The organism is Kitasatospora aureofaciens (assembly GCF_001188955.3).
Taxonomy (GTDB): Bacteria; Actinomycetota; Actinomycetes; order Streptomycetales; family Streptomycetaceae; genus Kitasatospora; species Kitasatospora aureofaciens.
The window spans coordinates 170,342-224,426 of record NZ_JPRF03000002.1 but is presented as its reverse complement, the minus strand read 5'-3'; the positions used below and the strand labels follow the sequence as shown (position 1 = coordinate 224,426).

61 protein-coding genes and 4 pseudogenes (2 of these 65 cut by a window edge) are annotated in these 54,085 nt (G+C 70.4%); 19 read left to right on the top strand and 46 right to left on the bottom strand.

The window, feature by feature from the left end; genetic code table 11:
* From HS99_RS04850 to HS99_RS04825, 6 genes are all read right to left on the bottom strand, one after another.
* A protein-coding gene (locus tag HS99_RS04850) for a hypothetical protein (RefSeq protein ID WP_030557181.1) crosses the window boundary here: on the bottom strand, window positions 1-132 show its 5' end (the start). Its footprint begins 276 nt before the window's first position; only the first 132 of its 408 coding nucleotides appear in the window; its start codon is at window positions 130-132; its stop codon lies off the left edge, out of view.
* A 120-nt stretch (window positions 133-252) separates the two neighbouring features.
* Window positions 253-1,245, bottom strand: a complete 993-nt coding sequence (locus tag HS99_RS04845; protein WP_030557180.1) for a hypothetical protein — start codon at window positions 1,243-1,245, stop codon at window positions 253-255.
* An 85-nt stretch (window positions 1,246-1,330) separates the two neighbouring features.
* Window positions 1,331-3,664 carry a DEAD/DEAH box helicase gene (locus HS99_RS04840; RefSeq protein ID WP_063737779.1) on the bottom strand — a complete coding sequence of 778 codons (2,334 nt, stop codon included), beginning with the start codon at window positions 3,662-3,664 and terminating at the stop codon, window positions 1,331-1,333.
* A 124-nt stretch (window positions 3,665-3,788) separates the two neighbouring features.
* Complete coding sequence (locus HS99_RS04835; protein ID WP_046386066.1) at window positions 3,789-4,496, bottom strand: hypothetical protein; 708 nt, start codon at window positions 4,494-4,496, stop codon at window positions 3,789-3,791.
* Window positions 4,493-6,730, bottom strand: a complete 2,238-nt coding sequence (locus HS99_RS04830) for a hypothetical protein (RefSeq protein ID WP_046386065.1) — start codon at window positions 6,728-6,730, stop codon at window positions 4,493-4,495. Before HS99_RS04830 ends, HS99_RS04835 begins: the two co-directional genes overlap by 4 nt.
* The gene (locus tag HS99_RS04825) at window positions 6,730-7,362 is read right to left on the bottom strand and encodes a MerR family transcriptional regulator (RefSeq protein WP_232543307.1); all 633 of its coding nucleotides are present in this window, start codon (window positions 7,360-7,362) and stop codon (window positions 6,730-6,732) included. Before HS99_RS04825 ends, HS99_RS04830 begins: the two co-directional genes overlap by 1 nt.
* Window positions 7,363-7,550: 188 nt before the next feature.
* On the opposite strand from HS99_RS04825, the gene HS99_RS44620 reads away from it, so the two are divergent.
* Window positions 7,551-7,715 carry a hypothetical protein gene (locus HS99_RS44620; protein WP_157881816.1) on the top strand — a complete coding sequence of 55 codons (165 nt, stop codon included), beginning with the start codon at window positions 7,551-7,553 and terminating at the stop codon, window positions 7,713-7,715.
* 59 nt (window positions 7,716-7,774) lie between these two features.
* Here HS99_RS44620 and HS99_RS04820 read toward each other — a convergent pair whose 3' ends face one another.
* The 12 genes from HS99_RS04820 to HS99_RS04770 form a co-directional block, all read right to left on the bottom strand.
* Entirely contained in the window at window positions 7,775-8,020 is a 246-nt protein-coding gene (locus HS99_RS04820; protein ID WP_030557173.1) for a hypothetical protein, read from the bottom strand.
* A gap of 200 nt (window positions 8,021-8,220) precedes the next feature.
* Window positions 8,221-8,937 carry a hypothetical protein gene (locus HS99_RS04815; protein ID WP_030557171.1) on the bottom strand — a complete coding sequence of 239 codons (717 nt, stop codon included), beginning with the start codon at window positions 8,935-8,937 and terminating at the stop codon, window positions 8,221-8,223.
* A 142-nt stretch (window positions 8,938-9,079) separates the two neighbouring features.
* Complete coding sequence (locus HS99_RS04810; protein ID WP_030557170.1) at window positions 9,080-9,352, bottom strand: hypothetical protein; 273 nt, start codon at window positions 9,350-9,352, stop codon at window positions 9,080-9,082.
* A complete protein-coding gene (locus HS99_RS04805; protein WP_030557168.1) occupies window positions 9,349-9,672 on the bottom strand; it encodes a hypothetical protein in 324 nt (107 codons plus the stop codon). The genes HS99_RS04810 and HS99_RS04805 overlap by 4 nt, the downstream gene beginning before the upstream one ends.
* Window positions 9,673-10,130: 458 nt before the next feature.
* On the bottom strand, window positions 10,131-10,352 hold the full coding sequence (locus HS99_RS04800) for a DUF6087 family protein (RefSeq protein ID WP_043481403.1): 222 nt from the start codon (window positions 10,350-10,352) through the stop codon (window positions 10,131-10,133).
* Window positions 10,353-10,386: 34 nt separating this feature from the next.
* Window positions 10,387-11,520 (bottom strand): methyltransferase domain-containing protein, encoded by a 1,134-nt coding sequence (locus HS99_RS04795; RefSeq protein WP_046386063.1) that lies wholly within the window; start codon window positions 11,518-11,520, stop codon window positions 10,387-10,389.
* The gene (locus HS99_RS44615; RefSeq protein WP_167745251.1) at window positions 11,517-11,666 is read right to left on the bottom strand and encodes a hypothetical protein; all 150 of its coding nucleotides are present in this window, start codon (window positions 11,664-11,666) and stop codon (window positions 11,517-11,519) included. Before HS99_RS44615 ends, HS99_RS04795 begins: the two co-directional genes overlap by 4 nt.
* Before the next feature lie 77 nt (window positions 11,667-11,743).
* Window positions 11,744-12,178 carry an ATP-binding protein gene (locus HS99_RS04790; RefSeq protein ID WP_050366199.1) on the bottom strand — a complete coding sequence of 145 codons (435 nt, stop codon included), beginning with the start codon at window positions 12,176-12,178 and terminating at the stop codon, window positions 11,744-11,746.
* 250 nt (window positions 12,179-12,428) lie between these two features.
* Entirely contained in the window at window positions 12,429-13,277 is an 849-nt protein-coding gene (locus HS99_RS04785) for a helix-turn-helix domain-containing protein (protein ID WP_030557165.1), read from the bottom strand.
* A 35-nt stretch (window positions 13,278-13,312) separates the two neighbouring features.
* A complete protein-coding gene (locus tag HS99_RS04780; RefSeq protein ID WP_030557164.1) occupies window positions 13,313-13,840 on the bottom strand; it encodes a DUF6879 family protein in 528 nt (175 codons plus the stop codon).
* Complete coding sequence (locus HS99_RS04775) at window positions 13,794-14,075, bottom strand: hypothetical protein (RefSeq protein ID WP_030557163.1); 282 nt, start codon at window positions 14,073-14,075, stop codon at window positions 13,794-13,796. Before HS99_RS04775 ends, HS99_RS04780 begins: the two co-directional genes overlap by 47 nt.
* Window positions 14,076-14,228: 153 nt before the next feature.
* The gene (locus tag HS99_RS04770) at window positions 14,229-14,552 is read right to left on the bottom strand and encodes a hypothetical protein (RefSeq protein WP_030557161.1); all 324 of its coding nucleotides are present in this window, start codon (window positions 14,550-14,552) and stop codon (window positions 14,229-14,231) included.
* 29 nt (window positions 14,553-14,581) lie between these two features.
* Here HS99_RS04770 and HS99_RS40705 point away from each other — a divergent pair, with 29 nt between their 5' ends.
* Entirely contained in the window at window positions 14,582-15,178 is a 597-nt protein-coding gene (locus HS99_RS40705) for a CbrC family protein (protein ID WP_232543313.1), read from the top strand.
* A 1,043-nt stretch (window positions 15,179-16,221) separates the two neighbouring features.
* Here the strand turns inward: HS99_RS40705 and HS99_RS46280 are convergent.
* From HS99_RS46280 to HS99_RS04745, 4 genes are all read right to left on the bottom strand, one after another.
* Window positions 16,222-17,004, bottom strand: a complete 783-nt coding sequence (locus tag HS99_RS46280; protein WP_030557159.1) for a type IV toxin-antitoxin system AbiEi family antitoxin domain-containing protein — start codon at window positions 17,002-17,004, stop codon at window positions 16,222-16,224.
* 229 nt (window positions 17,005-17,233) lie between these two features.
* Window positions 17,234-17,866: a hypothetical protein gene (locus HS99_RS04755; RefSeq protein ID WP_030557157.1), complete on the bottom strand. Its 633-nt coding sequence runs from the start codon at window positions 17,864-17,866 to the stop codon at window positions 17,234-17,236.
* A gap of 316 nt (window positions 17,867-18,182) precedes the next feature.
* Window positions 18,183-18,746, bottom strand: a complete 564-nt coding sequence (locus tag HS99_RS04750) for a hypothetical protein (RefSeq protein WP_141763664.1) — start codon at window positions 18,744-18,746, stop codon at window positions 18,183-18,185.
* 922 nt (window positions 18,747-19,668) lie between these two features.
* A protein-coding gene (locus tag HS99_RS04745; RefSeq protein ID WP_370863221.1) for an IS3 family transposase occupies window positions 19,669-20,921 on the bottom strand; the annotation gives its coding sequence in 2 pieces (ribosomal slippage) (window positions 19,669-20,639 and window positions 20,639-20,921; 1,254 coding nt in all).
* Between the two features lie 133 nt (window positions 20,922-21,054).
* Here HS99_RS04745 and HS99_RS04735 point away from each other — a divergent pair.
* Window positions 21,055-21,345, top strand: coding sequence for a hypothetical protein (locus HS99_RS04735; protein WP_030557151.1), 291 nt, complete (start codon window positions 21,055-21,057; stop codon window positions 21,343-21,345).
* Window positions 21,346-21,349: 4 nt separating this feature from the next.
* On the opposite strand, the gene HS99_RS42270 is transcribed toward HS99_RS04735, so the two are convergent.
* The 3 genes from HS99_RS42270 to HS99_RS04720 are packed head-to-tail and all read right to left on the bottom strand — an operon-like array spanning window position 21,350 to window position 22,925.
* A complete protein-coding gene (locus HS99_RS42270; RefSeq protein ID WP_030557149.1) occupies window positions 21,350-21,799 on the bottom strand; it encodes a hypothetical protein in 450 nt (149 codons plus the stop codon).
* 39 nt (window positions 21,800-21,838) lie between these two features.
* Entirely contained in the window at window positions 21,839-22,168 is a 330-nt protein-coding gene (locus tag HS99_RS42265) for a DNA glycosylase AlkZ-like family protein (protein WP_232543309.1), read from the bottom strand.
* Window positions 22,169-22,190: 22 nt separating this feature from the next.
* Window positions 22,191-22,925: an alpha/beta fold hydrolase gene (locus HS99_RS04720; protein WP_030557145.1), complete on the bottom strand. Its 735-nt coding sequence runs from the start codon at window positions 22,923-22,925 to the stop codon at window positions 22,191-22,193.
* A 79-nt stretch (window positions 22,926-23,004) separates the two neighbouring features.
* Here HS99_RS04720 and HS99_RS04715 point away from each other — a divergent pair, with 79 nt between their 5' ends.
* Both HS99_RS04715 and HS99_RS46275 read left to right on the top strand, forming a co-directional pair.
* Window positions 23,005-23,979 (top strand): helix-turn-helix transcriptional regulator, encoded by a 975-nt coding sequence (locus tag HS99_RS04715; protein WP_030557143.1) that lies wholly within the window; start codon window positions 23,005-23,007, stop codon window positions 23,977-23,979.
* 11 nt (window positions 23,980-23,990) lie between these two features.
* Complete coding sequence (locus HS99_RS46275; RefSeq protein ID WP_232543310.1) at window positions 23,991-24,617, top strand: hypothetical protein; 627 nt, start codon at window positions 23,991-23,993, stop codon at window positions 24,615-24,617.
* On the opposite strand, the gene HS99_RS04705 is transcribed toward HS99_RS46275, so the two are convergent.
* Together HS99_RS04705 and HS99_RS04700 are read right to left on the bottom strand one after the other, a co-directional pair.
* Window positions 24,544-24,990, bottom strand: coding sequence for an SRPBCC family protein (locus HS99_RS04705; protein ID WP_046386386.1), 447 nt, complete (start codon window positions 24,988-24,990; stop codon window positions 24,544-24,546). The two genes, HS99_RS46275 and HS99_RS04705, sit on opposite strands and share 74 nt — an antisense overlap.
* 17 nt (window positions 24,991-25,007) lie before the next feature.
* Window positions 25,008-25,364 carry a VOC family protein gene (locus tag HS99_RS04700; protein WP_030557138.1) on the bottom strand — a complete coding sequence of 119 codons (357 nt, stop codon included), beginning with the start codon at window positions 25,362-25,364 and terminating at the stop codon, window positions 25,008-25,010.
* 113 nt (window positions 25,365-25,477) lie between these two features.
* On the opposite strand from HS99_RS04700, the gene HS99_RS04695 reads away from it, so the two are divergent.
* On the top strand, window positions 25,478-26,302 hold the full coding sequence (locus tag HS99_RS04695) for a helix-turn-helix domain-containing protein (RefSeq protein ID WP_030557137.1): 825 nt from the start codon (window positions 25,478-25,480) through the stop codon (window positions 26,300-26,302).
* Between the two features lie 159 nt (window positions 26,303-26,461).
* On the opposite strand, the gene HS99_RS04690 is transcribed toward HS99_RS04695, so the two are convergent.
* A complete protein-coding gene (locus HS99_RS04690) occupies window positions 26,462-27,442 on the bottom strand; it encodes an NADP-dependent oxidoreductase (RefSeq protein WP_030557136.1) in 981 nt (326 codons plus the stop codon).
* A gap of 126 nt (window positions 27,443-27,568) precedes the next feature.
* Here HS99_RS04690 and HS99_RS04685 point away from each other — a divergent pair, with 126 nt between their 5' ends.
* Both HS99_RS04685 and HS99_RS47650 read left to right on the top strand, forming a co-directional pair.
* Window positions 27,569-27,979 (top strand): winged helix-turn-helix transcriptional regulator, encoded by a 411-nt coding sequence (locus HS99_RS04685; protein WP_030557134.1) that lies wholly within the window; start codon window positions 27,569-27,571, stop codon window positions 27,977-27,979.
* Between the two features lie 234 nt (window positions 27,980-28,213).
* Complete coding sequence (locus HS99_RS47650; RefSeq protein WP_267885589.1) at window positions 28,214-28,927, top strand: HEAT repeat domain-containing protein; 714 nt, start codon at window positions 28,214-28,216, stop codon at window positions 28,925-28,927.
* Window positions 28,928-29,314: 387 nt separating this feature from the next.
* Here HS99_RS47650 and HS99_RS04670 read toward each other — a convergent pair whose 3' ends face one another.
* The 8 genes and pseudogenes from HS99_RS04670 to HS99_RS04635 form a co-directional block, all read right to left on the bottom strand.
* Window positions 29,315-30,250: a reverse transcriptase domain-containing protein gene (locus HS99_RS04670; RefSeq protein WP_232543314.1), complete on the bottom strand. Its 936-nt coding sequence runs from the start codon at window positions 30,248-30,250 to the stop codon at window positions 29,315-29,317.
* A 1,332-nt stretch (window positions 30,251-31,582) separates the two neighbouring features.
* Window positions 31,583-32,479 carry a hypothetical protein gene (locus tag HS99_RS04665; RefSeq protein ID WP_030557131.1) on the bottom strand — a complete coding sequence of 299 codons (897 nt, stop codon included), beginning with the start codon at window positions 32,477-32,479 and terminating at the stop codon, window positions 31,583-31,585.
* Window positions 32,480-32,620: 141 nt separating this feature from the next.
* A complete protein-coding gene (locus HS99_RS04660) occupies window positions 32,621-33,067 on the bottom strand; it encodes a hypothetical protein (RefSeq protein ID WP_030557129.1) in 447 nt (148 codons plus the stop codon).
* Window positions 33,068-34,340: 1,273 nt separating this feature from the next.
* A pseudogene (locus tag HS99_RS48675) lies at window positions 34,341-35,260 on the bottom strand (IS701 family transposase); the annotation flags it as partial.
* 109 nt (window positions 35,261-35,369) lie between these two features.
* On the bottom strand, window positions 35,370-35,633 hold the full coding sequence (locus tag HS99_RS46255; RefSeq protein WP_050366178.1) for a hypothetical protein: 264 nt from the start codon (window positions 35,631-35,633) through the stop codon (window positions 35,370-35,372).
* Window positions 35,630-35,962 (bottom strand): group II intron maturase-specific domain-containing protein, encoded by a 333-nt coding sequence (locus HS99_RS46250; RefSeq protein ID WP_050366179.1) that lies wholly within the window; start codon window positions 35,960-35,962, stop codon window positions 35,630-35,632. The genes HS99_RS46255 and HS99_RS46250 overlap by 4 nt, the downstream gene beginning before the upstream one ends.
* Window positions 35,941-36,684 carry a reverse transcriptase domain-containing protein gene (locus HS99_RS46245; RefSeq protein WP_232543311.1) on the bottom strand — a complete coding sequence of 248 codons (744 nt, stop codon included), beginning with the start codon at window positions 36,682-36,684 and terminating at the stop codon, window positions 35,941-35,943. The genes HS99_RS46250 and HS99_RS46245 overlap by 22 nt, the downstream gene beginning before the upstream one ends.
* A 226-nt stretch (window positions 36,685-36,910) precedes the next feature.
* The gene (locus HS99_RS04635; RefSeq protein ID WP_030557128.1) at window positions 36,911-37,381 is read right to left on the bottom strand and encodes a hypothetical protein; all 471 of its coding nucleotides are present in this window, start codon (window positions 37,379-37,381) and stop codon (window positions 36,911-36,913) included.
* 210 nt (window positions 37,382-37,591) lie between these two features.
* Between HS99_RS04635 and HS99_RS04630 the strand changes: the two genes are divergently transcribed.
* The 3 genes from HS99_RS04630 (at window position 37,592) to HS99_RS40675 (ending at window position 40,232) form a co-directional block, all read left to right on the top strand.
* Window positions 37,592-38,479: a LysR family transcriptional regulator gene (locus HS99_RS04630; RefSeq protein WP_030557127.1), complete on the top strand. Its 888-nt coding sequence runs from the start codon at window positions 37,592-37,594 to the stop codon at window positions 38,477-38,479.
* Window positions 38,480-38,893: 414 nt separating this feature from the next.
* Entirely contained in the window at window positions 38,894-39,637 is a 744-nt protein-coding gene (locus tag HS99_RS04625) for a hypothetical protein (RefSeq protein ID WP_030557125.1), read from the top strand.
* Window positions 39,624-40,232 carry a Fic family protein gene (locus tag HS99_RS40675; RefSeq protein WP_043481393.1) on the top strand — a complete coding sequence of 203 codons (609 nt, stop codon included), beginning with the start codon at window positions 39,624-39,626 and terminating at the stop codon, window positions 40,230-40,232. Before HS99_RS04625 ends, HS99_RS40675 begins: the two co-directional genes overlap by 14 nt.
* A 506-nt stretch (window positions 40,233-40,738) precedes the next feature.
* Here HS99_RS40675 and HS99_RS04615 read toward each other — a convergent pair.
* Both HS99_RS04615 and HS99_RS04610 read right to left on the bottom strand, forming a co-directional pair.
* Window positions 40,739-40,966: a DUF6296 family protein gene (locus HS99_RS04615; RefSeq protein WP_141763663.1), complete on the bottom strand. Its 228-nt coding sequence runs from the start codon at window positions 40,964-40,966 to the stop codon at window positions 40,739-40,741.
* A 12-nt stretch (window positions 40,967-40,978) separates the two neighbouring features.
* Window positions 40,979-41,383, bottom strand: coding sequence for an STAS domain-containing protein (locus tag HS99_RS04610; RefSeq protein ID WP_050366180.1), 405 nt, complete (start codon window positions 41,381-41,383; stop codon window positions 40,979-40,981).
* Window positions 41,384-41,757: 374 nt separating this feature from the next.
* On the opposite strand from HS99_RS04610, the pseudogene HS99_RS04605 reads away from it, so the two are divergent.
* Together HS99_RS04605 and HS99_RS04600 are read left to right on the top strand one after the other, a co-directional pair.
* Window positions 41,758-42,485: pseudogene (locus HS99_RS04605) on the top strand (IS256 family transposase); the annotation flags it as partial.
* On the top strand, window positions 42,482-42,931 hold the full coding sequence (locus HS99_RS04600; RefSeq protein WP_030557120.1) for a hypothetical protein: 450 nt from the start codon (window positions 42,482-42,484) through the stop codon (window positions 42,929-42,931). The pseudogene HS99_RS04605 and the gene HS99_RS04600, both read left to right, overlap by 4 nt.
* 66 nt (window positions 42,932-42,997) lie before the next feature.
* On the opposite strand, the gene HS99_RS04595 is transcribed toward HS99_RS04600, so the two are convergent.
* The 3 genes from HS99_RS04595 to HS99_RS44610 form a co-directional block, all read right to left on the bottom strand.
* Entirely contained in the window at window positions 42,998-43,525 is a 528-nt protein-coding gene (locus HS99_RS04595) for a hypothetical protein (protein ID WP_030557117.1), read from the bottom strand.
* A gap of 518 nt (window positions 43,526-44,043) precedes the next feature.
* Window positions 44,044-44,730: a DEAD/DEAH box helicase gene (locus HS99_RS48350; protein ID WP_370863222.1), complete on the bottom strand. Its 687-nt coding sequence runs from the start codon at window positions 44,728-44,730 to the stop codon at window positions 44,044-44,046.
* A gap of 137 nt (window positions 44,731-44,867) precedes the next feature.
* Entirely contained in the window at window positions 44,868-45,191 is a 324-nt protein-coding gene (locus tag HS99_RS44610) for a hypothetical protein (protein WP_157881874.1), read from the bottom strand.
* A gap of 29 nt (window positions 45,192-45,220) precedes the next feature.
* On the opposite strand from HS99_RS44610, the pseudogene HS99_RS04585 reads away from it, so the two are divergent.
* A pseudogene (locus HS99_RS04585) lies at window positions 45,221-45,643 on the top strand (transposase); the annotation flags it as partial.
* A 447-nt stretch (window positions 45,644-46,090) separates the two neighbouring features.
* Window positions 46,091-46,435: a hypothetical protein gene (locus tag HS99_RS42255; RefSeq protein ID WP_030557113.1), complete on the top strand. Its 345-nt coding sequence runs from the start codon at window positions 46,091-46,093 to the stop codon at window positions 46,433-46,435.
* A 705-nt stretch (window positions 46,436-47,140) separates the two neighbouring features.
* On the opposite strand, the gene HS99_RS04575 is transcribed toward HS99_RS42255, so the two are convergent.
* Window positions 47,141-47,794: an ankyrin repeat domain-containing protein gene (locus HS99_RS04575; protein ID WP_030557111.1), complete on the bottom strand. Its 654-nt coding sequence runs from the start codon at window positions 47,792-47,794 to the stop codon at window positions 47,141-47,143.
* Between the two features lie 203 nt (window positions 47,795-47,997).
* Between HS99_RS04575 and HS99_RS04570 the strand changes: the two genes are divergently transcribed.
* From HS99_RS04570 to HS99_RS04560, 3 genes are all read left to right on the top strand, one after another.
* Window positions 47,998-48,390 carry a hypothetical protein gene (locus tag HS99_RS04570; protein WP_141763662.1) on the top strand — a complete coding sequence of 131 codons (393 nt, stop codon included), beginning with the start codon at window positions 47,998-48,000 and terminating at the stop codon, window positions 48,388-48,390.
* A 65-nt stretch (window positions 48,391-48,455) separates the two neighbouring features.
* Window positions 48,456-49,211 (top strand): nucleotidyltransferase domain-containing protein, encoded by a 756-nt coding sequence (locus HS99_RS46240; RefSeq protein WP_232543312.1) that lies wholly within the window; start codon window positions 48,456-48,458, stop codon window positions 49,209-49,211.
* 91 nt (window positions 49,212-49,302) lie between these two features.
* Window positions 49,303-49,806 (top strand): hypothetical protein, encoded by a 504-nt coding sequence (locus HS99_RS04560; RefSeq protein ID WP_063737778.1) that lies wholly within the window; start codon window positions 49,303-49,305, stop codon window positions 49,804-49,806.
* On the opposite strand, the gene HS99_RS04555 is transcribed toward HS99_RS04560, so the two are convergent.
* The 3 genes and pseudogenes from HS99_RS04555 to HS99_RS04545 form a co-directional block, all read right to left on the bottom strand.
* Complete coding sequence (locus HS99_RS04555) at window positions 49,787-50,680, bottom strand: IS5 family transposase (protein ID WP_046386176.1); 894 nt, start codon at window positions 50,678-50,680, stop codon at window positions 49,787-49,789. The genes HS99_RS04560 and HS99_RS04555 overlap by 20 nt on opposite strands.
* A gap of 364 nt (window positions 50,681-51,044) precedes the next feature.
* Window positions 51,045-51,299: pseudogene (locus HS99_RS04550) on the bottom strand (ATP-binding protein); the annotation flags it as partial.
* A 162-nt stretch (window positions 51,300-51,461) separates the two neighbouring features.
* Window positions 51,462-52,739: an MFS transporter gene (locus HS99_RS04545; protein WP_050366194.1), complete on the bottom strand. Its 1,278-nt coding sequence runs from the start codon at window positions 52,737-52,739 to the stop codon at window positions 51,462-51,464.
* Window positions 52,740-53,301: 562 nt separating this feature from the next.
* On the opposite strand from HS99_RS04545, the gene HS99_RS04540 reads away from it, so the two are divergent.
* Window positions 53,302-53,682, top strand: a complete 381-nt coding sequence (locus HS99_RS04540) for a hypothetical protein (protein ID WP_050366193.1) — start codon at window positions 53,302-53,304, stop codon at window positions 53,680-53,682.
* A gap of 84 nt (window positions 53,683-53,766) precedes the next feature.
* Here HS99_RS04540 and HS99_RS04535 read toward each other — a convergent pair whose 3' ends face one another.
* Window positions 53,767-54,085: the end of an SDR family NAD(P)-dependent oxidoreductase gene (locus HS99_RS04535; RefSeq protein WP_030557480.1), read on the bottom strand. 551 nt of this gene lie beyond the right edge of the window; the window shows 319 of its 870 coding nt (coding positions 552-870); the start codon falls outside the window, past its right edge; the stop codon is at window positions 53,767-53,769.

Here is a 54,085-nt window from a genome sequence, read left to right as displayed (position 1 = left end):
GCCGTCGGCGTACAGCTCCAGCAACGCCAGAAGCCGTGTCTGGACGGTGCGCAGCCCTGCCACCGGGCAGTTGCCCCAGCTGTCGGCGTCGTGGGCCTGGCAGGGCGCTGTGGTCTTCTTCGTCGTCATCATGGCGGCCCACCCTGGCCGAGGTTGGCTGTGGACAGCGGCGCTGACGACGAAGCAGCGCGCCCCCACCAGCTGGGGCGCGCAACGGAAGGGGCAGCGGGCTCTGAGGGCCCGCACGGTCGGTCAGAACTGGCGGCGCCGTACGACGGGCCGGACGGGCGAGGCCTGCCCGGTGCCGCGCAGCGCGAAGGCTGCGGTGCGGGTGCGCTCCAGCCAGCTCATGACCTGGCGCAGTGTGGCGGGGTCGAGGGTGCGGGTGAGGTCGCGGACGGCCTGGTGGTCGTCGTCGGTGAGCGCGTGGAGGCCGGCGCGGTCGAGGGCGGTGTAGAGGGGTTGGGCGGCGGTGCCGGCGAGGCGGCGGTGGGCGGCGTCGGTGGTCTGCCGGGCCTGGTGGGTGGCCTCGCGGGCGCATTCGGCGACGTCCTGGCGGTGGTGCTCGCGGCGCAGCGCGTGCTGGAGAGCGGTGTCGTGGTCGGGGTCGTAGCGTTCGGCGCGGGTCTCGGCGGTGTGGTCGCGTACGCGCTGCCACTCGGCGCAGACGGCGGCCGCGGTGGCGTAGGCGGCCTCGTCTCCGGCGTCGGCGTGCCGATCGGCGGCACGCTCGTCGTCCCGGGCCCGGTGGAGGGCCTGCTGGATTGTCTCCAGGGTCATCCCGGCCGCCTTGCGGCGGACCCGGCTGCGGATGCCGCCGAGCAAGCCGTGCTCCTGGTCGTCGTCCTCGTCCGGGGCGTGCTCGGGGTGGTTGGGGTGCTGGGCGAGGGCGGCGTGCAGCGTCGCGCCGGCCTCCCACGACTCGGCGTGGACGACGGGCTCCGGCACGGCCAGGCCCGGGCGGGCGCTGCGGACGATCCGGCCGTCGACCAGGGCCACCCAGCCGTCCAGGCCGTCGACGTCCTTCTCCACCCAGCCGCGGGCCAGGTCCGCGCCGTGGTGCAGGGTGCGGATGCCGTCATGCCGGGTCCAGCGCAGCCACATCGAGCCGCGCACCAGCGGGGAGTCGAGGATCGGGCGGCCCAGGTCCCGGTCGGCGGGCGCGGGTCGGCTGCTGTACAGGGCCAGCTCCAGCCGTTCGGGCGCGGCGGCGCGGGCCGGGTCGGGGCGGGTGGTGTCGGTCATCGCGCGGTGCCTCCGGAAGTCGGGAACGAGGCGCGACGGCCGTCCCGGCCTGGTGTGCCGGGACGGCGGGGTCGTGCGGGGCGGGTCAGCCGGTGACGGTCTCGGCGTGCCGGGTGAGTGCGTCCAGGAGCGCGGTCTGGTGGTCGGTCAGCTTGCCGTCGGTGCGGGCCTTGTCCTGTTTGCGCAGCCAGGTGCCGGGGCGGAAGGTCGGGTCGGCCTCGCCGCCGGTGCGGTTGGCGGGGCCGTCGAGGGTTCCGCCGGCGGCGAGGTAGGCGAGCAGGCGGCGGTAGGAGCGGTTCCAGTCCGGCTCCAGGCGCCACAGCTCGTCCAGCGCGTCGAGCTTGGCGACCTGGTCCTTGGTGAGGTTGTCGGCCTTGCGCTGGCGGCGCATCCACGCGCCCACCGCGTGGTCGTCGAGCTTCGCGGTGGCGGGGATCGCGAGGTGGCCGTGCTGGTGGTGGAAGGCGGCGGCGTAGGCGTGGCCGCGTTCCCAGGCGTTGGCGTTCTTCGACCAGATCATGCCGAGCGCGTCCAGCTCCGAGATCCGGGCGGGGTCGAGCAGGTGCTGGCCGTAGAGGTGGCGCTGGCGGGTGAGCCAGGAGATCAGCTCCCCGTGGCGGGTCTTGTCGGTCGGATCGAGGTGGCCGTGCTGGAGGTGGAACACGGCGGCGACCGCGTGCATGCGCTGCCACTCGACCGCGCGCGGGTTGAACGCCCGCAGCTTCACCGCCTGGAGGATCGCGTTCGCGTGGTGCCGAGCGTTGATCCGCAGCCACTCGATCGGCGACTCCGACGCGGCCGGGCGCTCCTGCCCCTCGCCGGGGCCGGCCTCCGCCTGCTCGGAGGCCTCCGTCGTGGTGGTGTGCTGGGAGCGGTGGGTGCGCAGCTCGGTGATGCGGCCGACTACGCGGGCGTCGTGTGCGGCAAGGGCCCGCAGGACGCGCCAGATCGTGCGGAAGGAGGAGGCCTCGATCTCAGTGTCGGCTTCGGCCTTGACGGCCTCGCCGGCGTCGTGGATCTCGGCCGGGTCGGCGGTGGCGGTGGCGTCGCCGACCTCAGGCAAGGGGAGGTAGACGGGGATGATGATCCAGGAGACCTTGCCCTGGCGGTAGGACTGGCGCAGCGCGCGGCCGACGGCCTGGACGATGTCGATGACGCTCGACTTCGGGTCCGCGAAGCAGATCGCGTCCACGGCGGCGATGTCGATGCCCTCCGAGAGCAGGCGGGAGTTGGCGAGGATGCCGCATTCCTCGCCGTCGTCGCCGGTGTGGGCCTTGAACTCGGCGAACGCGGCGCGGCGCTCGCGCAGCCGGTCGGTGCCGGCCACCGCCTTCGCCCAGATCCGCTCCGGCCGGTCCTCGTCTTTCAGCAGCTCCGAGGCCTCCAGCAGGTCCCCGGCGAACGCGCGGGCGCCCGCGATCCGGGAGTGGAAGGTGATGACCCGGCGCAGGCCGAGGTCCGCGACCGCGCGCAGCACCGCGATCTGCAGGGCCAGGCGCAGCAGTTCCTCGTTCGAGCGCTGGGAGCGGAGATCGGCGACGGCCGGGAGGTTGAGGAGCTCGCGCAGGTCCTCGTCGGTGACGACCGGGACCAGGACGCGGTAGTCGGCGAGGTAGCCGTGCTCGATGCCCTGTCCGAGCGTCCACTCGAAAACGGTCTTGCCGTAGATCCGCTCGTCACTCATGGAGCAGATCACGGTGCCTTCGGCGACGTCGACGACCTCGTGCGGGACGCGGGTCTCGTCGACGATCCGCGGGGTGGCGGTGAAGTACAGCCGGCGCTTCGCCGGGACTTGGTCGTCCGCGTGGACGGCCGCCCACGGCTTGCCGTCCGAGCCGGCGGTGCGGTGGGCCTCGTCGACCACCACCAGGTCCCAGCCGGGCAGGCCGTGCAGCCGATGGGCCTGGACGATGCGCTCCAGCGAGGCGTAGGTGGCGTACACGGTGACTGGCTCGCCGGGCTTCTCCGCTTGGACCAGATCGGCGATCCGGGCGGCCTGCGTGGTCACCCGGGCGTGGACGCGGCCGCCGGCCTCCGCGCTCTCCAGCGCCTCCTCCCGCGAGCACGCCGCCACCGCAAGGCCCCGGCGTCCGCCCTTCAGCGACCAGGACTCGGCAGTCTGCTCCAGCAGCTCGATCGTCGGCACCAGCACCAGCACCCGGCCCTTCGCGGCCAGGCGCCGGGCGCAGCCGGCTGCGATCAGCGTCTTGCCGGAGCCGGTCGCCGCGACGACGGTGGCGCGGCCGCCGTCCTTCACCTCGCGCACCGCGGCCGCGACGGCGTCCTTCTGGAACCCGTGCAGCGGCAGCGGGTTCACCGCGGTGGTGCCGGACGGCTGTGCCGAAAGCGGCGGCACCGGGGCCTGGGCTCGCAGTCCGGCTGGCACGTCCTGCTCGGCGGTGGCTGTGGTGGTCTCCACGGCGGTGCTTCTCCTTCGGATGCTGAGACGGCGGGGCCGGTGTGGGCGAGGCTGTGGGAGGGTCGGGGGCGGTCGGCCTCTCCCCGGGGCCAGGTCATGGATGGGGAGAGGCCGGCCGGGCGCTCTACTGCTGCTGGTGCGGCACCCAGCCGCGGACTTCCAGGTAGGCGATGTCGGCGTCCTCGACCGCGCGGCCGGTCTCCACCAGCCAGGCCCGCATCGCCTCGGTGACGTCGCCGTGGTGGTCGGCGACGCGCTGGGACCACTCGGCGGCGTCGAACCCGCCGGTGGAGGCGGAGCCGTAGGTGCGCTCCTCGGTGCCGTCCGCGCGGGGGATGAAGCCGCGGCGCAGGCCCGGGGAGTCCTCGGTGGAGCCGGCCGACATCGTGTACTGGTCGGCCTTCATCCGGACCGTGAAGGCGAGGCGGCCGCCGGCCCGGCCGGTCTCGTGGACGACCGGGGCGAGGTGGCTCGCGCCGGACTTGATGGCCTGCTTGCCTGCGCGGCCGGCCATCGACTCGCCGGGCTTGCCGACGACGTCCTTGCCGCGCACCCGGGCCTTCTGGCCTGTCTTGGTGGTGCGGCGCTTGGTGTTCGCCTCGGCGATCCCGGACAGCGCCTCGGTGTCGCGCTCGCCGCCGCGCACCGCGCGCACGACCTGGCGCAGCGCGCCGACGAACGCCTTGCCCTTGCCCTTGGTGAAGAACTGGGACACCAGGCTGGCGTCGCGGCCGAGGATCTTGGCGACCTGGCGCTTGGTGTAGCCCTGGTCGAGCAGCTCTCGGGTCAGGCGGGCGGCTTCGTTGGGGTTGTTCGGGTCGGCCGGGCTCACTGGTCAGCTCCCGTCTGCGCGAGTTCGGCGCGACCCAGGCCGCGCAGCTTCAGGTACTGCTCCTGGCTGGTCGGGTGCTCCACCGGGCCGGTCAAGTGGCCCTTGAGGAGGTAGTCACCCGGCTCGCCGCGGTACGGCCAGGGCTGGCGTTCGGTCAGGGCGATGCCGTCCGTGCCGAAGTACACGACCGTGCCCGGCTTCGCGTGCAGGGCACCGGCGTAGCCGATGACCTCCTTGCCCTGGCGGTACTTCATGTCCAGCAGGGCGGCACGGGCACCGGACCACACGTACGCCGCCCACTCCGGGTGCGCGTACGGGTCGCGGGAGAACCCGGCCTGCCGCTGCCACGTCACGACCTCGCCGTCCTGGCCCAGGATCTCCACCCCGGCCGGGAGCGCCTCCCCGAGCGGGGTGGTGCCGGAGACCAGGCGCGGGCGCTGCGCGAAACCGCCCAGGCCGAACAGCAGCACCGACCGGACCGCGCGGGACGCGAGATAGGCCGCCTGCCGCTGGCGCTCGTCGCCGTGGATCCGGGAGAGGTTGGTCAGGTCCGCCCACGCCGCCTTCAACCGCTTGCCCCACTCGTCAAGCGGCTTGCCGTCCTCGAACAGCAGACCGCCGAGGATCTCGACCTTCCACGGCGCGAGGTGGTTCGACAGGGCGAGGTGGACCTCCGCGCCGCCCGCCCAGGTAGTGAACGTGGCGCCCGGCTCCGAGGGGTAGATCCAGGCACGGTCACCGGTGACGGGGGCGGGCAGCAGCCCGACGTGGTTCCACCCGGCCGGGACGGTCACCCGCACGTTCCAGTGCGAGCAGGACATCAACGCCTTCGTCTGCTCGGCCTCCGTCATCGAGGCGAACGCGGCGGCGGTGATCCGGCGCGGGGTGCCCACCGGCGACTTCCACAAGTGCTTCGCGTAGGCGAAGGTGCGGTCGTACTCCACCAGGGCCGGGAGCTGCTCCGGCACGCGGGGCGGCAGGATCAGCTCGGTGCGGCCCTGGCCGCCGGTCGCGTGCAGCAGGCCGCGCAGTTCCTCGGACAGCACCGGATAACCGCCGGCCCACTTGCCGGTGGTCGGGACGGTGCGCGACCACAGGTCCCGGCCGGTCTGCGACGGGGAGCCCATGAGGACCGCGTCGTCCCAGTGGCGGCGCAGCGCCTGCCACAGCAACGTGAACGCCTGACGGCAGGTGACGACATCGGCGCCGTCCGGGTCGAACCACTCCCCCATCGACCGGATCTCCGTGGTGCCGCTGTCGGGCGCGGTGGCAGGGGCGTAGCGGCCGACCGGCTGGCGCTGGTGGACGAAGTGCCCGGCCAGCTTGTCCCGGCCCGAGCCCACGGCGGTGGTCCACCGCTCTGACGGGGTGTTCAGCCACGCGGCGACCGCGTCCTTGAGCGTGGAGTACCGCTCGGCGCCGTCGTGCCACGGGGCGCCGGCAGTGATGTAGATCCGCTCCGTCCCGGGTGCGGTCGCCAGGACGGCGTCCAGGATCTCGCCCGGGGTGCGGGCGCCTAGGTCGAGCCGCACCGTCTGGTCGCGCACGGCCAGAACACCGGCGGCGGCGTCCAGGAACACCGTGGCGCGGGCCTGCTGCGTGAAGTTCGGGCGCTTGGAGACCAGGCCCGTGGTGACGGCCTCGAACCGGGCACCGGCCGGGCCTTCCGGGAGAGTGGGCAGCTCACGCGGACCAGCCTCGAGCACCGGGCGCGGCGCGGCAGCGACCGGAGCGACCGGAACCGCGGAGACGACCGGCGCAGCAGCGGGCGCGGCCGGGACAGGCTGCTCGACGACGGCGGCCTGGTCCTCGACCTCGGTCGGCGCCTCGGTCATCGGGGCAGCCGGGGCCGGCTGCTCGACGACGGGGGCCGGGCGGGTCAGCGCCGGGGCGACCGCGACGGCGGGCTCGGCGACCGGCGCGGCCACGGGTGCCGGGGCGGGCGCAGCGGCGGCGGCCTGGTCATCGGCCTTGGGGGCGCGGACGGCGGCCGGGGTCGGGTCCAGCAGCGGGGCGATCCGCACGACGTCGCCGACCGACAGGCCCGAGGCCTTCGCGACGGCGTCGGCCTTCGCACCCTCGTACCCCGCCAGCCCGGCCACCCGGCGCGCACGCAGGGTGCTGAGCTTGTCCAGCTCCTTCTGCGCGGCCGCGACGGCCTTCTCAGCGGCCGTGATCCCGGTGCGCAGCTCGCGCAGACCGGCGAGCTCGGCGGTGTACGCCTTGCGGTCCATCAGCGGGTCACTCCCCCCTCAGTGTCGGGCTGGTCGACGGCGGTCGTGGTGGGGACGTAGGCGATCGGGCCACCGGAGACAGACGGCAGGCGGGTGCCGAGCAGCAATCCCGCCAGGCGGGCGTCCTGCGGGTCGGTGGGGGTGGCGGCGTTGGCGGGGGCGGTGAGGTCGGTCAGGTAGCCGGCCAGGCGCGCCTTCGGGAAGCGGAACCGGCCCGCGGTGCCCACCGTGCCGTCGGACTCCCACTCGGCCAGGCCGGTCAGCACCGCGACCACGAACCCGGCCACCGTCACCGGCAGCACTCCGCCGGCCGCGACCCGGGCCGGATCGCACCGCCACCAGCCGGACAGCGCGGCCAGCAGCTGCCCCCGGTCCAGCGCGGTGCCGAAGCCGATCCACTCGCGGTCCGACTCGTCCACCTTCGCCGGAGCGTCCGAGCGCAGCACCGCAACCTCGGGCGCGCCGAGCACGGTCAGGTCGGCGACGGGCCGCCCCTGGAGCGCTTGGAGAGCGGCCAGCGGGAACACCTGCCGGCCCGTCTCGCGCACGCCGGGGACCACGCCAGTGGCCATCAGCTTCTTCACCGTCGGGATCGAGCACCCCAGTGCCGTCCCGGCCTGACCGGTCGTCACGAACACACCCAGACCTCCACGCCTATTCAGCTCACTTGAAACGCTAGGACGACTCTACGCCTCCCCTACGACACTGTCCACGCCTTTTTAGTAAGTCGTACAAGCATGCCCGGGCGGTCTGTCTGCCCTCCCTGTCGGTGCCGGGTGAGACCGTGGTCGGTTACCAACACCGGAAGGGGGTGAAGAAGATGAGTCCTCGCCAGCAGAAGGCCGTGGTGATCCTCGGCGCGGCCCTGGTCGGCACCTACGTGCTCGGCAACGTGGCGAAGAGCCAAGCGCGCGTGCTCGGCCTCAACGCGGCCCAGCTCGCCGCGCTGACCGCGGGCGTCGCGTTCGCCATGCGCAACGCCTGAGCCCCGCACGGTCCGGCCCGGTCACCATCACGGTGGCCGGGCCGGACCGCTTCCCGGCCCTACTCGGCGCCAGCCTGCGGGCGGTGGGCCGGGCACGCCCCGCAGCAGCCCAGGACGGGCAGGGCGACCGGGTCCTTGGAGGTACGCCGCTTGCGAATGGCGGCCAGGGCGTTCACGGCGGCCGAGACGGTGGAGAGGACGAAGCCGACGTTGCGGACCGCGTGGGCGAGCTGGTCGGCCTGCGGCCAGGCCACGCTGGCGACGACGTCGGCGAGGAACTGCAGAACGGACTGAACGGGCGTCATGACGCCCCCCTTCGGAAGAGGTGTGTTCCTTCACCCCTTCAAGGCGAGCGCACAGAGTCCACCAGACAGGACCCGCGCGCAGAAACGTCTATGGCCTGGGGCGTACCACCACGATCCGGCAGGACATTTTGGTGCCGGTAATGGACGCGGACACACCGCGGCCCGGCCGCCGTCGTAGGAGGCCGGGCCGGGCGAAAGCATCAGTGCGTTCCGGGCCCGGCTTCCGGCTCGTGCCGAAGACGGTCCGGGGCCATGGCCGCGATCGTGCGGGCCAGGTCCATGACGAAGTCCAGGAGGTTCTGCGCCTCCGGGTCGGCCTCGCCACCAGGGGCGCGCAGCATACCGACGGTGCGGGCAAGTGCTTCGGAGAACCGCAGGCTTCGCAGTTGCCAGTCCAGGGTGGACTTCATGCACTGGGCGATCGCCTCGGGGCCGGGATCGCCGTGGACGCCGAGCACCAGGTCGTTGGCCAGCTGCTGATCGGCTCGGCTTGGGGTCCACAGGTCGGCCTGGAGTTCGTCGCGGATCTCTTCCACCGTGTCGCCCACGCCGGTTCCGGGGGTAAAGCCTGACTCTACGATGATCTGCTTCAACAGCGTGCGGCTGGCCTCGACGTCGCCGCCAGACCACCGGGGATTCCAGGCCGCCCCGCAGCGGATGCAGATCAGGGTGAGCTCGTCGCCCCAGCGCCCCTGTGCGATGTGGTTGGTCGTCGACGGACACCGGTCGCACCCCAGCGGGACGAGAACCTGCGAGACGTAGACGTCTCCATCCGGCGTCGAGTAGTCGGCGACCAGGCCCTCCGGCAGCGGGGCCACCCAGTCCACCGTCTGCACCCTGATCTCGCCGGCGACTCTGAGCTGCCACAGATGCCCAGTAGTGGCGCCCGGAGGAAGTGCGTACTCGATCGCCGACATGCGGGGCCTTCCTACCTGCTCGATTCCGATGGCCCTGGGATACCACGGCCGCCACGACAGGAAGGGCACATCCCGAATACTGCCCCGATCCTGTCCCAGACACCGACCAGTCCCGAGGCCCGGCCGAAGGTGCGGTCAGTTCCTACCAGCCGTCAACGCCGTCGAACCCGCCCGGCCCGTCGTCCGGCTGTCGCCCCGTCCGGCCCTGCTCCAGCGCTTCGGACTCGTCGCGCAGCAGGTCGCCGATCCAGTCGGCGACGCCGGCCGACAGCACGACGGTGCGCTGCTCGATGCTGTGCGGGGTGCCGATCGTTACCCAGATTTCCCGTGGATCGCCAGGAGCTGCGGCCTGGTCGGCGAAGGCATCCAGAACGTCGGCAAGATCGCCTGCCGCCCCGGTGCTGTCGGCGTTCACCAGCTCGCCGGGCCGCAGCCGGGAGCCGGCTCCGAAACCTGCCGGACGGTCGCCGGGCTGTAGAGGTACCAGCCCCAGTCGTCCGGGTCGGCGCCCCAGCGCACCAGTGCGACCCAGCGGGTCGACCCCTGATGAAGGCGCCATAGCTCGATCCGGCCGGGCCTCCATCGGCCACTGATCCGGATGTCCACCCACCGCCAGCGCGGCTCCACTGTCCAGCAGCGGCCGGGGCCGGACATCAACTCGCGAGGGGCGCGCTCCGCGTCCCCGGGCTGGTGTTCCGGGTGGCGGGGTCGGGAGAACGGGACGGCGGCGGTCACATCCCCACGATATCGCTCACATGTTCGATTCTCCATTCGAGTGACACTCCTGCCCAGGTCAGGCCCCACGACCCGACCGGAGAGCCCGGGCGCAGCATGGAGGGAGAGGAGGATGCGATGCCGAACGCAATCGCCAAGATGACCGTCAGCTTCTCGCTCGTGTCGATCCCGGTGACCCCCAAAGCCGAGACGGCTGCCCGCGGCAAGGGGCCCGCAGGGCGCACATGAGGGCGGCCGGGCTGTGTGTACGGGCCCGGCCGCCCGAGGGCTTCACCGTGCTGCGCCCGATCCGGTGGGGGTGTCCGGGCCGGGCGGTGTGGAGCAGGCGCAGCCGCGCGCCCTGGTCGGGGCGCTCGGCGGGTCCAACGAGCAGCCGGTCGGTCGGCAACGGGGTCGGCCGGCGGCGGCTCAGGCCCGCCTGGCTGTCGTGGATCGGGTGGATGGTGCCGGTGTGGTGGTCAGGGCCGGCGGTGGCGGCCGGGGCCGGTCGCCACCGCGGTCGTCAGTGGTTCGTCGGTGAGGGCGATTGGCACCCAGGCGTGCCCGTCCCACTCCTGAATCAGCCGCGGGGCGGTGGGGTCGACGTGCGCGGCGGCCGTGGTGACGTCACGTCGCGCTCCGACTGGGCGCAGACGCCGGTTGCGGCGCTGGGCCCACTCGCTCAGCGGTTCGTCGTCCACGGCCCGGTCCCCTCTGGCTTGGTGGTCGGTGGGGTCAGCGTGGCAGGGGCCGGGTGGGGTCGTCCAGCCACAGGTGCTGTCCGTCCGGGGTGACGGTGAGGCCGAACCGTGCAAGGCCCGGCTGGCCCGCTGCGGTCCACCAGGCGTAGGCGGTCTCGAACTCCTCCCACAGCCGCCTGGCTCCGTACTGGCGCACCTGGTGCTCGCGCTCGCCCTCGCGGAACGTCGTCGCCGACCAGGCCGGTTCGGTCAGCGAGTACAGCCACAGGGTGCGGGCGCCGTCGTCGTGCGGCTGGACCGCGTGCGTGACGCCGTCCAGGAGCAGCCCCATCAGGAAGGTGAAGGCGGCGTGCCGGCCGTGCTCGGGCGGCGTGGTCGCTGTGCTGCTCTCGGTGAGGGTGCCGCCGTTCGCGGGCGGCGTGGGCCAGGTGAGGCGTTGGGAGCGCAGTTTCATGAACTCCACCGGCTCCAGCAAGCGACCGGACGCGGTCGTGCCGTCGTCGTCTACCTCCAGGCGCAGCAGGGCGTCGAGGTTGCTGTAGTGGGTGCCCCAGGGGGTGAGGATGAGGGCGCCGGGGCGGGCCTGGCGGATCCAGGCGTGGGGGACCTCGCGCAGCGCGCAGGTGGCTACGATCCGGTCGTACGGGGCGCCGGGCGCCCAGCCGGCGGCGCCGTCACCGCAGACCACGGTGGGCCGGTAGCCGGCCTTGTGCAGGGCGGTGCGGGCCCGGGCGGTGACGTCGGGGTCGATCTCGACGGTGACGACGTTGGCGTCGCCGAGCCGGTGGGACAGGAGCGCGCTGTTCCACCCCGTGCCGGTGCCGACCTCGAGGACGCGCTGCCCGGCCTGGACGTCCAGGTGCTCCAGCATCGCGGCGACCACCGAGGGCTGGGAGGCCGAGCTGGTCGGCACGCTGCCGGGCTGCTCGCCGTGGTGCCGGCCGTCGTCCCACTGCGTGACGATCGGGATGTCGGCCGCGGCGGCTGCCGCCCAGCCGTCCGGGTCGGAAGTCCTGCTGACGGCTCGGCTGGTGTTGGTGGCCAGGTCGTGCGCCCACATCAGGTCGGGCAGGAAGAGGGAGCGGGGAACCGCGGTGAAGGCGGCGTCCCACGTGCGGGCGGGCCGCCCCGGGCAGGGGCGGCCCTCCTTCTGCGCGGTGCTGGTCACTTGCGGTGGCCTCCGTCACCGGGCGGCGTGCTGCCGTCGGGGTTCGGCGGGTCCGAGGGCGGCGTCCACGGGGTGCCCGGGTGCCCGTCCCCCTCGCCTCCGCCGCCGCCCGAGCCTCCGCCGCCGTGGCCTCCGTCGTGGTCCATGCTGAGCTCCTTCCGTCGCTGTGATGGTGCCCTCCCGGGGCCCGGGAGGAGTAGAGGGCCGGCCCGGCCCGCGCGGGCTACGCCGGGCCGGGAGCGCGAGTGCGCAGATCCGCGTGGACGGTCTTGCCGAACGGCTCCAGCATCACGCCCCAGTGCCCGCCGGTGAGGTGGTGGACCAGGGCCATCCCGCGGCCCGACACTGCGGCCAGGCCCGCATCGATCAAGCAGGGCAGGGAGCGGGAGCCGTCGCGGACGCTGATCCGCACGCACCGCTCGGTGATGCGCTCGACCGTGACCGTCATCTTCCGTCGGCAGCCGGTCTTCGCCGCGTTGCCCGCCAGCTCGCTGACGATGAGTTCGCCGGCCTCGACCAGGTCGTCCAGCCCCCACGCGCGCAGCGTGGTGCGCACCAGGCGCCGGGCCGCCGATGCGGACTGCGGCTCGTACGGCAGCAGCGCCCTGGCGGAGTCGGCAACCGGGGGAAGCGTCGGGGTCTCGACGGTCGTGGTCACCGTGAACCTCGCACCCGCCGACGCTGCCGGGGCGCGGCCGTGGCCGATGGGCGGGGTATGCGGTGCGCGGCCACGGCGGTTCTCCGCTCTCTCGTCGGCGGTGACGGCTGCGCCCACCCGACGGGGGCGGGGGCAGCGGCTCCGGCTCGCCCGCCGGGGCCGGGTGTCCGGTCCGTCACGGCGGGCGACGGTTCGACGGTAGGGAGTGCGAGGCCGGGCTCTCAACGAGGTTGCGCCTTCTTGCGCGAGGTCACCCCAGCGTGGCTATTGCCGATGTGATCAGCTGACGGGCGCTGGCTCCGTGGACGGCCATGGACGCCAGGTCGGTGAAAGTGCGTACGTAGTCGGCGATCTCGCGTGGCTGGGTGATCCGCAGGTAGCCGGAGGTCAGCTCGACAGCCACCTCGGCCTCGTCGAACAGGTAGAAGTCCTCGACCGGCAGGTGCGGGCGGTCGGGCCGGGTCGGGATGACGCCGACGCTGACGAACGGGCTGGCTGAGACGGCGAGTAGGTGGCCGAGCTGGGCCGCCATCGTCTCCGGGTCGCACACCGCGGCGCGCAGCACCCACTCCTCGATGAGCAGGCCGAAGCGGTGCCGGCCGGAGAACAGCATCCGCTGGCGCTCCAGTCGGGCTTCCACGGCGTCGGCGACGTCGTCGATCTCGACGCGGGCGCGCTGGATCGAGCGCAGGACGGCGGTGGTGTACTCGGGGGTCTGCACCATGCCCGGCATGACACGGCTGGCGTAGACGCGGAAGTGGCCGGTGCGGCGGTAGAGGGCGGCGACCGACTCCTGGGCGGCGCGCAGCCCGGTGCGTTCCATGCGGCGCCACTCGGTGTACATGGAGTCGACGGCGCGGGCGGCGGCGATGAGGTCGGGGATCTGGTCGTCGGCGCCGCAGGCGGTGCACCAGGCGCGTAGGTCGTCTTCGGAGGGGGCGGACTTGCCGCTCTGGATCCGGGAGGTCTTGGCCGGGTGCCACCCGCAGCGGGCAGACAGCTCGTCGCCGGTCAGGCCTGCGTCCTTGCGCAGGCCGACCAGGCGGTTGGCGAGCGCCTTGCGGGCCTCGATGACGCTGGACGAGGGGGACGACGACATGGTGCTGGCTGCCCGGCGGGTGGTGGACGGATTGGTCAGATGGTGTAGTGGGCGTGCGGGACGGCCCGTTCCCAGACCGCCTCGAAGGCGCCGGTCACCATCTTCACCACGGCCGGGTCCTCGGTGGTCTCGTGGCCGGCCCACTCGCCGTCACCGGTGAACCAGTGGAAGAGGACCAGGCGCTCGTCCACCAGCCACAGGTCATTGCCCGGCAGCGCGAGGTCGGATGCCTTCGACCGGGGCAGCCAACGGACCTGCTCGCCCAGCGCGACGTTGTGCCGCTCGGTGATCGCGTGCTCCCACCGGATGTAGGCGGTCACCGGCTCCGAAACGATCCGGGCCCGGCGCATCACCACCCCGCGGCCGACCGTCTCCCGCACCAAGGCGGCCCAGGCGGTGTACTCCTCGGGCAGGTCGTACGCCTCGGGCCGCTCGACCGGAAGGCCGGCGCGCCAGTCGGCGAAGACCGGGTCGTCCATGTAGGAGTCGCGCATCTCCAGATGGCACGCGGAGCGCTCAGCGCTCCTCAACAGGGCGCCAAAGTCCGGCACGCTCGGCTTCATCGCACACCTTCCGCAGAAACGGGATCATCCGGACCGGGATCCGCACGACGCCCTCGTGGTCCGGGACGCCGATGGCGTGGCCCTCCACCCACTCGGTCTCGCTGATCACGCGGTACATCTCCATCTCGGGCAGCCAGCCCTGGATGACGATCTCCGCCTTCTCGTCCTCCAACCACACGGTCGGAGAGCCGCCGTTGGGCGTGTCCGGGTCGATGCCCCTGAACCGTAGTGCCATGACCGCTCCTTGTGCCAAGCCGGTTGCGGATCCTTGCGCCTCCACCGTTCCGCTCGGCTGACTCACCGTCAAGAGCGCGCGGGCGCAGCCGTGCGGCACGCACCGGCCGGGGCGGGCCCGAGGGGAGCCTGCCGCCTCGGGCCAGGTGCGCGGTCAGGCGGTGCGGAGCTTCCCGTCGGCGATCAGGCCGCCGATGTAGCCGGGCCAGTCCCGCTCCAGGGTCTGCTGCATGAACGCGCGGGCCTTCTCCCGAACCTCGGGGGTGACCTGCTCGACCGTACCGTCGCCGAAGTACAGCTTCATCCCCTGGCGGCTGGAGTCGGCCAGGATCGCGTGGTGGTACTGGCTGAGGGTCAGGTAGAGCACGGGCGAGGGGGCGTCCTCCAGCTGGCGCAGGCCGCCCTCCCAATCGGTGCCTCGCTGTCCCCAGTCGCTGCCGTGCCCGTCCAGCCACAGGGTCAGGTCGCTGAAGAACACCAGGCGCCGGCGAGCGCGCCACGGGCTGGATCTACACCGCGACCTTCTACACGGCCCAGGACGTCAGCGGGCGATTCTGCCCCTGGTGCATCGCCGACGGCAGCGCCGCCGAACGATTCGAAGGTGACTTCACCGACTCATACGGACTCGACGGCGTCAGCGAGGAGACCCTGGAGCACGTCACCCGCCGCACCCCGGGCTTTCACGCCTGGCAGGACCCGCACTGGCTCGTCCACTGCAACGACGCGGCCGCCTTCATCGGCGAGGTCGGATACGCCGAACTCGCCGCCCACCCCGAGGCGCTCGACCAGCTTCGGACCGACCTGCGGATCGACGGCTGGCACAACGCATCCCAGCTCGAGAACTTCCTGACCCACCTCGGGCAGGGCCAAGCGCGATGCTCTTCCGCTGCACCGTCTGCGGCGCCCACCTCGCCTACGCCGACGCGTCATAGCGACGGTCCAGCACGGGCCTTTCCCTTCAAGGGAACTACACCCATCGCCGATCGCGAGGCCGGCGCGACCTGGGCCACGATGGGCGAGGCGCTCGGACTCAGCGCGGACGCCGCCCGCGCCCGTTACGGCAAAGTCCGTCTCCTGTGGCCACCACCCCCAAAGCCCGCCTGACCGCCACCGCCGCCCGCCCCACCCACACGAGCGGCCGGCACCAGCCGGACGCGAGAACAGGAGCACAGCGCAGCGCCCGGCCACACCGACCAACGCCCCAACCCACCCACCACAACCACCAGCAAGGGGCCCAGGGCTGCGGCACCCGCTGGGCGGCCTCGAGGTCTGGGCGGCCCGGTTGCGGGCCTGCTGTGTGGCGGTGCTGAAACCGAGATGGAACTGAAGCGGGCCGCCCGTCCGGACACCTCCCAGCTGGCTGAGTGACCGGCCGCGAGGCCCCGCCCCGGGGGTTCAGGTTGTGGCGGGAATGGTCCAGCGCGGGCAGGCGGGCTGATGGCGGTGGATCACGAAGACGGTGCCGCCGAGGCTGACGAACCGTTCGGTGCGCACCCGGCAGCACGGCTCCTCCCGCACCCGGGCCGGGGCGGGGATGCCAGGCACGGGCGCCTGCGGTGCGGGCCTCCGCGCTGCCGGCGTCGCCGGTGCGGGCCGCTGCGCCGCCGGTGCGGGCAGGCGGGGCGGTTCGGGGACTGCAGGCGGGCGCTGCATATCCAGCGTGCCCAGTGGTGCTCCCAGGGCCTTGGCGCGGGAGAGGCGCCGGCTGCGACGGGGTCGAGGTGTCGTCATGGACGACAGCGTGCCCCCGCCGGGAACGGTCATGCGGGCCACGACACGCCCCCGTATCGCACCGGCCGCACGATGCGGGGAGGTCAGCGGTGACCGGGGAACGAGACGATCGGGGTCATCCGTACTCGAAGGCGTCCTCACGGTGGCCGGGCGCGCACGCCCAGGCGGTGGCGTTCACCTCGGCACCGGCCGCCCTCGGGCGGCCGGTCGCGGGCCCGCTCCCAGGCGATGTCCGGGGTCGGCGGTAGGCTGCCGAGGCCCCGAGAAGGCACAGGAGGCCGCCACCCGCAGGTGGCGGCCTCCGGCATCTCAGACAGGAACGGCGACGACACGACAGGCCGGATGCCGCACCCGGCGATCTCACGCGACCGGCCGGCGGTGCAGCCGGGGCAGGAACGCGAACCGGCCCCGGCGGGTCAGCCGTCCAGTTGCGCGTACAGGCCACGGCCCGGGCGCTGCGCCCGGCCGGCCTTGGTCAGGCGCTCCAGCGCGGTGCGGACCGCGTTCACGTTGTCCGCCGACTCCTCGATTCCCAGCCGGGCGGTCACCTCCCGGGCCCGCAGCGGTCCCTGGGCGTCGGCCAGCACGGCCAGCACGGTCTCGGAGGTGGCACCGGTCGTTCGCCGTCTGGGCGCGGGCGCAGCCGTTCCGCGCTTTGCGGTGGGCGGCTCGGCGCCGGTGCGCACGGGCCCGGCCCCCTTGGCTGCGGCGGTCTTCTTCGCCGCGGCAGGCCGCGCGCCGTCGGTGGTCTTCTTCACCACCGTCTTCTTCGCGGGGGCCGCCTTCTTCCCTGCGGCCCTCGTCGCGGGTGTCGCTTTCTTCGCCGCGGTCTTCTTCGCAGGGGCCGCCTTCTTCCCAGCGGCCTTCTTCGCCGTCTTCGTGACCGTGTCCGTGCCCGAGGTGCCCTCTTCGGCCGGCTCCCCGCCCCGGTGCAGCGCCTCCTCGATTTCGGCCGCGAGCTGCTGCGGCCGAACCCCGACGATGGCGTCCGCCTCCGCCCGCACACCGCCCACCGGCGTCATGTCCTGAGAGGCCACCAATTCGGTCAGGGCCCGCAGGCCCTCGATGGCGCCGCGTACGGCGTTCTCTCGCGCCACGGCGGCGGTCAGCTCGTCCTCCAGGCGCCGGCGCCGGGCCTCGATGTCGGGAAGTTCCGCCTCCAGCTGGGCGATGGTCTCACTGAAACGGCTTTCTGCCACGGTTCCTCGTCTCCTCCGCCCCCGCGATCTGCCGCAGGGACTGTGCGATCTTTACCCTGCCACCGCGTCCGCCGACAAGAAACCGCGCGCACGAAGGCCGCGGAAGAGGCTCACCACCGGCCTGCAAGCCGCGGTCGGGACGGGCTGACAGCGGGGCCCGGGTGGTCGGAGCCCCGGCCAACGCCCACCCGCTCTGCCAAGCTGCAGCCCGCAGCACCTGTCGACGTGTTCACCCGGTGCCTCGAACAGGCTGGAGCAGCGGCCCGGGTGTTGCGCGGGACGGCGTGGGTGCAGGTGGAGCGACGTGGCGGTGATGGTGACTGGGAACGCCTGTTGGTGAGCGGTTGGGGAACGGGGCGGCCGGGATTCGGCCGATGTCGAGCATCCCGTGGAGCGGCACGCCGGCCTGGAAGATGCGCCCGGCGTCACGGGCCTGCACGTTCTCGTCGAGGACCCCGAGGAACCGTGTCTTGGTGAGGGTGCGCTGTTGGACGGCGAGGACGAATTCCGGGGCCATGGGCACCCCCAGGTAGGCCCGGGACGCCCCCTCGGACCACGCGGGGTCCAGCACAGTGCCATCGCCGGTCGCGCACCACGCGTGGGCCCGCACCGTCCCCTCGGTGGTGAGCGCATATCCCTCCACGTAGGCGCCCGGCAGGAGCCGGGCGAGGCGAAGTGCGTTGCGGTGACAGCGCCCGGGCGCGCCGCGGCGCGGGGCGCCGGAGCGCGGCCAGGGCGCGGGAGTGAACAGGCGTCCCTGGGCGAGCACGACGCGGGCAGCCGGGCAGACCGCCCCGGTGGTCAGGGCCGCGACGGCGTCAACGAGGGCGCACTCGTCGGCGGTCAGCAGGTCGGCAGGCACACGTCGAGTGTCCACCCGGTCTTTGGGCGCGGCCCGTTGGCAGGGCGACAGGGTGATGTCAGCTGAGGACTCGACACCCGTCGGCGTCACGGGCCAGTGCGGCCAAGGCCGCGTCGAAGAGACCCGGGCACAGGCACCCCGCGTGGGAAAAGCACGACCCGGCGCTGCCGTACACACGTCGCCGGCCGTGCGTACCAGCCGGCAGCCGTCACCAAGGCCGGCCCCGGCCAGGGCGAACAGGTCACGCCCGCTATCCGGAGTGCCGGCGCGCAGCCGGTGAAGGGGGGCTAACCAGGTGCGGGCGTGACACATGGACCTACCCGGTTTCGACCTCGTGGCCGGCCGAAGGCTCTTTCCACGGCATGACGAGTGTGGCCTGGCCCTGCGGGCCCCAGGCGACGCGCAGGTCGCGGTTGTCCGCGTGGGCCCGCCAGCCGTGCATGCCCGCGTCGTAGTCGGCCCAGACCAGCGCGGCCCGCACCCGGGCCGGGCGACGCGGGCTGACACTCTCATCCCAGTCCAGAACATCCAGGACCGCGCAGCCGCCGAGCACCGCCCAGCCCGCAGCGGCCACTTGGCGCGCCCACGTACGGCGGACCGACAGCTGGATGAGAGGCGGCCCGCCGTACTCGGCTTTGTACGTGAAGAACATGCCCGGTGTGTCGTCGGTGGTCCACGACTCCACCAAGGCCTTCGGTACTTCGGGCACGCGTGAGGAGTCGTGTCCGGTCCGTTCCCGCCCCGCCTTGAACGCCGGCTCCGGCGCCGGACGCTCCGCATAGCCCATCGTCTCGTGGTCACGGGCGAAGCCCGCGCGCACCGCCCCCACCACCGCCTCACCGATCCACTCCCGCGCCTCGCCCACCCGCATCGAATCCACCGCCACCTCTGCCGCCCAACCACTCCCGAGCTCCCGGTATCGCACACCGACACCCCGGCCCACCCGAAAACCACGCAACATCACCCACCCACAGGCCAATCCCGCCCCGCGGGACCCGGCCGACCGCTACACGGTGATGCGCAGGGCCCGGTCGGCGGCCTCCCCGGGCGCGGTCGGCGACATCACGACGGTGGCACTGGGCGCCGCGCCCGTCGCCGAAGGAACAAGTCCACTCGGCGCGTACCGGGATGCGACACCGAAGCCGTCCAGAGTTGTGGCGCAGGCGGCCGGGCCCGGGAACGAGGGGGTGCGTTCCGCGCGGGCCCGGCCGGTGGGAGGCCAGCAGCGCCTGCGGGAGGCGCGGCTGCTCTGCTCGGCGGCCCGGTGGGCGCTGTGGTGGGGCCGCCGTGCCGGGAATGCTAGACCCGCCTGTCAGCCGGTGGCCAGGGCTTTGACCTGCGCAATTTCGGCCGCGAACATGCCATCCGGCAGCGCACCAACGGCTGGCGAGCAAGGCCGTCGACGGGTCCGGGAAGCGGCGCGCGGATGCGGAGCACCGGTCCGCTGCCCGCTCGGGGGTTCGGACGCGGACCGGCCTGTACCAGTCTGTGCGAGCCCCCTGCCGCCTGCCGCCGGGGTTGCTCCCGACGGAGTCACCCGGGGGTGTCCCCGATCAGTAGTGGACCAGCTCCGCAGGGCGGGCATCGAGGGTGCGTTCCGCCGGGCCCCGCCGTCAACGGCCTTGTCCTCCCATCTTGTCCGGGAGCGGTTTCACTCCTCTTGCGCGTCGCCGATGGCCACCCGCAGGTCATGCATGCTCTGCTGGACCTCGATCACGGACACCTCCGCCCGCCCCAGGGCCTGCCGGACACCGTCGATGTCACCGGACTCGAAGTGAACCGCCCCGGGTTCGATAGAGATCTCAGGTTGTGGTTGTGACCTGCGGCTTTGTGGTGGTGAGGTAATAGTCGGTCTCGTACTCGGCTGGCGGAACGTGGCCTATCTCACCGTGGAGCCGGCGGTGGTTGTACCAGTCGATCCACTCGGCGGTGGCGAGTTCGACCTGCGAGAGGGTGCGCCAGGGTCGCCGGGGCTTGATCAGCTCGGTCTTGAACAGGCCGATCGTGGACTCCATGAGGGCGTTGTCGTAGGCGTCGCCGACGGATCCGATCGAGGCCGCGATGCCGGCGGCGTTCAGGTGTTCGGCGAGCCGGAAACTCGTGTACTGCGACCCGGCGTCCGAATGATGTATCAACTCGCCTCGCTGATGGGGGAATCCGTCACGATCACGCTGCCACAGCGCCATGTCCAGCGCATCCAGCACAAGCCGGGTCTCCTTGGAGGTCGCGGCCGACCAGCCGACGATGCGCCGGGAGAAGGTGTCCACGACGAAGGCGACGTAGACGACTCCGGCCCAGGTGGCGATGTGCGTGAAGTCGGCGGCCCAGCAGCGGTTCGGCGCGCCGGCGACGAAGTCGCGGTCGACCAGGTCCGGGGCGCGTTCGGCGCCCGGGTCCGCAATGGTGGTGATCACCTTCTTGCCGCGGACAGCACCGGTGATGCCGAGTTCGCGCATCAGGCGTTCGACGGTGCAGCGGGCCACCGCTCGGCCTTGCCGGCCCAGCTCCCTCCAGATTTTCCGAGCCCCGTAGACACGGTAGTTGGCGTTGTAGACCTTCTTGATGAGAGCCTTGAGCTCTTCGTCGCGTACGGTGCGGGCGGCCGGCGAGGCCAGACGCTTGCGGTGGGCGTAGTACGTGGAGGGGGCGATGTTGCAGTCGTGCTCGGTGAGCACGCGGCAGATCGGCTCGACGCCGCCGAAGCGGCCCCGGTGCTCGTCGATGAACGCTACGAGCGCAGGTGTGGCCGGTCGAGCTCGGCCGCGAAGAAACTCGCCGCGGCCTTGAGGATCTCGTTGGCGCGCTTGAGTTCGGCGATCTCCTTCTTCATGGCCTTGATCTGCGCGGACTCCTCCGTGGTCGTGCCCGGGCGCTGCCCGGAGTCGACCTGGTCGCGTCGCACCCAGTTGCGCAGGGTCTCGGCGGAGCCGATGCCCAGTTTCTCCGCGACGGCCCGCAGCGCGGCCGACTCGTTCGGGTAGTCACCGAGGACCTCGGCGACCATGCGCACCGCACGACGGCGCAGCTCAGGCGGGTAGGAGGAAGGACGCGCCATGACTCGAATCCTTACACGAAATCGAGTCTCCACCGAACCCGGGGCGGTTCACCCGTTCGATCGGCACCGCTCAAGATCGGAACGACAACAGCCACTGGGACCAGCCCGGTCCCGGCGATCACCGCTGAGTGGCATGATCAGCATCGTGGAGACTGATTCATCGCCCGATGAGGCTGGCGGGCCCGTTGATGAGGTCCTGCGTCGTGTGCGCCAGCAGGTCCCGGACCTGGTGATCGGGGGTGTGAGTTCCGCGGGCGCTCGGGTGTGCGTCACCGTCCGAATCGAGGGGAGTCTCGACCCCGTGGAGTTGGAGTACTGGGCCGAGGGGCGACCTCCGTTCACCACCGCGGATGAGTACTCGTCGATCGCGGCTGCCGACCCGACCGCCGCGGCCGAGGCTGTGCTGAGTCTCCTGCGTGCCTAGCGAGTCAGCGGGTTGAGTCGCGTGCCCATTCCTCGCGCGGTCGCAGCTTCGCCAGTACCTGTTGGGCTTCGTCGCGGACGCTGGCGTCGGGGTCTGCTGCCAGCTCGCGATACTGCTTGATCAGCCGGTCCGCGCCTTCAGTTGTCATCCATTCAGGGTTGCAGTCCAGGGCAGCACCGAGATGATCCACTGCGTCGTGGGTGCCCGCCTGGCTATAGGCCAGCAGGACATAGCGAAGGCCGATGGTGTCCTTGCGTTCGAGCAGAGCCTCTGCTGTTTCCTGGATGACCCAGGTGTTCCGGGCGTCCAAGAGAAGACGGTGAAGGACATCCGCAACTTCCTCGATCTTGTCCGAACTCGCGAGCTGCCGACCGGCCGCCCCGCGGACAGACCAGGCCAGCGAGTCGGCATTCTCAATCGCTGTGCCCAGTTCTTGATCACCGAGGGGTTCCATGCCCCCAGCCTGCCAGGGAACGTGTCGATGGAACAGGCGTCAGTCGACGGCGGAGGAGCGGTCGGACACCAGGTTCAGGCTGACGCCGATCTGGCAGTGGGCGTCTTCGCTTGGGATGGTGTGCAGGGTGCCGCGCATGTACCAGCCGCGGACGATGCTCCGTTCATCCTCGTATGCCGCACCGATGTCAGCGGCCGTGATGTCCCGCCCGCGTACTCGGATGCCGAGGTCGGCGGCCGTGGCGTCCTGAGCCTGGACCGCGAAGACCCGGCGGACGACCGCCTCGGCGGAGACTTCTCTCAGTCCCCCAGCCAGGGCCTGTGCGCGGGCCCGCAGCCCGCGGATACCTTCGCGATCGAGCATTGCCATGCCTCGTGGGAGCCCGTCTCGATCAGGAGGCGGCCGTGTGGAGGATGCTGGCAAGGTCGGCGGGCGCCGACAGCATCGGCCAGTGCCCGGTGGGCAGGTCGAAGCGCCGCCACGGCGCGTTGTTGAGGAAGGCCAGCATCGGCACCCCGGTGTCCAGCAGGCCCGTGAAGTCACGGCAGGCGATCAGGACACGGTCCACACCAGGGCCGGGCGCGGCGTGGTCGGCGAGGCGCTGGGTGTAGGTGCCGAACGGCTGAGGAGTGGCACGTGCGGTCAGCACGTCCCGCTGGTCCTCATCCAGTCCGTCGAGGCTGCTGGACAGGCTCAGGACCTCGAAGGGTGGCATCGGCAGCCGCCAGCCGTCGCCGTGGGCTGTGACCTGCTGGCCCAGCTGGTCCGCTGCCTCCGGTGGCATGAGGTCTAGCATGCGCATGCCCGCGGCGAACGGGGCGCTGTCCACGTAGACGACGCGCTCCAGCCGGTCGCTGAGGCGCCCGGCCGCGCCGGTGACGGGGGCGGCCGCGTAGCTGTGGGCGACCAGGGTGACCTTGCGCAGATCGTTCCTCTCGACGAACTCGGTGATGTCCGCGATGTGCGTGTCCAGGTCTGTCTGGGGCCCGCCCTCCTCCGCGCGCTCGGCCAGGCCGGTCAGCGTCAGCGCCAGCGCCGTGTGGCCGTGCTCCCCCAGAGCGCGGGCGGTGTCTTCCCAGGCCCACGCGCCGAGCCAGGCGCCGGGAACGAGTACGAAGTTGGCCATGTGATCTCCCTGAAATGAGGTGCTTCGGAAGCGTAGAGTCGATACAGGACAGAATCAGCCCTGAAATATCGAGTGATCCATGTCGCATCCCCTGACCCGTGTGCTGACCCTGCTGGAACTGCTCCAGTCGAACGCCGGGCTCACCGGAACCGAGCTGGCCGACCGGCTGGACACCGACGTCCGCACCATCCGCCGGTACATCGCCCACCTGCGCGACCTGGGCATCCCCGTGGAGGCCGAGCGCGGCCGCTACGGCGGCTACCGACTGGCCCGCGGCTACCGGATGCCACCTCTGGTTCTCACCAATGACGAGGCCCTCGCTGTCGTCCTCGGACTCCTCGCGGCCGAACGCCTCGGGATGGGTACGACCGTGCTTGCCGCCGTGGGCGCCCGGGCCAAGATCGAGAGAGTGCTTCCCGACGCCCTGCGGGAACCGCTCGCCGCCATGCGGGAAACCCTGTCCTTCACCGCGAACGCCGTGATCGCGCAGGCCCCCGGGAGCAACATCCTGCTGGCGCTCGCGCGCGCCTCCCGCGCCAGGACGACCGTCGGCATCAACTACCAGTCCCGGCGGCAGGACCAGACCGAGCGCGACATCGACCCCTACGGCGTGGTCTTCCATACCGGCCGCTGGTATCTCGTCGGCCACGACCACCTCCGCGACGACCTGCGGACATTCCGCATCGACCGAATCGCCTCCGTCACCCCCCGCACGAAGGCCTTCACCACCCCCGACGGCTTCGACGCCGTCGCCCACCTCACCTCAACCCTCGCTCAGGGGCCCTACCGCTGGCAGGTCGAAGTGACCATCCACGGCCCCCTCAACGAGATCGCTCGTAGGCTGGCGAACACCGCTGTCACACTCACCGCCCAACCCAGCGGCGTCCGGATGCAAGCCCGGGCAGAGAGCCTCGACGGCATGGCACACATGCTCGCCTCACTCGAATGGCCCTTCACCATCCACCGCCCCGACGAACTCCGGCCAGCCCTCAAGAATCTGGCCGAACAGCTCACAGCAGCAGCCGAATGTATGCCAGGAGAACTGTCGCGGTAAATGCCGGATTTATGGCGACAGGGCCTCTGATCAAGGCCAAGGGCGGCGCCTCCGAGTGGATCCACTGGCAGTCCGGCGCCGCCCAGCTGCTGCCCCGCCTGATCGCCGGCCGCACCGAGGAGCTGTTCCTCACTGAGCACCGGGCCCCGGCCGGCACCCTCAGCCTCGACGTCCGCCCGACCACCGGCCGGGCCCGACTGTCCTACCGTCGGGCGGCGGAGATCTTCGAGGAGGCCACGCGGCTGCTGGCCAACCCGCTCGCCCGACCCGAGCAGTGGGCCGACCTGCAAGGCTTCAGCCAGAGCGCGCTCACCCACGACGCGGAGGACGGCACCAGCACCCCGATGCTGCTGGCCCGTTCCCGGCACGCCTCCGTCCGGTCGCTGGCGCGGTACGCCCGTCCCGGCGTCGCCGCGGTCGCCCGGCACGTCGCCGCTCAGGACCCGGCCGCCCGCCGCCGAAGCTGGCCCTTACCTCGCCAAGATCATTTCATGGCGGCTTTTGGGCTCACCTTGGCCGGACCCCAAGGTCTTCTCGACTTCGGGGCGGCGCTCAGTCGTCTCGTCATCGGGGTCGGGGCGGTGTGCGTGCCGGTTCGCGCTTGGGCGTCGTCGAGGCTTCCAGTGTGCGGCGGATGACCGCCGAGCCGTGTTCGACGAACTCGGCGATCGGCGCGGCGAGAGTGTCGGGGAGGACGTCGATGTGCCACACGAATCTCGTCCGGCCTTCGGCTTCCGGAAGGGCCTGCATGGAGGCGTGGTGGTGGGACGGATGGAGGCTCCCACCGACGACGGTGTAGGCGACCCGCTTCGTCTCGTGATCGAGGTCGACGAGTCTTTCGAGGACGATCGTGCCGTCGGCGAACGTCACGGTGCGGGTGTCCGAGCTCAGGCGGGTGTCGATGACGAACCCCGGCGCAAGCCGCTCGTGCACCGCGCCGTAGTCGCTGAGCACAGCCCATACCGCTTCGGGAAGGGCGTCGATGACGAATTCCTTGTGGACGGAGGCCATTGGCGATCAACTCCCGGTCAGGCCGAAGTGAGGCAGAACAGGTGTCCTTCGGGGTCAGCCAGAACGGTCCACTGGTCCTCCCCGGGCTGGAACTCGGGCTTGGTCGCTCCCGCCGAGAGCAGTTCCTTGACCGTTGCCTCCGGGTCGGAGGCCTTGAAGTCGAGGTGGGCGTGCTTGGCGCTGTCGGGCCAGCCCGGCCCCCTGTAGCCGGCAACCCGCTGGAAGGCCAGCCGGATCGGGCCCTGGCCCAGGTAGACGAAGTCGTCGTCGGCCTGCGCGACGTCCCAGCCGGTGACCTTCCGGTAGAACTCGGCGAGGGCCCGGGGATCGGCACTGTCGATGGTGATCGCGGTGAGCTCCGCGTGGACGGCCATTGATGGCTCCCTTCGTGTCATCAGGTGACCTCAAGCATCCGGGGCGATGGCACCGACGGTCTTGAAGATCCTTGCGGGCCGTTCTGTCGTACCCGGCGCGTACTGTCCGGAGCATGCTGTCCGCGTCGACCCTTGCTGCCCGGCCTGAGTTCACCGTGGCGGCCGTTGGCTGCCGGTCGGACCACACCCGATGGTCGGAGCCGGAGGCCCGCGACGATCACCGCTTGGTGCTGGTACGACGTGGCAGGTTTCGGCGGTGGGCCGACGGAACCGATGCCGATCTGGACCCGACCATGGCGTACCTCGGCGTGCCGGGCGAGGAAGAGCGCTTCGCGCACCCGGCTGGGGGCGACGTCTGCACGTCGGTCAGCTTCAAGCCGTCCCTCCTGGGACGTCCGCTGGCTGCGGCGACGGTGTACGTGGATGCGCGCGTCGATCTCGCCCACCGTCGCCTGTTGGGCGCCACAGGAACCGACGACCTCGACTATGCGCTGACGGAGGAGCTGCTTCGCCTTGTCGCGGCGGCGGCCGGCGGGCTGCCCTTACGTCCGGTGTCGGCCGATCGGACTCTGGCCGCTGCGGCGCGTCAGGCGATCACCGAAGGGGCTTCGGAGGCCGCAGGACTCTGCTCACTGGCCGCGCTGTTGAAAGTGTCGCCCTACCGACTGAGCCGGGTGTTCTCGCGAGAGACGGGCGTCTCGCTGACCCGCTACCGCAACCGCGTGCGCGTCTCCCAGGCCATGGACCAACTCGCCGAGGGCGAAGCAAGTCTCGCCGACCTGGCCGCACGGCTTGGCTTCGCCGACCAGGCTCATCTGACCCGCACCGTCCGCGAGCACGTGGGACACACTCCCACCGTGTTGCGCCGACTGCTTGCCCCCGGTTCGCGTGCGTCGCGGGCGGCCAGGAGCCGATCGGATGTGCTGGTTCCGGACTGAAGTTGTCCTCGAGAAGATGCGCCGACACCCAGCGGTGGTGAGGGCGTCGATCTGGCGTTCCAGGTTCTGAGCACCGGTGGACACCCGCGCGTTACTAGATGACTGATGCCAAGGGCTCGGTGGCTTGCCTGACATGAAGGGAGAGAAGTCCACAGGACGCTACGGCAGCGGATCGGGGTCGGTGTCGGTGGAAAGGACGATCTTGCCGCGGGTGCGCCCCGACTCGCTGGTGGCGTGGGCTTCGGCGGCGTGCTCCAGGGGGTAGGTGCGGGCCAGGGACACTCGCAGCAGGTCCTGGTCGACGAGGGTGGCGAGGGTGGCCAGGTCCTCACCGGACGGGGTGAAGGAGAGCTCGACCAGCCCGAGGCCGAGCGTGTCGGCGCGTGCGCGCAGGGCGGTGCGGTCCGGGCCGGTGCCGCGCACGTCGACCAGGACGCCGCCGGCCCTGAGTACCTGAAGCGACCGCAGGCCGTAGTCGCCGCTGATCGGATCGATCACCGCGTCCACCCGGCTGCCGTCAGCGGCGAGCGCGGCGGCGAAGTCCGTCGCAGTGTAGTCGAGGACTTCGTCCGCCCCCAGCCCGCGCACGAAGGAGTGGTTGGCCTCGCGAGCGGTGCCGATGACGTAGGCACCGCGTGCCTTGGCCAGCTGGACTGCCAGATGGCCGACGCCGCCCGCCGCCGCGTGGACCAGCACCCGGCTGCTCTCTTCCACCGTGCCAGCGCGCTCCAGCGCCTGCCACGCCGTCAGCGCGGTCACCGGTAGCGCCGCCGCCTCGCGCAGGCCCGCGCGCCGGGGCGCGGCGGCCAGTAGGGACTCGGGGACGGCCGCGTACTGGGCGTAGGAGCCGCGCGGCGGGATCGTCACCCCGTAAACGCGGTCGCCCGGCTGGAATCGGATGGCGCCCGGGCCAGTCGTCTCGACGATCCCGGCCAGGTCAAGGCCGATCGAAAACGGCGGGGTCCCGAAGCGGCGCACCTGTCCGGAGCGGATGCGCCAGTCGGCGGGGTTGACCCCGGCGTACGCGATCTTGACCAGGACCTCGCCCGGGCCCGGTTCCGGCACCGGCACATGGGCCGCCTCCAACACCTGCGGCCCGCCGTATTCGCGGACGACAACCGCACGCATATCGCTGCCCATGGAATCCCCTTGGTGATCGACGCCGACGGGGACCGGGCCGCTCCCGATCGCCTCGCCATGGCGAACATCCTGGTCGCCGTGGGTATCGCTTGTGAAGTAGGTACCTGAAGGGTATTCAGGTACCTCATGGATACCGACTCGCACCGCAGCCACGCCGACCTACTCGCGACCTACCGCCGCAGCTGCCCCTCCCGCACAGTCATCGAGGTCCTCGCCAACAAGTGGTCCCTGTACGTCCTCGCCGCCCTGCGTCGCTCCCCCGGACCACTGCGATTCAGCCAGCTGCGTCGCCTGCTCGACGGCGTGACACAGAAGATGCTCACCCAGACCCTGCGCGCCCTCGAACGCGACGGCCTCGTCGCCCGCACCGTCTACCCCACCGTGCCCCCGCGCGTCGAGTACTCCCTCACTGATCTCGGACACGCCGCCGGCGAGCTCACCACCGCCATCGCCGACTGGGCCGTCGACCACGCCTCCCGCGTCCACGCCGCCCGCGCCGCATTCGACGCACGCCCCGAGGAGCCCAGTCCTCTCTAGACGCGATGCCAAGGGCTCGCTGGCGCGCACGACATGAAGGGTGAGTCCAAAGATTGGTTGTGACGCCTGACCTGGGCTCCCTCGGCTTTTTTCGCCCAGGAGCTCGACCCGACCCGGCGACGGTACTGAAGCTCATCGACGAGCACCAGGACCGCTTCGGGGCCGAGTCCGTCCTCCGGGACTGCACATCCCCGCCTCCACCTACTACCGCTGGCGCCGCGACCTCATCGAGCCGTGCTCGCGCAAGCGCCACGACGCCGAGCTCACCGAGCACATCCGCCGCATCCACGCCGACTCGGATGCCACCTACGGCTCCCCGCAACGAACGTCGCTCAGGATGTCGACTTCCTGGCGTCCTGGGCGCAGGAGGAGCCCGACGGGCAAGTCCTCGCCGCCGTCCTGGACATCTACACCGGTCACGGGCATTCGGAGCAGGAGGCCATCGGCCTGCGGTACGTCAGCCATCCGGATCCGACCGTACGCAGCGAGGCCGTGTTCTGCGTGAGCCGGGAGCAGGCCGCTCGCAGCGACGCGGCCGCATCGGCGCTGCTCGGCCTCGTCCACGATCCCGAGCCCAAGGTCCGGGCCTCCGTCGCCCAGGCGTTCGGCCGGCGGTTCACTCCCGACAGACAACTCGAGCCGGCGGTCCGGGACGCCCTGCTCGTGCTGATGCGCGATGACACCCTCTGGGTGCGGCGCCGCGCCGCAGAGTCTCTCTCCGGCTATGACGACCGGAGCGCCCCCGTCCTGGACGCCTTCCTGACGCTCCTCGACGAGGAGGACAAGGATCTGCGCCTGGAGGCGGCCTGGGCACTGGCCCGCCGCGACCACCCGCGGACCGAGGAGGCGTACGAGCGGGTCGGACCGCTTGACGCGTTCTCGGAGCACGACCACCGGACCTCCGGCCTCTGGCGTTACCGCGCGAGCAATCGGAGCGACCAGGCATGACAAGTCGCCGCCGTGCATGTCTTCGGCGCGGTCGGGGATTCCGCAGTTCACCGCGACGTGATCAATGCGCTGGTCGATCGCTACCTTGGCAGCTTCGCGGTGCGCCCCGGGTAGGCGGCGCCGACGTACCGCATGGCGGTCGCGTCGGTGATCCCGAAGAGCCTCATGAGCTTGAGGGGGTCACCGGTGGCGAAGGCTTCGTCGAGGATCCGGCCCGACGGGGCCCTGGGGCGTCCGGCGTTCGCCGGGCGCTCACCATCACCACGGCTCCGCAGGGCGCAGGCCGGGGAAAGGGATGGACAGAAGGGGTTGTCGGATTTACCGGCCGGCCGAAAGGGGCTGATAACCTTCGGGAACACGCGGAGCCAGCTGAGAGCAGCGGGGTACCTAATCCGTTGATAACGGAAGCTGCGGAAGGCCTGAGCCCGACCGACTGTTGAGCAACCCCGGTAACTGCCGGGGACCGCCGTGGGTCGGCTGGTCGACGCGGACGGCTCTGATGCGCCGGAGGAGGTGGTGCAGCGCGGAGCGGTAGAACGCTCCGTAGTACTGCAACCAGCCCCGCACCATCGGGTTGATGTGACGGGCGAGGTCGACAAAGGTGAGGTTGATCCGCCGGTGGAGCCGCCAGGAGCGGACCTCCGCACTGATCTTCTTCAGGGCGTCCTTGCTGATCGCGGGCAGGAAGCTGGTGAAGTTCACGCCCTTCCTATTCCGCGCCTCGCGGGCTCGGAACGTGAACCCCAGGAAGGTGAACGACGTGTGCTCGTACGAGCCCCGCCGGTTCCCGTCCTTGCAGTACACGATCCGGGTCTTGTCGGGGTGCAGTCGCAGCCCGACTTCCTCCATCCTGTTCGCGAGCGCAGCCAGCACGTGGCGGGCCTGGCCCTCGCTGGCGCAGTGCACGACCGCGTCATCCGCATACCGTTCGAACTGGATGCCCGGGTAGTTACGGGCGAGCCAGGTGTCGAACGCGTAGTGCATGAACAGGTTCGCCAGCACGGGCGAGACCGCTGACCCTTGCGGGCTGCCCCGGTCTCGCTTCTGCAAGGTGCCGTCGGGCAGTTGAAGCGGAGCACGGAGCCACCGCTCAACGTACAACTTCACCCAGACGGCGTCGGTGTGAGCCTCCACGGCCTTGACGATGAGGTCCCAGCGGACGCTGTCGAAGAACTTCTGGACGTCGAGGTCGATCACCCAGTCCTTCTCCCAGCAGCGTCGCCGGCATCGTTCCACCGCGTCGAGCGCGGACCGGTTCGGCCGATATCCATAGGAGTCTTCGTGGAATACAGGCTCCACTCGGACTCCCAGATGATTGGCCACAACGGTCTGCGCCACCCGGTCGGCGACAGTGGGAATGCCAATCTCGTGCCGCCGCCGTGCTGCTTCGGAATCTCCACCGCACGCACCGGAGGCGGAAAGTAGGTCCCCGACGACATGCGGTTCCAGATCTTGTACAGGTTTCCCTGGAGATCCTTCTCGAAGTCGTCGATGGACTGCCCGTCCACGCCCGATGCTCCCTTGTTCCTCTTAACCTGCCGGTACGCCTCCAGAACTTCCCACTTCGAAATCTCAAACGACTTATCTGGCGACTTCAGCTTGTCCATCGGCTCCTCCCGGAGAACGTCCGGTTGACCAGACACACACAGCCACGGATGACCCGACCCCTTCGCTCCACCCCCGTTACAGAGGCTTCTGCACTACTACGAGCCGGTCCGCCAGCACCCTTCGCGACGGTACTCAGCCCCTTGCGGTTCAGCCGCTTGGGGAGCTCCCTCTCGCCTCCCTCCCGGGCGGCAGTGTCGAAGCGTGCCTTCCCACGTTCCGTGCAAGACCAGCAGACCAGGCTCGCGCCGCCTCCGTGCCGGACACCGCCTGGCCATTAGACGGGCACCCGCCAGACTTATCCCGGACTCCAACCCGTGCGTCCGGTTTCGATGTCACTTAATGCAGTAACGGCACTTCATCAGCGGTTCACTTGCGTTCGCCTTCCTGATCCCCACCTGACGCCTGCAAGGCGCCTTTTCCACATCGCTCACCACGATCGCGTCACCGCTCTCGCAGCATGCGGCGGTTTGGAGCCTCCCCCCGCAGGGCGACTCCGAAGGGCCAAACCTTCATCTCTTGCACAGCATTGCTTCCAGAACTTCCTACATGCAGTTCTTTTCGCATTCGTGGCACACGGGTCGTCGGCATTTCCGGCCTGCCCCAAATGGCACCTGACATGCGGTGATGCCGTGCCGGGCCCGGGGGCTCCAGCCCATCACGGGCCGGCTCAAGCTTCCCCGACAGCCCAGCAAGCTCGGTCTGCAGCTCTTCCGCCCAAGCCCGAGCGGCAGCCTCCCGGGCTTCCAACTCCTCGAACACGAGCCCATCTGCTATCCCTCCTCCACCGCCAAGGTAGAGACGAGCAGCCCCGAACACAGCCCCGCTCAACGTTCTCCCAGCTCGGTGGTTCCCTGGCGTGGTGACCCGCATGGGCGGCGAGGCGGGCGGGGGCCCGGTGGAGGGTAGTGGTGCGGGGTCGGTGGTGCGGGTTCGGGTGGCTGGCGGGCGCCGGGACCACCGCGTGGTCCGTGCTGTCCGGCCCGGCCGCCGGTGGGGCTGCGGGCCCTGTGCGGGGTGCACGACGGCCCGGGCGAGCCCACGCGCTACTCAGCCACTCTGTCCCAATGCCTTGCGGGCTGCGGTCAGTTGCTGCTGCTCGGCGGTGCGGTCGCGGTCGAGTTCGGACTGGTGCGCATGGATCTGCTGCTGCTGGTAGGCGGCGTCCACCGCGTACCAGGTGCCGATCAGGTTGGTCTGCTGCTTGCAGGCGATGTCGGCCTGGGCGGTGGCGATCTCCTGCTGGCCGGCGGTGGAAGTTCCCTGCCAGTGCGGGTCGTTGTAGGCGTCGATCGGTGAGGCGTAGGTGTAGCCGGCGTTCTTCATGCAGGCGGACCAGGCGGTGAAGGCTGCCTTGACCCGGTCGTCGTCGGCGGCTTTCGTGTAGCTGCGGGAGTTGATCTGCTCGCCGATCGGTGAGGAACCGAAGGTCGCGCCGCCGGTGAGTCGGGTCTGGGCGTCCTGGTGGCAGCTGAACACGGTGGTGCGTTGAGCGGTCGGCAAGGAGGACAGGTTGTCGGTCGGCACGTTGTTCCCGTCCGGCGCGGGCGGGTTGTGGTAGCCGTACTTGGCGGCGGCGGCCGGGTCGGCCGGTCCGTAGCGGCGCGGCACCTCGCTGCCGCTGCGCAGGCCGGTGAGGGCGGCCGGTGTCGGGAACGTGATGCCGTGGTGCTGAATGCAGTCGGCGGCCAGCACCCAGGTGGCGTGGGTCAGCTCGGCGTTCTCGGCCGGGGTGAGCACGTACTGCTCGATCGGCAGGCGCAGGGTGCTCAGGTCGGTCGGGGCGGCGGACGGGACGGCCGCACTGGGCGTTGCCGAGATGTCCGCCAGGGTCGGGGCGGCGGCCGCGGGGTAGGAGGAGGCCACCGGGTGGTTGGGACCCGCGCAGCCGGTCAGCAGCGCGCCGAGCGCCGTGACGACGAGCGCGGCGGATCCGGTGGTGGCCACTCGGTGTGGGGAGCGCGGCACGGCAGTTGGGGTCCTTCCTGGGGCAGGGGCGTGGCTGCCGGGTCGGCCGCGGTTGCGGGAGCGGCCGGCCCGGCGAGATCGGTGCATGGCCGACGGCCACCAGCCGTCAGCCGGCGACGATCACGAGTAGGGGGTGGTCGAGTACGAGGCCTCGTTGTTGCGGGTGACCTGCAGGTTGCCGCCGTGGCCGGGGTAGACCAGGTCGTAGGCGCCCCATCCGTAGGCCTTACTGTTGACATACACGTAGATGTCCTGGGAGCCGGTGTTCACAATCCAGGCCGCGGCATTCTTGACGGGCAGGCCGTCACCGCTCCACTGGTAGGAGTTATTGAACGCGCCGCGGCCGAATTGCCAGCCGGCCAGGTCGGTCACCTCGGGGTAGTTCGACCTGAACCAGGCGCCGTTGCCGCTGCCGTAGTACGACATGCAGACTCGGTAGGTGCAAAGGCCCTGGTCTCCTTCACCCGTGATGACGTCGGCACTGGCCGGGGTGGCGAGGGCCACGGTGCCGGCGGCGAGGCCGACCGTGGCGGAGAGGAGCGCGATCTTGCTGCGCAGAACGGACATGGTGGTGCCTTTCCGATGATCCGATGAGGGTGAAGCCCTGGAAGTCCAGGAGGAGGGGAGGTGACGACGCGTCTGCTGCCGGGGGGCGTCACGGGCAGACGCGTCATGAACCTCGAAGCGCTGGAAGGGTCTCCTGACAGCGCGAGCGTCACAACGAGGGCGCCCGACCCCCTCACACCGAAGCCGAACGGATCGGCCTGCGGCGCTACCCCCGAGTAACGGCGGCCCGGCGCATGATCACACTCTGGGGCTTGATCACCGGATGGCGCAAGCGAGCATCCGTGGACCGCATCTCGTAGCAGCGCTTAGATCTTGAACCTCGAACACCTGCGCTCACTATGCGCTGTGGCGACGCCCGGATCGGTCGTGGGCGATGCACACGCCTCCTGCACGCCACCACCTTGACGGTCTCACGGCAGCTGGCCGAACCTCATACATCGGCACCGACCGCAAGGCCGGGATCCGCATGCGTGGCGGGATCAGCGCCCGCCGGAAGGCCCGCGTACCGTCTACCGCATCGCGAAGACCGAAGGGCTGGCGGCCGCCATCGCCCTGGAGCGCTGGCCCGCCCGGGCCGACGGCTGCCGTTCGTCTCGGGCGTGCTCCTGGTCCTCGCGCATGTCCGCTCCCCGTCGTTGCCTTGGCCTTGGCACGGTCGACTTTGCTGCGGCATGAGCGGGAGCAGTAGAGGCGCGGCCTGGTGCGGGCCGCCGGGACCGGGTTCGGACAGTCGGGCCGGGCGCATACTCGGACCTGGTCCACCCCGTCGGCCGGTTGGTCGGTGGCGTTCGCGGGGCGCTGTCCATTCTGGGATCGTAGCCGTCAAAGTGCCAGGTAATGCGGGCGTCAATGCGCTCGCCGGGCTCGCCACCGATCCGGAGCAGTCACACCTTGGGGTGCCGAGTTGCCGCCGACCGCGGCGACGGCGTACAAAAGCGACAAAAGGGCCTCCTTGTGGCTTTTGGTCTCGACAACCTCCAAGCTGCACAGGGGCCCTGTCTTCATGCGGCGACAACGTCGAGATCACCCGAATAAGGAAAACACGAACACTCGCGCTAATCCCAAGCCTCATGTGGGGTTTACGGATCGCTTCTAGTACTCCAGTGAGAGTTCTCCGTATGTCCTGGTCAGCGGTTTGGTGGCGGCGAGTGTAGCGGGGCTGCTGGGTGGGTGGGGCGGCTTTGACGTGGATGTCCCACCCACGGGTGGCCGCGCCGCATGTAGTGACAGCGGCGGGCGTGTGCTTGGTGTCGGCGCCGCCACCGAGACCAGGTCACTGCGAGGCTGCGGTCCGGAGGACGGTGGTGAGGTCCAGTTGCCAGCAGACGGCGAATCTCGGCCGGCGTGAGGTCCACGAGGCCGGGCGCGTCGCGATCGCCTCCCCCTTTTCGCGTTCCTGGGCGGCCATGGCAGCCAGGAACATGTGGGCGAGCATGGCGAGCGTGATGTGTCGGTACCAGCCCACGAAACGGCGTACTTCGTACTGGTCCAGGCCACACTCGTTCTTGGCGCTCTGGAAGCACTCCTCGATCTTCCAACAGCAGCCGGCGACACGGACCAGGTCCGCGACGGTGGCCTCCAGCGGCGCGCACGCGAGGTAGTAGGCAATCTCGTCGGGTCTGGTGATGCTGCGGCGGGCCAGCATCCAACGCTGGCGGGTTCGTCGCCGTCGAACTCCCAGATGGCGGGCAGGCGGGCGGCGGCCCAGTCGTAGAAGCGCTCGCCCTTCGCGCCGACCCCGGCGGACAGCCGCTGCCAGGCCTCGGGCGGGGACTGGCGGAAGAGGTGGTCAATGCGAGGGCCGTGGACCTGCTGGGACTTGGGTACTGCCACCACGTAGGAGAGTTGGGCGTCTTCAAGGAATCGGCGGAAGTGGGAGTCCTGGCCGTAGGCGGAGTCGGCTGTGACCCAGGCGATGGGCAGAGGCGATGCCAGCGCGCGTGTGATCATGGTGCGGGCCAGGTCGCCCTTCGTCGCGAAGACGCGCTCGTCGGGGATCCGGGCGGCGCGGCATCGTTCGCGGTCGTCGGTCCAGGACTTGGGCAGGTAGAGCTCGCGGTCGACCAGCGCGTGGCCGCGGTTGGTGGCGTAGACGGCGAAGACGCCGATCTGGCAATTCTCGGTGCGGCCGGCGGTTCCGGAGTACTGGCGCTGGACTCCGGCGGAGGTGGTGCCTTTCTTTACGAGTTGGGTTGGGGACGGGACGCCGTACACCGTTTCGGGTGTCGGTCTTCCCGTCCCCGCCCGCCGAACCGGACATGCCCGTTGGCCGAGCATCCGGCTCTCCACGTGACCCGCTGGGTCAGGCGAGGTATTCGCTGACCTGGCCGACGAAGGCCACATCATCGTGGGTGGTCCGGCGGACGCGCGCTCCGTCTGGGTTCACCTCGTCGACGTTGTAACGCGTGCTGATCTGCGCTCCGCGATAGCGGTAGCGTTCGACCCGCACCCTCGCCGGGCTGTAGAGGACGATCCCGCCCTCGGTGATGCAGTCGGCTCCGAAATACAGCCGACGCAGCCGTTTCCAGGTCAGCCGGGGGTGCTTGCGGCGTATCCAGAGGATCATTCTCCACCAGGCAAAGTGGCCGAGGTAGGAGAACGTCTTCTTGACGCGCCGTAGCGGAAGTAGGCCGCCCAGCCCCGCAGGACCGGGTTGACCGTCCGCAGCACCGCCTCCAACGAGAGCAGGGTCGTGCCCCGCTCCGTCAGTTTCTTGATCTTGTGCATCACCGACGCCAAAGCCTGTTTGGACGGGATGGTGAGCACGACACGGCGACCGTCTCCTCGGGTCTTCGCCTGGATGTGGAAGCCGAGAAAGACGAAACCGTCGTCGATGTGGGTGATGTGGGTCTTCTCCTCCGAGAGGGTCATCTTCAGCCGACCGGCCAGCAGCATGCCGATCTCCGTCTTGAGCGCTTGCGCGTCCTCCCTCGTGCCGTGCACGAGCACGACGAAGTCATCCGCGTATCGCACCAGCCGGAAGTTCGGCAGCCCCCGTCGGCGCCGGTGTTGCCGACGCAATGCCGGGACATCTCCTCGTCCCAGATCCGCGCGAAGTGCCGGTCCAGGACGGAGAGATAGATGTTGGCCAGCAGCGAGGAGGCGACCCCGCCCTGCGGAGTCCCGGTGAGGGTCTCCGCGAGTCCACCGTGCAGTTCGACAACCCCGGCCCGCAGAAACGCGCTGACCAACCGCAGGACCTTGCGATCCTTGACGCGCTCGCCCACCAGGTCCATCAGGACGTGATGATCGACGTTGTCGAAGCAGGCCTTGATGTCGCCCTCGATGACCCATTCGTAGTTCGACGGCCTGCTGGTGAGGTGGTTGATCTTGGCGATGGCATCCTGGGCCCGACGTCCTGGCCGATACCCGTAACTGGACGGGTAGAAGTCAGCCTCGAAGATCGGTTCCAGGACCAGCTTGAGCTCCATCTGCGCGACCCGGTCCCGCAAGGTCGGGATCCCCAGGTAACGGACCTTGCCGTTCTTCTTGGGGGTCACCGCCTGCTTGACCGGCAGCGCTTGTAAGGACCCGTCCCTGAGCGAGGAGCGAAGCTCCTCCAGGAACGGGATCACGCCCAGGCGTTCCTCGACGTGGTAGCGGGTGACCGCATCCACGCCCGCTGTCCTGGCACCCCGGTTGCCAGACACCCGCTCCCAGGCCACCAACAGCATGGCCCGGTCGCAGATCAAGTTGAATACGTCAGCGAACCGGCGGTCCGGATCGCTCCTTGCCCATCGGTGCAGCTTGAGCTGATGATCGAGTACGTGTCCTCGATGTGCCAGCACATCGAGGACACAGGTCTCGCGTGGGGTGAGGTGTGGCCGTCTCTTCGACTACCGGTCAGTGTTCGAGCAGGCTTCCCACGGTGTAGCCGCCCGAAGCGAGGTAGATGTTGCTCGCGTAGAGGGTGGCGGGGCCGTACCCGGCGTCCAGGGTGCTGGTCATGCTGTAGTAGCCGTTATGCTGGGTGATGCAGTCGTTCCAGCTGTACGTACCGGCGGCCAGGTAGATCGAACGCACGCCAGGGCTGTTCATGTCGAAGGACCGGTAGATGCCGTCTCCGGCGATGGTCGCGGTGTCATCGCCCTGGTCGGTGACCATGCCCCAGACGTAGTCGCCCGCGGCCAGGTAAATCTGCCGGGAGCTGCAGGCGCTTCCGCCGCCCTCCACCGGGCTCCCGGTGAGGTACAGGTATCGCCCATCGAACGCCGAGCTGTACGTCGTCGCCATTGCCTGGGTGTCGGCGACGCCCACGAGGCCCAAAGCCAGGGCGCCGGCTGCGACCATCTTGCGGATCGTGTTGAGCTTCAAAGTGTGATTCCTCAGTCATGGAACGCCGAGGAGCGATCCGCCCCCCGGCTGGCCGCCTGATCGCACACGAGCCGTCCTCGCGCTGAACCTCCAGCGATCGCCAGTGTACGCGTCCGGCGGCCGCGGCCTGCTGCACTGCGTCCACTCTGAAGTGGATCATCGGGAAGGACAAGTGAAAATCCGTCGACTGCATCTCATAGCATCACTGAGATGTTGAACCTCGAACGCCTGCGCGTGCTGCACGCAGTCTCGACGACCGGGTCGGTCGTGGGTGCGGCACAGCTCCTTCATGTCACCACCTCGGCGATCTCGCAGCAGATCGCACGACTTGAACAGGAGATCGGCACTAACCTGACGGAACGTCAGGGAAGAGGCATTCGCCTGACAGAGGCCGGCACCCTGCTCGCCGGACAGGCGGCAGATCTGCTCGCGCAGGTGGAGCGCGTCATGGCAACCATGGCGCAGCACCGCGGAGCGGTGACCGGAAGCCTCACGATCGCGGCCTTCCCCACCGCCGCCCGCGCGCTGCTCCCGTTGACCCTGCGGGCCCTCCGGTCTCGGTACCGCGACCTGATGGTGTCGGCGCGGGAACAGGAACCGTACGAAGCCATCCCCGCGGTGCAACGCGGGCTGCTCGACCTGGCCGTGGTCGAAGACTGGACCGACGAACCACTCGCCCTACCCCAGGGCTTGGACCACCGTGTCCTCTTTGAAGACACCTATGACATCGCCCTACCGGCGGACCACCGGCTCGCTGGTCTTCCGGTGCTGAGCCTGGCCGATCTTGGCGCAGAGGACTGGATCACCTCGAGCAAGGGACAACTGTGTCACGATTGGCTGTTGCGCAGTCTCAAGACAGCCCGCATCGCTCACACTGCCTCGGAGCACCCCACGCAGATCGCCTTGGTCGCGGCAGGTCTGGGCGTCGCCATCATTCCCCACCTGGGACGTGAACGAACATCAGCCCCCGTGCGGTTTATCCCCCTGGCGGACGCCCCTCGCCGCCGGGTACTCGCCATCTGGCGGTCCACCTCAGCCGCGCGTCCTGCGGTCGGCGTCGTGGTCAACGCCCTGATGGAAGCCTGCTCGGCCACTTGAGCATGCTCGATTTCAGTCACTCAGCGTGAAATCGCCTTGCAGTAGGTGCTGACGGCCCTCGATCCCTGCGGTATAACATCGGGGCGCGATACACGCAGGGTGGCGGGTTCACTGCCCAAGAGCCCGGTGTAAGCGGGTGCGGCTGGAGGCCGCCGCCGAGCAGTTCGAACGCGGTGACGGCAACAGGGTGCTCGCGGCTGGTTTTCGGGTCACCGTACGGTCGATGCAGCGGTGGCGTCATGCCTGGCGCCCGGCCGGATCTTCCTGCTCGCCGCGGGGAGGGTCTTCATCAGGTGGCATCAGTCGGCGGTCCGGAAAACCGTTCGCCTCCCCGGGGTCCGCGAGCCGAGACTGGTGCGCTGATCACATCGGACAGCGGGAAGGGGGACCGCACTGAGGTACAACCGAGACACCTTGCCCTTCCCCGAGAACCGGGTACCTCCCATCACCTACGAGGGCATTCGGAACTGGGACGAGTTCGACCCCGCCCGCCACCCGTTCCCGTGGGACGAGGATGAGGAAACCCGTCTTCGCGAGCTGATCCGCGAGTGGGTGCCACCCGTGCTCTCCGGCATGGCGGGCTGGTGGCAGGCCGAGCACTGGTGCGAACGCCAGGTAGACGCGGTCATCCGCGAGCGATACGGCAGCTGGGCGTGGGGGTGGAACTGGTGCTACCGCCACGGCGGCCCCGTCGGAAGCTGGGTCAGCGGGCCAAGCTCGGTGACGACCCCTGACGAGACCGCGACGCGGGCCGTGGCCGCGCTCCTGGAGTGGAGAGAGTGGCTGGAGCGGCTGGCCCAGCGCTTCACCGAGCTTGCGCCGCCACCGCACACCTGTCCCGAGGACCGCAGCTGGTACCTGGAACGGGCCTGCGTCCGGCTCGTGACGCACGTGCTGGATTCGGGAGCGGAAGCCGGCTGGCAGGGCCTGGCGTCGGTGGTCCTGACCTGGTTCCTCACCGCCACCGGTATGGGCCGGGCCGAGGCCGGACAGGCCGTGGAGAGGGCGATCGGAGGACGCTTCAAGAGCTGGGTCAACCCCGGACGGACACTGATCGAATCCGTCGGCGAGGACCTCGCCGCGGATCTCACCGGCCACATCCCCTACCCCGACCACCGCCAGTGGGCGGACCTGGAGGAGCTCCATGACCACCACTGACAGCCTCTCAACCTGGCTGCGCGTGCGCCACGAGACTGACTGGCACCACGCACCCACTCTGCGGCGAAACCTGACGGCGCGCGACGGGTTCCGGGCATGGTGCGAGGGACCGGTCCGCCAACGCGACCCCGCCCGCGCCAAGCGCCTGCACCTGGCCTATACCCGAGCCCGCGCCGATGCCGCCCGCCGCGCCCCGCTGGACTTCGCCCTGCTGGCGGCCTGGCAACGCGAGGTTCTCGGCGAAACAGAGGCGCCGTTCCGTGAGAACGACGCCTACGCAAAGGCCGGCCGTGAACGCTACGCCCGGACCCCGCGCACTCAGTCTGACTTCGCCGCATGCCTGCGGGAAGCGACCGACCCGGAAGTCGCGCTGGCCGCCCGCGCGGCTCGCGCGTACCTCGACGTGGCCTTCTTCCACCCCTTCGCCGACGGCAACGCCCGCGCGGCCCTGCTGACCCTGACCCACGTCCTTGCCCGTGAGGACGTCATCCTTCCGGAGGTCGGTCCTCTCCAGACCACCCGTTACCCGGACGACCCGGCCGGCGCCGCCGACCTGGCCACCCTCATCGGTGTACTCAACCGCCGCCGAGGCTGACCCTTCAACTGCGATCTACGAAATGCATGGAGACCAAGCTTCCACACGGCGGGTGCGGCTCGTCGCGGCAACGGACACGGCCTGCGCAGAGGCCTGCCCGCATCGCAGCTCGCAGCGCGGGCGCTCGCCCTCCATCGCCTTGCGGGCCTCGATCGCGCATGTCGGTGGAGACCGACCCGACCCGCAGGCAGGAGCTTGAACTCGGCAAGCTCCTTCAGCTGTCCGTCCCGGTACCGCAGCCGCTGGACCAGATCGGCGTTGGTGGCCTTGAGTCGTGCGATCTGTGGATCGCGTGGGCCTGGCAGCGTTCGGCGTTATTGCACCGTGACCTGGCCATCAAAATATCGCCGACTTGTCCGGGGCGGTCATCAAGGTATCGCCGACTCTATCGGCGGGGCGCAGCCGGGTGCCGGATCCGGTCGCACGTACGATTCTCTGCCGTGGGCAAAGAGCAGTAGACCTTCGAGTACACCGACGACCTGGGGCCGTGCTACCGCAGGCGGAGGTCAGGGCAGGGCCGTCGCGTGCAGACAGGTGTGCCGTCCGGCTCCGGGCGCGGCGTCCAGCGGCCGGGCCGCGCCCGCCCGGATCTCCACCCGGAACGTGCCCGCCTCGTCGGCGTAGACCGGGGCCCCGTCCGCGGTCCGCTCGCCCGTGGCGTGGACGACGACGACCTCCGGGGGCGCGTGCCCGCCCGGGGTGCCGGGCAGGGTGATCGCGTACCGCGCAGGCATGTTCACAGGGTCTCACCTGGCTTCGGCGCCGGCGTCGCCGAGGGCGGCGCACACGCTCGGGCGGACGGTGAAGAGCTCATCGGTGCCGGTGATCTCCAGCAACCGGCGTGCCTGTGCGGTGGGGGCGGCCAGCAGTAGTTCGATGGCGGCGGCCTGGGCGGCTAGGCGGGCACCGAGCAGGGCATTCAGGCAGGTGCAGTCGCAAAAGCCCAGGCCGGCGAGGTCGATCACCAGCCGGGGCGGACGTAGGGCAACCGCACGGCTCAGGGCTGCTTCCAGGTGCCGGCGCTGGTCATGGTCGGCGTCCCCATCGAGGCGGACGACCACGGCCCGGCCGGGCACGGTGAAGGCGGTGACCCGCAGCAGCGGCGCGAGGACGCCGGGGTTCTGGGAGCGGAAGGAGCGGCGGGTGGACATGAGCGGGCCCCTCCTATCGCGAAGGAAGCTGTCCGCCTTCGAGCCTGCCTCCCCCGACCGGCTCCACGCCATTCCCGAGGCCTCGGCCCGGCGGGGCCGACCGCTCAAACCGGTCCCCGCCGCACATCCGACCGTGTGATCGCACCGCCGCCTCCGCCAACCCCGGCGCGCCGCGCCCGGTCCCCGGCACGGGCTTCGGCCCACTGACCGACAACCTGGTCACCGGAGGAAGGCCCGGCCCGTGGACACCGCGGTGCGCATCACGCAGCAGGAGCAGGCCGACGCCCTGCTCTCCCGCAGCGCGCTCGCCCTGCTGGTGGGAGCTCTGCGGGTGCCGGTTAATCATCCGGCCTGGACAAGCGGCGTGTCGGTACTGGGCCGACGGCGTGCACCCGAAGATCCGCCTTGGTCAGGCCCACTCGTGCGTACTGGTGCTGCTCGGTGTTCGGCTGGACGGCACGAAGGAGTTGATCGCCCTGGCCGAGGGCCTGAGGGAGTCCACCGAGTCGTGGGCCGACCTGCTGCGCGACTGCCGCCGACGCGGCATGCGCGACCCGGAACTGGTGGTCGGCGACGGCGCCATGGGCCTTGGCGGGCGCTCGGCGAGGTGTTCCCGGCCGCCAGGCCGCAGCGGTGCTGGGTTCACCAATCCCGCAACGTCACCAACTGCCTGCCGAAGTCCGCGCAGCCCGGCGCGGTGAAGGCCATGCAGGAGATCTACAACGCTGAGTCCCGCACCCATGCTGAGAAGGCGATCGAGGCGATCGCGAAGACCTACGAAGCCAAGTTTCCGAAGGCCGTGGCGAAGATCACCGACAACCGGGAGGAACTGCTCGCGTTCTACGACTTCCCGGCCGAGCACTGGATCCACCTGCGGACCACCAACCCCATCGAGTCGACCTTCTCCACGGTCAAGCTCCGCACCAAGGTCACCCGCGGTGCCGGCAGCCCGACGGCCGCGCTCGCGATGGTGTTCAAGCTCGTCGAGTCCGCCCAGGCACGATGGCGCGCGATCACCGGAGCCAACCTGGTGCCCCTGGTCCGCGCTGGCGGGCGCTTCGAGAACGGCGTCCTGGTCGAGCGATCCGAGGTGGCGGCATGAATGACATGTTCGCGGCGCTGGAAACGCTGACCCACCGCGGTCCGAACCGTCGGGATGTCGCCGCCGACACCCTCGGGGATCTCCTGCGCGGCACCGCACTCGACACGGACACCGCCAACCTGGTCGTCGGACGCCTGGTCAGCCTGGCCGTCAACGAACCGGTGACCAAGGTCCGCGAGTCCGCCCTGAACTCGATCAGCGAGGCGTTCAATCACCACCGCCTGCCCCTAGACCTCGTCGAACCCCTGGCCGCCGCCATGCCGACGATGGAGCGCGAGCTCCTCGAACACACCCTCTACATCCTCGGCGCCACCCACGACCCGCAGGCCAGCACGCTGATCGAGCCGTTCCTCCGCCACCCCGACCCACAGGTGCGCGAACAAGCCCGACTCGCAGCAGCCGCGATCACCGCAGCCGAGCCGGAGAGCCCCACCCACAAGCCCTGACTATTGCTCGTCCGAGGCCCGGGGCTTCCCGATGAACAGCGTGTCCTGCCATCCGCTGCCCCACTGTCATCGCAGCTCATCCGCGAGGGTTGCTTCGAACGGTCCGACGCGGAGTCGACCGCGTGCGCGCGGGCGATCGAACCAGCCGCCTTCTTCTTCCTGACTGGCGATGACGGCAGCCAGCTCATCGCGCATCTGCTGGTCGAGGTCAGCGGCAGCATGGGTGAAATCCTCAACGATCGCCGTCTCTGCAAGAGCCACTGGCAGGAGAACCTCGCCGGCACGGTCTCTGCTCATGGCCACCAGAGCGGGCGCCGCCAAGATCATGCCGCGCGCCAGTTCAGCAAGGGGAAATCTAGAGAGCGCACTGTGTGTTGCCTGGTACGCACCGTAGTCGTGGCGAGCCTGCATCGAGCTGACCAGCGCCGCGACCGCCTTGGGGCCCTCCGTGCCGTCGACAAGATCAGCCAGTTCGCGGTAGCGGTGGAAGCGCCGCTCGGCCTCCGGTTGCGGGACTGAATCGTCCGCGTCCTGCACGATATTGCCGGTGGCCAGCAGTTCGCTTCGCCACGCGTCGAAGTCATCGATGGGCATCCGTGTTCCCTCTGCCGTCGCTCTGCAGGGCGGGGTGCACCTGCGGGTGGAGGTTAACTCACGGCAGTTACGCGCCCTCGCCTTGGTCGGCTTGGGCCCCGGTGATAGACATCCCCCGGTCATTTATCTCGACGTCGATGTTTTCCGTCCTATCGGAGTCTGCCGTGCCAGCCATGCTTCTTGATCACTGCGGGAGAGCATCCGGTGCCCCTGTCGATCCACAGGTCTTGACGATTCCTCCACGATGCGGGGTGTTGATGCAGCTCGTGATCCCGTGCTGAAGTGGCTCGGCGGCTCGGGGGACTATCGATCCCCGAGACCTCGGTCGACCGCCAGGCACGCGCCGATCACCTGGTGGTCGGCGCGTGGCGTGACCGGGTTCAACGATGTCGTCCGGGTTCCGTGCGGGGTTCGATAGGGCAGATCAGGGCTTGCGGTTGAGCAGCAGGGCCAGGATGGTGCGGGCCTCGCGTCGGCGGACCGAGGTGGGGCGGCGATCGCGGTGAGCGCGAGGACGGTCACGGTGGCCAGGTAGCCGGCGGCCGAGGTGGCCAGGGCGAGGATTGCGGGGTCGTGAGTGAGCACAGGGAGTCTCCTGGGATGGGTTCGGGGCTGGGCCCGCGCGGTCGGTGGGGTAGGCCCGGCGGGTCAGTGGGCGGCGAGTTCCTGGAGCTGGTGGGCGATGTCGCCGGTCGGCAGGCTGAAGGGCCCGCACATCTCGCTGTGGGCGCCGGGCAGGCCGTCGATGGCCTCGCGCAGGGGCGTGGTCCGGGCTTGGGAGGCAGGCGGGATCGGGCAGTGGCGGGGCCATCAGCGCCGCCAGGTGCGGGTAGCCGGGCAGGTCCGGCATCGCGGGCGGCACCGGGGCCGGTGCGTCTTCGTCGAGGCGGGCGGCCTGGTGGAACCAGTGCTCCGCGTCGCGCAGCTCGCCCATGCGGATGTGGTGGAGGTAGAGGCAGTACGCGGCGGTGAGGTTCCCGGCGCCCGCCGCGCAGCGACCAGGCCTCCGCCGTCTGTTCCAGCAGCTCGATCGTCGGCACCAGGACCACGCCACGCGCGGCGAGGCGCCGTGCGCAGCCGGCGGCGATCAGGGTCTTGCCGGAGCCGGTCGCGGCGACGACAGTCGCGCGGCCGCCGTTCTTCACCTGCCGTACGGCGGCCGCCACCGCGTCCTTCTGGAACCATTGCAATGGCAACGGGTTCACCAGGCCCGCGCCGGCGGTCGGTTGCGCGGGGATGGGCAGCGGCCCGGCCTGGACGGCGGTCTCGGGTGTGGTGGTGGTGTCCACGGCGGTGCGTCTCCTTCGTCTGCCAAGTCTTGGGGTGCCGGGGGTCCGGGGTGTTACTCGGAGATCCAGCCGCGGACTTCGAGGTATTGGATGTCGGCGTCTTCGACGGCGCGGCCGGTCTCCACCAGCCAGGCCCGCATCGCCTCGGTGACGTCGCCGTGGTGCTCGGCGACCCGCTGGGACCACTCGACCGCGTCGAACCCGCCCGTGGAGGCCGAGCCGTAGGTGCGCTCCTCCGTGCCGTCCGCGCGCGGAACGAACCCGCGCCGCAGACCCGGCGAGTCCTCCTTCGAGCCGGCCGACATCGTGAACTGGTCAGCGCGCATCCGCACCGTGAACGCCAGGCGCCCGCCGGCCTGACCCGTCGCGTGCACCACCGGCGCGAGGTGAGAGGCGCCGGAGTGAGATGGCGGCCACCACCGCGCGCACGTCGAACGGACCGCCCGCGAAGGACGACTGCCTGACCGGGCGGCGAGACGCGCTGTTCGAACCGGCCGACGCGGTGCTGTGCACCGATGGACCGGTGAAGACGTTGGTGGATCTTGCGCTGGCGCCCGAGCACCGGCGCGGGCACGGAGCCCTGTACGGCTCGCTGAACCGGGGCCGCATGGACATCGGTCGGCTGCGGGCCGCGCTGGCCGGCCTGCCGGTGCCGCGCGCTGCCGATGGCCGCCTGGTGCTCGCGGTGGACGTCTCACCGTGGCTTCGGCCGGACGCCGGGACCTGCTCGGACCGGTCGTACTGCCACACCTACGGCCGCGGCGAAGCGAAGCACCAGATGATGCCCGGCTGGCCGTACTCGTTCGTCGTCGCGCTGGAGACCGGCCGCATGGCTTCGTTCACGTGAAGTAGCAGCGTTTGATCAGCGGTTCGGGCAGCAGTTGGCGATCTTGAGTGCTGCCGATGTTCACGAGAAATGACGTCACCGGACGGTGGGCGCCTGCTCCTGAAGCTGTCATGCTGAATCGCTCTCCGGCGGACATCGTTCAGCACCTACTGTGGGCTTTCAGGCCATCCCAGCCCTTGTCACCGACGTGGGCGCGCGGCAGGGTGAGGTCGTGATCATTCCCTTCTTACGCGATGACATGCAGGGTTCAGTAACGGTGACGCTTGAACGTGTCGATGATCCTGCTGCGGTCGGCAAGCATCCCTCGACCGTCGGCTTCCCGTGTTGCACCGCGGTGGTGGACTATCCGGGCAAGGGTTACCGGCCCTGTTCGGCTGGGTCCAGTTGGTGCGGTCGACGGACAACTCCTCTGCGGGAGCTGCGTTCGACATGGACCCGTTCTACCTCTTCGAGGACGCGCCGTCGCCCTACGCGTTCTTCGGCACCAATCCCACCCTGTTTGATGCCCCGTCACGGGATGAGCGAGCCTCCCTGGACTGGACAGCGCACAGCTATCTGGCGTGGACACCGATGGATGACAGCGAACGGCGCGTCGTGCCGCTGGCCGGCTTCTCCTGGGGGTTCACCATCGACTCGACCGGCAGCATCGCGCTGCAAGAGGTTCAGGCGCTGGGAGCTGTGAACTGGGACGAGCACCTCACGTACCTCCGCTCCTCCCACCCACGTTGGCTATTCGACAAGTGGCAGCCCGCGCAGGAAGACCCGATGTACTGAGTCGTACGCGACAAGTCCGGCCGAGGCGCGGTGGTCGCGCCGGATCGCGGCGTACAGCTCGACCTTCGACATCTGCGGCATGACCAGGGCCTTTCACCGGGAGCACTCCCGATGCTGACCTGGCAAGTACCCGATGACGTCGAAACTCGTGAACATCACCCGTCCGTGGTTCGGGGTGACTCCCAAACTCGTGAACAACTGACGCCACGACTCGTGATTAACGCCAGGGGGCCGGTGTAGTCGTCCCGAGGTGGTTCCGCAGGTCGGCGGGGGTTGACCAGCCGCCAGAACGGTGTAGTGTCCGCCGGCTTCCCGGGTAGGCCCTGACGCTGGTCGCCCGCGTTGTCGCCGGGTTTCCGGGGGGCTTGACCGGCGTGCTCACTCCCCTACCGTGCGGTGCCACGGACCCGCCCCGGCCCTGCCCGGGACGCCGCACCACTGCACGTCATCGTGTGCGGCCGCGTCCGTCCAGCCACCCACAACTCGGAGGGGAACCATCATGACCACGCGCACTTCACAGCGGCGGCGCCCGGCACCGCGCACCAGCAGGACCACCCGGCGGCCCCAGGCTCCGGCGCAGCGGGGTCAAGGGTGCGGGGGAGATCGCGGACGGCCTGGTGGTCGGCGTCGCTCAGCTGGTAGAGGCCAGCAGCGGCCACCAGGACGGTGCCTCCGGTGAAACCTCGAGGCGGAATGCCTGTTCGACTACCAGCCGGAATCGACCAGCAGGCAGCTGTCCGGGGTGATGTGGTGGGTGTGGCCTGAATAGCCGACCATCCGGCAGTGGCTGGTCACCCTGAGGCGGGGCGCGGTCGCGGCTTCCTCCAGGCGGATGCCGAAGCCGCCGTACATGCCGGGCACACCGAACCACAGCTCGGTGTCGGGCAGTTCGGTCAGGACGCAGACCTGCGGGAGGACCAGAGCCGTCTTGACGGCGTAGTACTCGGTGCGGACCCGGATCAGCGCGTGCAGGAAGTGCTCCATCGCCCGCAGGTCCGGCTCCGGCACCTGGTGAAGGGGCGCCGGTTCCAGCAGCGGCAGCAGGGCGTCTCGGCCGAGCCGGACGGCGACGTCGGCGGGGCGCTCCCCTTCCATCGAGCGCAGGGTACGCCAGGCGCCGGCATCCAACAACTGCCGGACGACCTCGGCCGGGGCGTTGTGCCAGGCAGCTTGGTGCAGCGGCGCCCAGCCGCTGCGGCCGCCGACACGACGGGTGTTGGCCAGGCCAGGCGACTTCGCGACGGCGGCCAGCACGGCCGGCCAGTCGCCCCTGTGCGCCGCATCGGACAGCTGGTCCCGCTCGGCCTGGTGGACGTCCTTGTAGACGCCCCGCTCCGCCACGCCGTCCCAATCGACCATCCGCTCCCCCTCGGTCCGCTGCCGCGCATGCTAGCCCCGGGCCGGGGGCGGGTGCGCCCCCGCTCCCGGCCCGGACTCAGGCGGCGTGCAGGGCGTCCGGCAGCGCGGTCTGCTGCTTGGTCAGCTTCCCGTCGGCACTCACGGTTCGCCTCGCAACGGTCCGTTCTGGCTCTGTATAGTGACGTCCGGAGACGGGGGTCCACGTGAGCAACCAGGCTCGATCAGAGCACGCCGACCGAACCACGATCGTGCTACTCGGGCTGATGGCTGAATGTCCGCTGCTGCTCTGTCCTCTCGCGATTTGGCGGGGCAGATCATGGGCGCCTGGCTGGTGGGTGGACGCGGCGCTGTACCTGTTGGCCGTTGTCACCGCAGCGGCCGTGCTTGTCGCGGTGCGCCGCCCTGTGTCAGTACGCGGCTTGCGGGGTGCGTCCGCCGTGGTAGGCGGAGCCATCGGCCTTGCGGCGGTGGTCGCTGCCGCTCTCTTCTTCGGTGACTCCCTCGTCTCTTCCGGCGGCTGGCTGCTTCTCGGTGCGGTCGTCGCACTGACCCTGCTGCGCAATCAGCTGACCCCAACGGCAGCCACGCGCTCCTGACCGGCTCAAACCACGTAGACGATCGCCGCTGAGACTCGCTCAGACGGCATGGAGAGGCCTGTGCCATGAACGACCCGTTGGGTGAGCTGCAGCAGATGAGCGCCTTTCTGGGCGAGCTCACCGATGCGCTCGCCGTGACCCGCGACATCCTCCCCCAGCGCTCCGAGGGCACCGACCGCACCGGCTCGGTGACCGTCGTGCTCGACCCGGACGATCTCCCGCTGTCGATCGTGGTCGCGGCCGGCTGGCAGCAGCGGCTGTCCCCGGACGCGCTCGGCGGCGCGGCGGTCGAGGCCGGGCAGGCGGCCGCCGTCAACCGGTTGTCGGTCTGTGTCAACGGTCACGCAATTCCCCAGGGCAAACGTCACGTAATTCCCCAGGCACTTGGCGTCGGTTCCGCGGTTCCGGGCCGCCCTCACGATGCCCATCGGGCTGGTGGTGGTTTGCTGTGGCACCGGCCTGAGAAGCTGTCTCGAGTCAGCGTCAGCTACTTGCCAGGGGACGATGTGAGTCGTGACGATCAGCCAGTAAGCAGCTCGACGGTGCTGTCGCTGGAGCGGATCGCTGAGATCGACAAGGTCATCGATCGCATCACACGGTGGGCGAGGGATCGCGAAGACGTCGTTGGCCTGCTCCTTGTCGGATCATGTGCCCGCAATGCCGCACGACCCGACTCCGACATCGACATCGTCCTACTCACAACGGACGAGCCCCGATATCTTGACGAGGCCGCCTGGGCTGGGGAACTCGGCCTGGGCGAACTGATCCACACCCAGGCGTGGGGACCGATCACTGAGAAGCGATTCCCAAACCGAGGGTAGGGTCACGCTTTCCCAGGTGAGGTGTGTGGCCGCCACTCGGTAGGCACGCTCGGAGCGTCGTGTCGGTGCGGGGCGTGGTCGGAGGTGGCGGATGCCGTCGGTGCTGGGAGTGCTGGAGAGGCGCGAGCGGGTGGCGTTGGCCCGGGCGGAGGAGCTGCGGGCCGAGTTGGAGGGGCTTCAGGCCGCCGTGGCCGAGGCGGATGAGGCCGCGCGGCGCGCGGTCATCGCGCGGGAGGAGACCGTCGCTGCCTTGGGCGAGTTGGCCGATGAGGCCGCGGTGCCCGGGGCGCCGGTCGGCGCCCCGGTGGTGGAGCCGGTTGCGGGCGTGGTCGGGCCGCGGGTCGAAGTGCCCTTCTGGAGCGAGGGGTTGGGGATCGATGCGCTTCCGCCCGACTGTGCGCGGATCGTGGCCCTGGTCGAGCGCGATGCGGCCGGTGGCGGGGACGGGGTGCGGGCTCGGGCGATGCGTGAGGATCTGGGTTGGCCTGCGAGTGACGCGAGGGAGCAGGCGGCCCGGTTTCGGGCGAAGCGGCTGGCGGAGCGGGGCTGGTTGAGCGAGGGGCGGCCGGGGCTGTTCAGGCCGCGGGCGGCTTGAGGCGGCGGGGTGCCGGGGCGCCGGAGCGGGCCAGGCGGCGGGTGGCCGGGATGCTCGCGGCCCACCAGGCCATCGCCTCGGCGCTGTCGATGCGGGTCTCGTAGTCCCGGACCAGGCGCCGGGCTCGGATCAGGTGGGAGAAACTGCGCTCCACGACCCAGCGGCGTGGCAGCACCACGAACCCCTTGGCGTCGTCGCCGCGCTTGACGACGGTCAGCGCGAGGGCCAGGACCGCGTGGGCGAAGGCGACCAGCCATCCGGTGTAGCCGCCGTCGGCCCAGACCAGGGCGATGCGGTGGTGCTCGGCGCGCAGTTGTTCAAGGAGGTCACGGCCGGCGTCGTTGTCCTTGACCGACGCGGCGGTGACGATCACCACCAGCAGCAGGCCCAGGGTGTCCACCGCGATGTGCCGCTTGCGCCCGTTGATCTTCTTCCCGGCGTCGTAGCCGCGGGTGGCCGCGCCGACGGTGGCATCGGCCTTCACCGACTGCGAGTCGATGATCGCGGCCGAGGGCTCCTCCTTCTTCCCGGCCAGCTCGCGCAGACGCTTGCGCAGTCGGCCGTAGAGCTCCTTGATGAAGTCGTTGTCGCGCCAGCGGCGGAAGAACCGGTAGACGGCCCGCCACTTGGGGAAGTCGGCGGGCAGGCTCGCCCAGCGCACACCCTCGGCGACCAGGTAGCGCACCGCGTCGAGCATCTGGCGGTGGCAGAAGCCCTCCGGGCGGCCCCCTTGCCCGTTCATCCAGGCCGGGACCGGCAGCAGCGGCCGCACGATCACCCACTCCGCGTCGGTGAGGTCGGAGCCGTAGCGGCGGGCCCGGTCCGGCTGGTCGGCGGCATTTCCGAGCAGGTGTGCGAGGCAATCGCACGACATGCCGGAGCTGGACGCGGACGGAGCAAGCACGCCACAGTGGGACACCAGGGCCTCCTGATGGTTCGTTGACTCGACATCACCGAACTGCGCAGGAGGCCCTTCTCCTATGCGCCGACCGCGGAGCGATCACCCGAACGAGACCGACACGCACGGAAGTTCGAGCGGCAGCCTTCACCCTCGGTTTGGGAATCGCTTCTGAACGACGCCACTCCACGGACTCTGGCCTGGAGGTCGAGGTTGGCATCGGCTCTCCTGCCTGGGCCAAGACGGATCCCGTCGATCCGGGGACGCGCCGCGTGGTGACCGACGGCGCCCGCGTGCTGCACGACCCGGCAGGCATTCTGGCCGGTCTGCTCGCTGCTTGCTAGTTGACCGGGGGCTTGTCGGACCTGTCGGTGGGGTTCTTGGGGCGCTTGTTCGGCCGGTAGCTGGGGCCGTTCATGATCACCTAGTGGCTGGTGTTGATCAGCCGGTCCAGGAGTGACTCGGCGACGACGGGGTTGGGGAACAGCGGATACCGGTCGCTGGGAGCCCGGTTGCTGGTGATGATCAGGGACCGTCCCTGCCGCTCGCTGACCAGCTCGTAGAGGTCGTCGGCCTGGGCTGCGGTCAGAAGCCGTTGTCGTACCGATCTTGCTGAGCATGTGTTCGAATGTGGCGGCTCGGTCGGGTGATCTTCGGTCTGTCCGTGCATGGAGACAGGGCTTCTGGTGCAGCTCGGGGTCTGCTCAAAGGGAGCCCGGACCGGCCGGAGGACTGGCCCGGGCCCCGGTCCGCCCGCTCAGGCGCTGAGTTCCCGGGACTGTCCGGCCCACCGGACCACGAACGGCATGGCGAGGCCGGCCGCGACGAAGACGCCGCCCATGACCAGCCAGCCGGGGACGCCCCAGCTCAGGCAGAGCAGGCCGAGCAGGCCCGGAGCGATGGTGTAGCAGAGGCCCATGCCGATGCCGAACACGCCGGAGTACTGTCCCTGCGCGTGCGCGGGGGCCAGCCGGAACCGCAGCTCCATCGACCCGGCCGCGTGCCACAGCGAACCCACGGTGTGGATGGCGACGCCGGCCGTCATTATCGCCGTGGCGGCCCAGCCGGGCAGGCCCGAGGCCATCGCGATGACCGCCATGCCGACCAGGAACGCCAGCCCGGCGCGCCGGGTGGCCCGGCCGGCGACCTGGCCGCCCTTGATCCCGCGGCTGGTCCGGATCTGAAGGATGACCACCATCACGGTGTTGACGGCGAGCGCGATGCCGGTGAACCAGCGCGGTGCATGGGTGTGCAGGACCACCCAGAGCGGCACGGCGTAGGTCACCACCTCGCCCTGGATCCACAGGATGCCGTCCAGCACGACGAACGCCATGTACGGCTTGTCCCTGAGTGCGAGCCACCGGTTCGACTCGGTCGATGCGGGCAGCGGCTCCAGCCTGGGCAGCCGGAGCATGACGGCCGCGCAGCCGGCGAAGGTCAGGGCGTTGGCGAGGATGAGCGCGCGGTAGGCGGAGCCGGAGTCGAGCTGGATCACCACACCGGCGGCCAGCGCGCCGAAGGTACTGGCCAGGAAGGCGGTCGAGCGCAGGTAGGAGCGGAACTTCGGCACCTCGTCACCGCCGAACCGGCGGATCATCGGGCCGCGCGCCGCGCCCCCCGAGGCACCGGCCAGGTCGGTCACCGCCATGGACACCATGAACACCACGAACGAGTGGGCGAACAGCAGCGACAGCATGGAAACGGTCTGGATCAACAGGGTGACCAGGAAGACGCCGTGAGGGCCGCGGCGGTCGGCGAGGTGCCCGACGGGCGGGCCTGCGAGCAGGCCGACCACTCCCGCGACCCCGAGGCCGAGGCCGACCTGCTCGATCGGCAGGCCGACCACCCGCAGAGCGTACAGCGGCGCCGTCGCCAGGAAGGCCGCGGTGCCGAGCTGGTTGATGAAGCCTGCGAGGGCCAGTCTGCGCTGGGGGCCGGACTCGAGGAGCAGCCCTCGGCGCACCAGCCAGGGCCGACGGTCCGGGGCGGTGTCCTCCTGACAGTCGTCGGGGGACAGGGTGCTGGTCTGACTCACCTGGTACTCCTGGATGTTGATCACTAGATCTCGACGATGTCGACCATGGTGAACGTTCTCCTTGCCATCCGGTGTGTCCGTCGACCTCTCGGCCCGCAGGTCGAGGGACGACTACGACTCCGAGATGGCCAGGACCCTCAACCCGGCTCCGGAATGCCCATGGGGAAGCAGGAGGGACCAGCAGAGATAGCTACTCAACGCTCAAACCACCCGAAACGGGGAATGTTCGACCCGGTCCCAGAACATCACAACGCCTGTCCACGACCGCCGTCCCCATGGGGAAACGTGACCACGAGGGTGGGGAATTACGTGACGCTGATCATGCAGATCGTGGGGAATTGCGTGACCGCTGACAGGCCTCGATGGGCTAGAAAAGCGCACGCCGAGCAGAGCGTTGACCTCCCAGTGGTCGGCCAGTGGGAGGTACGCGGCCGTCGACTGACACAGCTGGCGCGAAGTGCCACGCAGCGTGGGAGCGCCCCGGCGGCGGCTCAGGGTGCGGTGACGGGCGTCAGGCCCGAACCGTGAACCGTCCGACCCCAGCGCCCCGGCGGAGGCCACCGTGCGCCGGGTCCTGCAGCGCGTCGACGGCGACGCCCTCGATGCGGCGATCGGCGCCTGGCTCGCCGCCCGCGACACCGGCGGCCCGCCGCCGGATCAGGGGCCGGGCGAATGCCTCCGCCGCTCGCTGACCGTGGACGGGAAGACCGTGCGGGGCGCCCGTCGCCCCGATGGCACCCAGGTCCATCTGCTCGCCGCGATGACCGGGACCGGCCTGGTCGCCGCGCAGCGCGAAGTCGACCGCCAACGACGTGCTGAACGGCTCTACCCGCTCCAGCACCACCAGCTGCTGCACTTCCGGGCTCAAGTAGCCGATCTGATCAGCCGGCCCACCGTGCCCCTGGCCCTCGTGGCGAGGGGCACGGTCGGCTCGGGCTGGTAACAGCGGGCCGGCACATGGACGGCGCGTCCTACGGGATGTCGAGGACCTGACGGGTGAGTGCGGCTCCGCCCGTCGAGTGCGGCTCTACGGTCGCACTTCGGTGGCGCGCACGTCCTCGGACAGGTGGTCGCGCATGCGGGTCCGTTCGGCACGGGAGACCGCGGCGGGCCGTCCGGCCGTCATGCCGCCGTCGACGGCGAGATCCTGCCCGGTGACCAGGCGGCTGGCGTCGCCGGCGAGCCACAGTGCCGCCGCGGCCACATCGTCGGTCGCGACAGTGCCGGGGAGCGGTTGGTTACTGTCCAGCAGCGGCTTGAACATCGCGGCTGCGGAGGGAGCCGCCGCGTCGGCGACCGAAGCGTCGGCTCCGGCGCCCTTAGCGAAAATGCCCGTGGGCACGAAA

What these genes read in the sequence shown, in the direction of transcription:
- HS99_RS04845 (WP_030557180.1), bottom strand. Translation starts at nt 1,245, where the DNA reads ATGACCGACACCACCCGCCCCGACCCGGCCCGCGCCGCCGCGCCCGAA.
- HS99_RS04830 (WP_046386065.1), bottom strand. Translation starts at nt 6,730, where the DNA reads ATGGACCGCAAGGCGTACACCGCCGAGCTCGCCGGTCTGCGCGAGCTG.
- HS99_RS44620 (WP_157881816.1), top strand. Translation starts at nt 7,551, where the DNA reads ATGAGTCCTCGCCAGCAGAAGGCCGTGGTGATCCTCGGCGCGGCCCTG.
- HS99_RS04820 (WP_030557173.1), bottom strand. Translation starts at nt 8,020, where the DNA reads ATGACGCCCGTTCAGTCCGTTCTGCAGTTCCTCGCCGACGTCGTCGCC.
- HS99_RS04815 (WP_030557171.1), bottom strand. Translation starts at nt 8,937, where the DNA reads ATGTCGGCGATCGAGTACGCACTTCCTCCGGGCGCCACTACTGGGCAT.
- HS99_RS44615 (WP_167745251.1), bottom strand. Translation starts at nt 11,666, where the DNA reads ATGGACCACGACGGAGGCCACGGCGGCGGAGGCTCGGGCGGCGGCGGA.
- HS99_RS04785 (WP_030557165.1), bottom strand. Translation starts at nt 13,277, where the DNA reads ATGTCGTCGTCCCCCTCGTCCAGCGTCATCGAGGCCCGCAAGGCGCTC.
- HS99_RS04780 (WP_030557164.1), bottom strand. Translation starts at nt 13,840, where the DNA reads ATGAAGCCGAGCGTGCCGGACTTTGGCGCCCTGTTGAGGAGCGCTGAG.
- HS99_RS04775 (WP_030557163.1), bottom strand. Translation starts at nt 14,075, where the DNA reads ATGGCACTACGGTTCAGGGGCATCGACCCGGACACGCCCAACGGCGGC.
- HS99_RS04735 (WP_030557151.1), top strand. Translation starts at nt 21,055, where the DNA reads ATGATCAGCATCGTGGAGACTGATTCATCGCCCGATGAGGCTGGCGGG.
- HS99_RS42270 (WP_030557149.1), bottom strand. Translation starts at nt 21,799, where the DNA reads ATGGAACCCCTCGGTGATCAAGAACTGGGCACAGCGATTGAGAATGCC.
- HS99_RS42265 (WP_232543309.1), bottom strand. Translation starts at nt 22,168, where the DNA reads ATGGCAATGCTCGATCGCGAAGGTATCCGCGGGCTGCGGGCCCGCGCA.
- HS99_RS04720 (WP_030557145.1), bottom strand. Translation starts at nt 22,925, where the DNA reads ATGGCCAACTTCGTACTCGTTCCCGGCGCCTGGCTCGGCGCGTGGGCC.
- HS99_RS04715 (WP_030557143.1), top strand. Translation starts at nt 23,005, where the DNA reads ATGTCGCATCCCCTGACCCGTGTGCTGACCCTGCTGGAACTGCTCCAG.
- HS99_RS46275 (WP_232543310.1), top strand. Translation starts at nt 23,991, where the DNA reads ATGGCGACAGGGCCTCTGATCAAGGCCAAGGGCGGCGCCTCCGAGTGG.
- HS99_RS04705 (WP_046386386.1), bottom strand. Translation starts at nt 24,990, where the DNA reads ATGGCCTCCGTCCACAAGGAATTCGTCATCGACGCCCTTCCCGAAGCG.
- HS99_RS04700 (WP_030557138.1), bottom strand. Translation starts at nt 25,364, where the DNA reads ATGGCCGTCCACGCGGAGCTCACCGCGATCACCATCGACAGTGCCGAT.
- HS99_RS04695 (WP_030557137.1), top strand. Translation starts at nt 25,478, where the DNA reads ATGCTGTCCGCGTCGACCCTTGCTGCCCGGCCTGAGTTCACCGTGGCG.
- HS99_RS04690 (WP_030557136.1), bottom strand. Translation starts at nt 27,442, where the DNA reads ATGGGCAGCGATATGCGTGCGGTTGTCGTCCGCGAATACGGCGGGCCG.
- HS99_RS04685 (WP_030557134.1), top strand. Translation starts at nt 27,569, where the DNA reads ATGGATACCGACTCGCACCGCAGCCACGCCGACCTACTCGCGACCTAC.
- HS99_RS04660 (WP_030557129.1), bottom strand. Translation starts at nt 33,067, where the DNA reads ATGTCCGTTCTGCGCAGCAAGATCGCGCTCCTCTCCGCCACGGTCGGC.
- HS99_RS46255 (WP_050366178.1), bottom strand. Translation starts at nt 35,633, where the DNA reads ATGATCCTCTGGATACGCCGCAAGCACCCCCGGCTGACCTGGAAACGG.
- HS99_RS46250 (WP_050366179.1), bottom strand. Translation starts at nt 35,962, where the DNA reads ATGCTGCTGGCCGGTCGGCTGAAGATGACCCTCTCGGAGGAGAAGACC.
- HS99_RS04630 (WP_030557127.1), top strand. Translation starts at nt 37,592, where the DNA reads ATGTTGAACCTCGAACGCCTGCGCGTGCTGCACGCAGTCTCGACGACC.
- HS99_RS40675 (WP_043481393.1), top strand. Translation starts at nt 39,624, where the DNA reads ATGACCACCACTGACAGCCTCTCAACCTGGCTGCGCGTGCGCCACGAG.
- HS99_RS04615 (WP_141763663.1), bottom strand. Translation starts at nt 40,966, where the DNA reads ATGCCTGCGCGGTACGCGATCACCCTGCCCGGCACCCCGGGCGGGCAC.
- HS99_RS04610 (WP_050366180.1), bottom strand. Translation starts at nt 41,383, where the DNA reads ATGTCCACCCGCCGCTCCTTCCGCTCCCAGAACCCCGGCGTCCTCGCG.
- HS99_RS04600 (WP_030557120.1), top strand. Translation starts at nt 42,482, where the DNA reads ATGAATGACATGTTCGCGGCGCTGGAAACGCTGACCCACCGCGGTCCG.
- HS99_RS04595 (WP_030557117.1), bottom strand. Translation starts at nt 43,525, where the DNA reads ATGCCCATCGATGACTTCGACGCGTGGCGAAGCGAACTGCTGGCCACC.
- HS99_RS42255 (WP_030557113.1), top strand. Translation starts at nt 46,091, where the DNA reads ATGGACCCGTTCTACCTCTTCGAGGACGCGCCGTCGCCCTACGCGTTC.
- HS99_RS04575 (WP_030557111.1), bottom strand. Translation starts at nt 47,794, where the DNA reads ATGGTCGATTGGGACGGCGTGGCGGAGCGGGGCGTCTACAAGGACGTC.
- HS99_RS46240 (WP_232543312.1), top strand. Translation starts at nt 48,456, where the DNA reads ATGAACGACCCGTTGGGTGAGCTGCAGCAGATGAGCGCCTTTCTGGGC.
- HS99_RS04560 (WP_063737778.1), top strand. Translation starts at nt 49,303, where the DNA reads ATGCCGTCGGTGCTGGGAGTGCTGGAGAGGCGCGAGCGGGTGGCGTTG.
- HS99_RS04555 (WP_046386176.1), bottom strand. Translation starts at nt 50,680, where the DNA reads ATGTCGTGCGATTGCCTCGCACACCTGCTCGGAAATGCCGCCGACCAG.